We start from the raw sequence: 56,075 nt of genomic DNA on the forward strand, positions 1-56,075 counted from the left end.
CGTAGGTGCGCTGGCCGTGGCGGGTGTCGGCAATGTGCTCCAGATTGCCGTTGGCGCTGTAGGCATAATCGCGGCGATACAGCGCCTGGTGCTGATGGCCTACCGCGTGGGCGAGTAAACGGCCCTGGTCGTCGTAGGCATAATCGCTGCGCAGCAGGCCTTGCTGGCGCTGTTGTTCACGCCCCGATTGATAGACGTGACTGGTCAGCCGTGCGCCGTTGAGGTCGATGGCGGTCAGCGCCCCGCCCTTGGCGTAGTGGAAGTCGAGCTTGCTGTTGTCCGGCAGACGCTGGCGTTTGAGCTGACCGCAGGCGTCATACACATAACGCAACGTGCCCCAGCCCTGATGCTCGGTGATCAGTCGGTCCTGCAGGTCATATTCGAAGGCCAGCGGATGTTTCTGCCCGTCATCGACGCCCACCAGACGCCCGAGACGATCGTAGCGATAAGCCACCTGAACCCCGTCGGGCAGGGTTTTCAGCAGCAGGCGCCCGGCGGCATCGCGCTCGTAAGCGGTGATCAGCGTCGAGCCGTCATCGCCAAACTCGGTCTTCTCCAGCAGGTGGCCGTTACGGTCGTAGGCGTAGGCGGTGCGCCGACCGTCGAAGCCGGTTTCCTGTCGGATCAGTCCGGTGGGCGTGTAGTCCAGGCGATACTTTTCCCCGGACTCGTTCTCGATTTCTGTCAGCAGCAGTTGCGCGTGGTCGTAGCGGTACTGCACCCGCGTGCCGTCGGGGTTGATCTTGCGCGAGACCAGATGCAGGTCGTCGTCATACTCGTAACGGGTGACGCGCCCCAGTTCGTCGCGCTCGGCAGTGACCTGGCCGTAGGCGCCGTAGCTGTAGGCGCGGGTGGCGCCGCCAGGCAACGTCGTCTGGAGCAGGCGGCCCACGGCGTCCCAGTGCTGGCGGGTGATTGCGCCGTGTTCGTCCTGGGTTGTCGTCCGTCGCCCCAGCGCATCGTAGGAAAAGCGCCGCACACCGCCGTCAGGCAGGGTTTCTTCGGTCAGTTGGCCGAGGTCGTTCCACACCCACTGATGCCGACTGCTGTCCGGGTAACGGACCGACAGCAGTTGCCCGCGGGTGTTGTAGTAGTAATAGGTGACCAGGCCGTCGGGATCGACCGCTTCGGTGACATCCCCCTCAGCGTTGCGCCGAAACGTCCACACCGCCTCACCGCGAGAACGGCTGTGCAGGAAACCGTTGCGATACTCGTAGGACGTTGGCTCATCTTCCGGCGGAAGCCGCGCCACCAAGCGTCCGACTTCGTCGTAGCGGTACTCGGTGACCGCCCCCAGCGGATCCTGCTCGGCGATCAATCGTCCCGCAGCGTCGTAGGCCTTGAGGTGCTCGCCGCCATCGGCCTCGACCTTGCGCACCAGTCGCGCCCGATCGTCGTGGACGTAGGTTTCTTCCGTGCCATCGACGTAGTGCACCGCGACGCTGCCGTCGTCGGCCCAGACGTAACGCGTGTCCATCTGCGAGAACGAGGCCCAGTGGCGGACGCAACGCGCGGCTTTGCCGGAGCGCTCCCATTCCCAGAAGAAACTCGCGCCACCGGTCAGTTGCCGCTGCAGGATGACGTGCTGGTCGTCGTAGTCGTAACGCTCGCTGTCCCCGGCGGCATTGGTTGCTTCCAGCAGGCGCTGGCAGGCGTCGTAGCGGTAGCTGACGAGGGTTTGTTCGGTGTGCCAGCCCGTCCCGTAAGCAGCAAAGGACTGGTAATCGACAGCGATCAGTTGCGCCCGGTCATAGCGCAACCCCAGCGATCGACCGGCGCCATTGTCCAAACGAACAATGCGCTCCTGATGGTCGCGAACAACCCGCAGTCGATTGCCATACGCATCGCTGATTGCCGTCAGCCGCCCGGCGCGAAAGTGATAAAACCGCGCCGCGTCCCCGGCCAGCGCGAGAATCAGCTCCTCCGGTTCATCCCCGAGAAAAATCGCGGCCCGCGACAGGCTGTTGTGAATCGCCGGGCGTTCAACACTGGGCAACGGAAAGCGCGTGCGGCGGTTCTCGTGATCGACCCAGATCACCGCATCGCCTTCAAACGCCAGCCGATGCGCCAGCGAATGGCTCCAGCCAAACCCCAACCCGACATCGAGCTCAACCGCGCTGGTGCGGTACAGCCGGGTGAACGTGAACGGCAGCACCCCGTCGAGCGTGCCATCGCTGAGGGTCAGCAGTTCTTCGCCGGTGACCATCGACACCGGGCAGCCGTTGGTGCAGGTCAGCGGCGCGCAATCGGCGCTGGCGCCGTTGGGGTTTTTCGCTTGATCGGGTGAGTCGTCATGCTGCTCGTTTTTCTTCAGCGAGGCATTGCGCTTCGCGTCCCAGCGCAATTGCAGGCGACCCTTTTTCACCCCGGCAGCAACGCCCCGCGCAGCGACGGTTTTGTAGCGATCGACGTATTCGATAAACGTGCTGACGATGCCAAACATCGCCTTCACCAAGCGTTTAACGAGCGCGAGCAGTTGGGCTGCGCGGTCCGCCAGGCGCAGGGTCAGATAGGCCATCCCGGCACCGGCCCCCACGAACGTCAGGACGATGCCGATCAGCACGTCGATCAACAGTTGCACGATGATCATCGACGCTGCTTCTGCGGTTTTCCCGGCCAATTCGCTGGGTGGCAACATCTCCAGCCACAGGCTCGCGGTGCGCAGCAGCAAACACAGCGCCGCCTCATCGCTGGCCAGCAGCTGCAGCTTCTCCATCACCTGTGGAGCGGTTTGCGCCAGCGCGATCAGATCATCCGCCGCACTTCCCAAGCGTTCGGCAAATTTGCGCGGGTCCTGCAGAATCTCCGACAGCATGCCGATGCTGTCCCACACCCCCTCGATCGCCGCCCAACTCCCGGCGAGCAGGCCGTTGCCCGCCGCCATCGCCACCGACTGCGACCATTGCGGCTTGAAGCCTTGCCACTCGCTGCGCAGCCAGCCATCGAGCTCTCGCGTCAGCCCGCCGTAAGCGGTAAACAGATCATCGATCTGCGCCGGGGTGACCTCACTGCGAACCTGTACCCGATAGAACTTGCCCGCTTCGCCAGTGAATGAGCCTTTACCCTGGGCATCCAGCGTGACCGGGGTGATCTTTTCGCCATCCACCGCCACTACATCGACCACGATGTCGCCCAGTGGGATGTCGTACACCGACTCGAACTTGCTCTCGATCGCCATCACCCCGCCCTTCGGGCACTGGACGACGCTGGAGAAGAATTGGTTGTCGCTGCTGCTGAGGCTTGTCACGCGATCGCCGAAGCGGATGATCCGCTCCATGCCCATCAGCGAAGGCAGGTCTGCCGCGTGGCTGACCTGGTCAGCCGTACGGTTCAACCAGTGTTCAAGCTGCTGGCGATAGAGGCTGAGGGTGTCGGGGAAGCTGTCGAGTTCCTGCTCGATACGGCTGAGGGCGTCCATCAGCGCACGCCACCGGGCGAGGTGGAATGAATAATCGGGTCAAACATGGGCGGTCCCTCGCGCAAGAATTAGGCGCGGGGACTTTGCGGGGGATCAATCAGGAAAGAAGTCAGGCGAGTAGGCGTTTGCTGTAGGACTAATCTGCAAAAGCCTCATTACTACGAAACGTATGGATTTAAACGCAAACGTGGCGCGAGGTTTCCCTCGCGCCACGTTTATTGGCCGACACAAATGGTTTTACTGCGTTGAATCCCGAGCGCTCAACTCTTTGAGTTTAAGCTCGGCCAACGGGTGACCAGCCTTGGCGGCCAGAGTCCACCAGCGCGCCGCCTCTGCCGGATCCGGCGCCTTGCTCGCGGTGCCGGCCAGGCTGATCACACCGACCTGATAGGCCGCTTTGCCATCACCGGCGAGTGCCGCCAGACACAACAACCGCACACCCTCTTCGCGCGCACCCAGGCCAACCCCGCGAAAGGTCAGGATGTGCCCGTAAAAGCTCTGCGCGCCGACGTCGCCAAGATTGGCCATGCGCGCGAATTGCCCTTCGAGCCAGCGCCAGCCTTTGGGCTGACGGACAAACCACGACCAGTGAAACAACCGGCGGGCCAGCCAGTAACTGACCTGCGCCTTGAGTCGTAAGAACACTCAGGCCTCCGCCGATTCCGGGTACTCGTATTCGAAGACCCTGACCACTTCCGACGCGTGCCAGGAAGCTGCCGCAACACCATCGGACGGCCCGGAAAAGCGCCCCAGACGCTCAACGCATTCAAAAAAACCGGTGCGTGGCAGACGACTCGCGCCCTGGCTGATCACCAGCGAACTGCGCAACGGTTGTTCGGCCTTGGCGTCGAGTGCGGCCAAGTGCTCCAGGGCGGCGGTCAGTGTTTGCATCGCCGGTGTCGGCAGTTGCAAACGCTCGAGCAACGCCCGATAGGTCAGCAGATGGCGCTGCCGGCGCGCCTGGTCCAACTCCCCCAGCAATCCGTCCCAATGTTGACGACTGATGCGTACGCTCACGATTCATCCCTCCAACCGGGCACCGTCAGTTCCCAGGCCAGGCTGCGGCGAATCGCGGCGTCAGGCTGACGCTCGCCACTTTCGATCATGGCCAGATAAGACGGGCTGATGCCTACCGTGCGGGCCAGCGCCTCGATGGCGATGCCCTTCCCTTCGCGCAAACTGCGTAATTGATCCAGACCTGGAAGAATCGGGTCCGGTGTTGCCGCGAGCGGCGCCGGGGCCTGCTGCGACGGTGTTTCGTTGATGCCTGCTGCTTTCAGTAGAGCCTGATACTGAGCCCATGGCAGAACCGCGTATTCGGGCTCGCCATCGCGTGCAATTATCTGAATATCCATGACTACCCCGTAGGACAACAACACTTAGCGAGTCGGCACTTTTCCCTAGAAGTGTAATCCTAACAGCGGCTAAGGTCGCGGGGGGTATCTATCTGTAGGCAGGCAGGAATCAATCAGGGCTTTTTCGGGCCCTGAAGCTGAAGCTGCTCAGGGGTATCGGGCAAGCGCTCGACCACCGCCAGTTTTTCCGGCTGCTGGCGGTTGCGCCACTGCCGGAAGGCGCTGAGTTCATCGTCGAGGGTTTTCATCACCCAGGCGAGGACGGCGATGTCATCCAGCATGCCGAACACCGGAATAAAATCCGGGATCGCATCCACCGGGCTGAGGAAGTACATCAACCCCGCCACCACCGAAATCAATGCTTTCGGGCTGATGGCCCGGTACTCACCGCGCCAGTAAGCCAGGCACAACGCCTGAAGCAAACGCAGGTCATCCTTGAGTTTGCCCAGGCGATTGCCCTGCGCAGCGCCTTTACTGGCGACGGCGAACAGCAGGGTCGGCAGGCGGCCACGGGCCAGCAGGCGTCCGGCCAAGGGTAGAAATCGGGCGAAATTCCACGGTGCTTTCATCTATTTCTCCCGTTGAAATGTTATCCACACAAATTGTGGATAACCTTGTGAACAGAGCTGCATTTCAGCGCTGAGAGCCCCGTTTTATAAGGGCTGCGCTCAGATCGGGCGTTTTTTACTCACATAAAAAAACCCAATATTTCATTGACTTGGCGGCTCAAGGCGTCTAGCGCTGGCGGCCTCAATGTCTAGGACTGCGAAGAGCGGCATCCGTTCGCTCTGTTTACCTTTGCCACCTTTCAGATGCAACAACGCCCCGCATAAGCGAGGCGTTGTTGGCGAAGCCGTTGCCGATGCCGTATTACTTGGCGGCGGCAGCGTCTTCTTTGCTCGGATCCTTGATGGCCAGCAGTTCCAGGTCGAAGACCAGAACCGAGTTGGCCGGGATTGCCGGGCTTGGCGATTGCGCGCCGTAAGCCAGATCGCTAGGGATGTACAGTTTGTACTTCTCGCCAACGTGCATCAGTTGCAGACCTTCAACCCAACCCGGGATCACGCCGCTGACAGGCAGATCGATCGGGCTGCCGCGCTCGACGGAGCTGTCGAATACGGTGCCGTTGGTCAGCTTGCCGGTGTAGTGAACGGTCACGACATCGGTAGGCTTAGGCTGTGGGCCGTCGGCTTTCTTGATCACTTCGTACTGCAGACCGGATGCAGTGGTGGTCACGCCAGCCTTCTTGCCGTTTTCTTCGAGGAATTTCTTGCCAGCGGCTGCCGACTCTTCGCTCATCTTGGCCATGCGCTCTTCAGCACGCTTTTGCAGCGCGGCGAAGGCTTCGACCAGTTCTTCGTCTTTCAGCTTCTGTTCTTTCTTGCCAACGGCATCTTCGATGCCCTGGGCTACCGCTTTGGAGTCCAGATCATCCATGCCTTCCTGAGCAAGGCTCTTGCCCATGTTCAGGCCGATACCGTAGGAAGCTTTTTGCGCCGGGGTTTTCAGCTCTACGCTGGTCTGCGAATCACAACCCGCGAGGACCAGGCTAACCAGGGCTACCGCCGCCGCCAACCGATGCTGTTTCATGCTATTTCCTTGTTCATGCGCCGAAAGGGCAATCGAGTAAAGCCGCGAGCTTATCAGGCCGCCACGACCAATGGCTACCGGCATGAGAGCAGGAAACGTCCGATAAGTTCAGGGATTAAAACGCATTCGAGAAAAGCGACGATGAAGCTTCTGTCATCTTGACCTGACAAGAGCTGGCGAGACTTCCTACGACAGTTGGCGTAATGGCCACTTGCTACACCTGCAACAGCTGAGGCATAACAGCGCAATAACTCGACAAGGATGTTTATCTTGCGCCTCTTATTCCGTGTGCTGACCCTGATCATCGTGATGCTCGGCCTGGCCCTCGCTGTGGTGCTGTACTACGTCGCCAACCCGAAACTGCCGCTCTACACCCCCGCCGAGCAGGTGCATTACCTGAATCAGTGGAGTGAGCAAGCACGCCAGACTTACTATTTCACTCCTCAGGGCACGCAGGTCAAAGGCCTGCGTTATGAATGGTTCGAGGCGCTGGAGCTGCCCTTCTCGCAGCAGCGTTTCGCGTCCCCGGAATACCTCGCACGCTTCGGTTTTCTGGTCGATCCGCGACAGAAAGCCACTGCGAACAATCCCGGCAATCTGCCAGTCGGCTTCGCCCGCCATCAGAATCCCGGCGGCACCGAGCAATTTCTCGATATCACCTGCGCGGCTTGCCACACTGGCGAACTGCGCTTCAACGGCCAGGCCGTGCGGATTGACGGGGGTTCGGCGCAACATGTGCTGCCTTCCAGCGTTCCTACACTGCGCGGTGGCAGCTTCGGACAGGCATTGGTCGCCAGTCTGACCGCGACTTACTACAACCCGTGGAAATTCGAGCGCTTCGCCCGACAGGTCTTGGGCAATGACTACGAGGCGCACCACGACCAGCTGCGCAAGGATTTCAAGGCTTCACTGAACACCTTCGTGAAAGTCGCCTGGAACGACACCCACCGCGGCCTCTACCCGACCGAAGAAGGCCCGGGACGCACCGATGCGTTCGGGCGTATCGCCAACGCCACTTTCGGCGACGCGATCTCCCCCGCCAACTACCGCGTGGCCAACGCCCCGGTGGACTACCCGCAACTGTGGGACATGTGGACCTTTGACTGGGTGCAGTGGAACGGCTCGGCCCAGCAGCCGATGGCGCGCAACATTGGTGAGGCGCTGGGCGTTGGCGCAACGTTGAATTTCTTCGACAGCAACGGTCAGCCACTGCAAGGCGATGCCCGTTATCCGTCCAGTGTGCGCGTGCGCGATCTGCACACAATCGAAGAGACCCTGCAGCGCCTGCAACCGCCCGCCTGGCCGGAAGATGTGCTGGGCGCTGTCGACAAACCGCTGGCCGCCAAAGGCCGCGCACTGTTTGCCGAGCACTGCGCTGGTTGCCACGTGCCGCGCAAGACTCAGGAAGGCGAGCGCTGGGTGCAGCATTTGCACATGCTGCCGGTGGACGTGATCGGCACCGATCCGAACGCCGCGACCAACATTGCCACCCACCGTTTCGACCTGACACCGCTGCAATGGAATCTGAAAGAGCTTGAGCAAATGGACGTGAAGCTGCATCCGACGCCCACGGAGCCGCTGGATCTGAGCCAATTGTCGGTGGCAAAGGGCTTGGCTTACGTGACCGCCTTCGTTGAAAACCGCGCTTATCGCGAAGCCGGGATCACTGCGCAGGAAAAACCCCAGTTCGACGGCTTCGGCCTGCCCATCGGCGTGCGTGAAAAACTCGCCTACAAGGCCAGGCCACTGGCCGGTGTATGGGCCACGGCACCATTTCTGCACAACGGTTCGGTGCCGAGCATTTATCAGTTGCTGTCGCCGCAGGATGAGCGCGCCACGACGTTCTATAAGGGCTCGTTCGAGTACGACCCGCGCCATCTGGGTTATCGCACCGATGCCTTTACCAACGGCTTCCTGTTCGACACGCAGATTTCCGGTAACCACAACAGCGGCCACGAATTCCGCGCTGGCGAACGTGGCAACGGCGTCATCGGCCGCCTGTTGCAACCGGAAGAACGCTGGGCATTGCTCGAGTACCTGAAAGTTCTCGGCGGGCCGTTGGAGGCGCAATTGCCATGATGATCAATGCCTACAAAAGACCCTCCGCACTCGCCCGTTTCTGGCTGTGGCTGGGCCGCCTGATCGGCAAAATCCTGTTGGCAATGCTGATTATCGGCCTGCTCGGCTGGGCCATCGCCAGCGCATCCTTCGCCTGGCAACACCGCGGCCCGGTGTCGGCGCAGGAGCAGATTCCCGTCGGGGAAGCGGCCATGACCCAGGACGTGATCCAGACCGCCGTGCGCATTGTCGATCAACACCGCGAAGCCACGCGTTACCTGCGTGACGCGCACGCCAAGGCGCATGGTTGCGTGAAGGCTGAAGTGACGGTGTTGCAGGGACTGACGCCTGCGTTGCGTCAAGGCGTCTTCAGCGAGCCGGGCAAAACCTGGCAGGCGATGATTCGGCTATCCAATGGCAATGCCTATCCGCAGTTCGACAGCATCCGTGATGCCCGGGGTATGGCGATCAAACTGTTCGATGTTCCCGGCAAACCGTTACTTGGCGAGCGTCATGCGCGGCGCGAGCAAGACTTCGTGATGTTCAGTCACCCGAATTTCTTTGTCAGCGATGTCGCCGAGTATCGTCAGAATGTGGCGGCGCAGGCTGACGGCAAAAAGATCGGGGCGTTCTTCCCCGGATGGGATCCGCGCACCTGGCAGATCCGCCACCTGTTCATCGCCCTCGCCACCCTGTCACCGCCACCAGACAGTCCGACCGGCGCCACCTACTTTTCGGTATCGCCGTACAAGTTCGGCGAGGCCAATGCGAAGTTTCGAGTCGCGCCGGATCCGGACAACTGCCCGGCGTACACCCTGCCCCCACAAAATCACGACCTGCCGAACTTCCTGCGCAGCGCGTTGAACCAGCAACTGTCGACGGATCGGGTGCCTGCGTGTTTCGTGTTGCAGATCCAACGCCAGGACGCGAACACGTACATGCCGATCGAGGACACCAGCATCGAGTGGCGTGAGCAGGATTCACCGTTCGAAACCGTGGCGCGGATCACCGTGCCCGCGCAGGACTTCGACACGCCGGCGCTGAATCTGGCGTGCGATAACCTCTCGTTCAATCCGTGGTTTGGTATCGAGGCGCACCGGCCGATTGGCGGGATCAACCGCTTGCGCAAAGCGGTGTATGAGGCGGTGAGTGATTATCGGCACAGTCAGAACGCCACGTCGCAATAATCGCAAGACCCTGTGGCGAGGGAGCTTGCTCCCGCCGGGTCGCGAAGCGGCCCCCAGCTTTTTATTCCGAAAAAAAGTGGCCTGCTGCGCAGTCCAGCGGGAGCAAGCTCCCTCGCCACAAAGGCAATGCAGAAATCGCCAAATCCCGGACAGCAAAAAGCCCGCACTAGGCGGGCTTTCTGTGGTGACCTGGCGTTCAGTGGGTCCAGGTGACCGAATATGGCGCAGCGGACGGGACTCGAACCCGCGACCCCCGGCGTGACAGGCCGGTATTCTAACCGACTGAACTACCGCTGCGCGAAACGCTTGAAACGAATGGTGGGTGATGACGGGATCGAACCGCCGACATTCTGCTTGTAAGGCAGACGCTCTCCCAGCTGAGCTAATCACCCTTCGCTTCGTTACGGGGCGCATTATGCCACAAGTTTTCGTAATGTGTTGATTTAATTGAAGTTTTTTTCAAAAAAATCCGAAAACCGGTGAAACGACACAACCCCGATGGAACAAGGTACAAACTTGAGACAGAAAAAAACCCGCTTCAGCGGGTTTTTCCGTGGTGACCTGGCGTTCAGTGGTCCAGGTTACCGAATATGGCGCAGCGGACGGGACTCGAACCCGCGACCCCCGGCGTGACAGGCCGGTATTCTAACCGACTGAACTACCGCTGCGCTAAACACTTGAAACGAATGGTGGGTGATGACGGGATCGAACCGCCGACATTCTGCTTGTAAGGCAGACGCTCTCCCAGCTGAGCTAATCACCCTTCGCTTCGGTGTGGCGCGCATTCTACGGAGCGACCCAACCTCTGGCAAGCACTTTTTTAATTAATTTTCTCAGGCCTTCCAAAGGCTTAGAGAAGGGTTGGCCTATGACCCGGCGAAGACAATAATGCCCCCCTTTGTATAAAGGAGAGACTCACCCCATGTGGTTCAAAAACCTGCTGATCTATCGCCTGACCCAAGACCTGCCTGTCGATGCCGAGGCGCTGGAAACTGCACTGGCCACCAAACTGGCGCGTCCATGTGCAAGCCAGGAGTTGACCACCTACGGTTTCGTCGCGCCGTTCGGCAAAGGCGAAGATGCTCCACTGGTGCACGTCAGCGGTGACTTCCTGCTGATCGCGGCCCGTAAAGAAGAACGCATTCTGCCGGGCAGCGTCGTGCGCGACGCGGTTAAGGAAAAGGTCGAAGAGATCGAAGCCGAGCAGATGCGCAAGGTCTATAAGAAGGAACGCGATCAGATCAAGGATGAAATCATCCAGGCGTTCCTGCCGCGCGCCTTTATCCGTCGCTCGTCGACCTTCGCCGCCATCGCGCCGAAACAGGGCCTGATCCTGGTCAACTCGGCCAGCCCGAAACGCGCCGAAGACCTGCTCTCCACAATGCGTGAAGTGCTCGGCACCCTGCCCGTCCGTCCGCTGACCGTGAAAACCGCGCCGACTGCCGTGATGACCGAATGGGTCACCACCCAGCAAGCCGCCCCGGATTTCTTTGTCCTGGACGAGTGCGAGCTGCGCGACACCCACGAAGACGGCGGCATCGTGCGTTGCAAGCGTCAGGACCTGACCAGCGAAGAAATCCAGTTGCACCTGAGCACCGGCAAAGTCGTCACTCAGCTGTCGCTGGCCTGGCAGGACAAGCTGTCGTTCATGCTCGACGACAAAATGACCGTCAAGCGCCTGAAGTTCGAAGACCTGCTGCAGGATCAGGCCGAACAGGACGGCGGCGACGAGGCCCTCGGCCAACTGGACGCCAGCTTCACCCTGATGATGCTGACCTTCGGCGACTTCCTGCCGGCGCTGGTTGAGGCGTTGGGTGGGGAAGAGACGCCGCAGGGGATCTAAATACCTGTGATGTACAAAATGTAGGAGTGAGCCTGCTCGCGATGAGGAACTGACATTCAACGCAAATGTTGACTGAATAACCGCTATCGCGAGCAGGCTCACTCCTACAGTTGTTTTGTGGTGTTCATTATTAATAACAAGGAACAGGCCATGCGCGCACTGGCTGCACTCAGCCGCTTTGTCGGCAACACCTTCGCTTACTGGGTTCTGATTTTCGCCGTGGTCGCGTTCCTGCAGCCGGCCTGGTTCCTCGGTCTCAAGGGCGCCATCGTGCCGCTGCTGGGGCTGGTGATGTTCGGCATGGGCCTGACCCTCAAACTCGATGACTTCGCCGCCGTCGCCCGCCATCCGTGGCGCGTGGCGCTGGGCGTGGTTGCGCATTTCGTGATCATGCCCGGTGTGGCGTGGTTGCTCTGCCAGGTCTTTCACCTGCCGCCGGAAATCGCGGTCGGGGTGATTCTGGTCGGTTGCTGCCCGAGCGGCACGTCCTCCAACGTCATGACCTGGCTGGCCCGCGGTGATCTGGCGCTGTCGGTGGCGATTGCCGCCGTCACCACCCTGCTCGCCCCACTGCTGACCCCGGCGCTGATCTGGCTGCTGGCTTCGGCGTGGTTGCCGGTTTCGTTCATGGAGTTGTTCTGGTCGATCCTGCAAGTGGTGCTGCTGCCGATCGTGCTCGGTGTGGTTGCGCAACGCGTGCTCGGTGACAGGGTTCGCCACGCGGTGGAGGTGTTGCCGCTGGTGTCGGTGGTCAGCATCGTGATCATCGTCACGGCGGTGGTGGCTGCCAGTCAGGCGAAGATCGCCGAATCCGGCCTGTTGATCATGGCCGTGGTGATGCTGCACAACAGCTTCGGTTACTTGCTGGGCTACTTCACCGGACGCCTGTTCAAGTTGCCATTGGCGCAACGCAAATCGCTGGCGCTGGAGGTCGGCATGCAGAACTCGGGGTTGGGTGCGGCCCTGGCCAGCGCGCACTTCTCGCCGCTGGCGGCGGTGCCGAGCGCGTTGTTCAGCGTCTGGCACAACATTTCCGGGGCGCTGCTCTCGACCTATTTCCGACGCATGAGCGAAAAAGAAGACCGTGAGGCGCTGGCGCAGCAGCCGGCCGACTGAGCGCAAACTTGATCCCCGGATTAATGCTCGGCAGACTGTTGCGCTATGCGGGGACGACCCTGCGGCTCGATCGAGTTATCAATCTGGGGACGGCCCCGTCAATCGATGGAGGTCTCTCATGTCCTGGATCATTCTGTTTTTCGCCGGCCTGTTCGAAGTCGGCTGGGCCGTCGGCCTGAAATACACCGACGGCTTCACCCGCCCCCTTCCCACCGTACTGACCGTTGCGGCCATGGCCATCAGCCTTGGCCTGCTGGGGCTGGCAGTGAAGGAACTGCCGCTGGGCACGGCCTACGCAATCTGGACCGGAGTCGGTGCCGTGGGCACGGTGATTGCCGGGATCATTCTGTTTGGTGAGTCGATGGCGTTGGTCCGGCTGGCCAGTGTGGCGTTGATCATTACCGGTTTGATCGGCCTCAAGGTCAGCACTTAGCCACTGGCCCCATCGCTGGCAAGCCAGCGATGGGGCCAATTCAGGCAACAACTATCTGACTGTCCCGCGCAACGCCCCGACCAACCCCTGCAACTTCGCCGGCTCCGCCGCTTCCACCGCCACCGCCGAACCCGCCACCAACGTCACTCGCGACCACAAACGCTTGAACAACCCCTTGTTCGGATCGCGGCTGAAAAAACTCCCCCACAACCCCTGCAACGCCAGCGGAATCACCGGCACCGGGGTCTCCTCGAGAATCCGCGTCAGCCCGCCCTTGAACTCATTGATTTCGCCGTCGGTGGTCAGCTTGCCTTCCGGGAAGATGCACACCAGTTCACCGTCCTTCAGATACTGAGCAATCCGGGTGAAGGCCTTTTCGTAGATCTGGATGTCTTCGTTGCGCCCGGCAATCGGAATCGTCCCCGCCGTGCGGAAGATAAAGTTCAGCACCGGCAAGTTGTAGATCTTGTAGTACATGACAAAGCGAATCGGCCGACGCACCGCGCCGCCAATCAGCAGCGCATCGACGAACGACACGTGGTTGCACACCAGCAACGCCGCTCCCTCGTCCGGGATCGCGTCCAGGTTGCGATGCTCGACGCGGTACATGGAATGGCTGAGCAGCCAGATCATGAAACGCATGCTGAACTCGGGGACGATCTTGAAGATGTAGGCGTTGACGCCGATGTTCAGCAGCGACACCACCAGGAACAGCTGCGGAATCGACAGCTTCGCCACGCTCAGCAACACAATCGAAACAATCGCCGAGACCACCATGAACAGCGCGTTGAGGATGTTGTTGGCGGCAATCACCCGCGCCCGCTCGTTCTCTGCAGTGCGCGACTGGATCAAGGCGTACAGCGGCACAATATAGAAGCCGCCAAAAATACCGAGGCCAAGAATGTCGACCAGCACCGCCCAGGTATGCGCAAAACCCAGCACTTCGATCCAGCTGTGGCCGGTGACGCTCTGCGGAATTCCGCCGGAATGCCACCACAGCAGCAGGCCAAATACAGTCAGACCGAACGAGCCGAACGGCACCAGACCGATCTCGACCTTGCGCCCGGAGAGCTTCTCGCAAAGCATCGAACCCAACGCAATGCCGACCGAGAACACGGTGAGAATCAGCGTGACCACGGTTTCGTCGCCGTGCATCCATTCCTTGGCGTAGGCCGGGATCTGCGTCAGGTAAATCGCCCCGACGAACCAGAACCACGAGTTGCCGACAATCGAGCGCGACACCGCAGGCGTCTGACCCAAACCGAGTTTCAACGTGGCCCACGATTGGCTGAAAATGTTCCAGTTCAAGCGCATTTCTGGCGACGCGGCGGCAGCGCGCGGAATGCTGCGGCTGGCGAGGTAACCCAGTACGGCAATGCCGACAATCGCGGTCGACACCAGTGGCGCGTAATGCGTCGAGGACATGATGACCCCGGCGCCGATGGTCCCGGCCAGAATCGCCAGGAATGTGCCCATCTCCACCAGTCCGTTGCCGCCGACCAGTTCATCCTCACGCAACGCCTGCGGCAGGATTGAATACTTCACTGGCCCGAACAGCGCCGAATGCGTGCCCATGGCAAACAGCGCCACCAGCATCAGCGACAGGTGATCGAACAGGAAGCCGATCGATCCTACGGCCATGATCGCGATTTCCGCGAGCTTGATCAGACGGATCAGCGCGTCCTTGGCGAATTTCTCACCGAACTGTCCGGCCAGCGCCGAGAACAGAAAGAACGGCAGGATAAACAGCAGCGCACACAGGTTGACCCAGATCGAGCGGTCACCCTCGATGGTCAAGCGATAGAGAATGGCGAGAATCAGCGACTGCTTGAACACGTTGTCGTTGAAGGCGCCCAGCGATTGCGTGATGAAAAACGGCAGGAAGCGCCGGGTGCGAAGCAGGTTGAACTGTGAGGGGTGACTCATCTTCCGTGTTTCCCTGAGGTCGGTAGAGAATGGCCTGGATCTGCCTATTGGAATCCCGATCCGCGATCCAGGCCACACATTACCTAAACTTTTCAGGTTATTTCTTCAAACCTGCAATACACGGCGAGACAAACAGCTCACCGCGCCACGCCCCTTGCACGGTGCGTTTACCGACGATCAGCCACATCACCGCCAGCAAGGTCACCAGTACGCAGCCCACCACACTGAAGAAACCGAGGTTCAGCGTGCTGGCGAGCTTGAGGGTTGCCAGCGAATATACGCCCAGCGGAAAGGTAAAGCCCCACCAGCCGAGGTTGAACGGGATGCCGTCACGCAGATAACGAGTGGTGATCAGCAGTGCCATCAACATCCACCACAAGCCGAAACCCCACAGGGTGATGCCGGCGATCAGCCCAAGGCCCGCCGCGATTTCACCGATGCCCGGCAAACCGTTGGCGGCGAAGATTGCCGGGGCATCGCTGCCCAGCAACAACATGCCCAACGCGCCGGTGCCGATCGGGCCGAGGGCCAGCCAGCTCGAAGCAGCCATGTTTTCGTGAGGCAGTTTGTGCAGGGCCATGCGCAGCAAGAGGATGGTCAAAATGCTGAACGCCACCGGCAGGGAAAATGCCCAGAGCACGTAGCTGGTGGTCAGCACCACCAGTTGCGCATGGGCGTCGGCCAGATGCGGCGCGAGCAAGCCACCGCTGGCCGCCGCCACTTCTGCCGCGACCACCGGCAACAGCCAGACGGCGGTCATCTGATCGATGCTGTGTTCCTGGCGGGTAAACATCATGTAGGGGATCAACACGCCGCAGGCCAGCGACATCGCTACATCCAGCCACCACAGCACTTCGGCCAGATGAATCACGCCCTCGCCCCAGCGTGGCAGGCCGAACAGCAGAAAACCGTTGATGATGGTCGCCAGACCCATGGGGATGGTGCCGAAGAACATCGAAACGGTGGAATGACCGAAGATTCGCCGCGCTTCATCGAAGAACAGCACCCAGCGCGCGGCATAGGCGAAGGTAAACAGGGTGAACAACAGAATGTTGAACAGGCACAACCCTTCTGCCACCGCGTGCACCCCGGGAATCGCCACCGGCAGTTGCGCCAGCGCCAGGGCCAGCACGCCGGTGCCCATGGTCGCGGCGAACCAGTTCGGGGTGAATTGACGGATCACTTCGCGCGGATGCTGAAGCTGGCTGAACGGCTTGATGCCGGATTTGGCACGGTTGGGGCAAATCATCATGAACTCCTGTCCTCAGGTGAGGTTGAGCTCATGGTAGAACCGAATCGAATATCTATATAACGGGTAATTTCTCTATCTGTTATCTACTTTACAGATAAGCACCTAGACACTGCCTTCGCTCTCGATCACCAGAATCCGCGCCGCACCCTGCGGATGCGCCACGTGCTCGGTGCCGACCGAGGCGTAGAATATATCGCCGACCTCGAGCAGCACCTGCTTTTCTTCGCCCTGTTCGCGGTAGTGCATCTGCACCTGACCATCGAGCACCACGAACACTTCCTCGCCATCGTTGACGTGCCACTTGTACGGCTGGTCGGTCCAGTGCAGGCGCGTGGTGATGCCGTTCATGCTGGCGATGTCCAGCGCGCCCCAGGCACGCTCGGCGGTGAACGACTTGCTGCGGATAATCTTCATGTATCGATCCGTGAAAATACTGGGCCGGCCAAGGCTAACCCAAACCGCGCCCTTATGGCGCGCGGCAAACCTTGGCCGCGCCTGGACGCAGACTGAGCAACAGCGCGCCGACAGCCAGCACGATCAACGCAACACCGTAACCATCGGTGGTCGCCAGCAGGCCAAACGTGCGGGTCAAATGCCCGGCCAGCAACGCCGGCAGGCAGAACGCCAGATAACTCAGCGCGTAATACGCCGACATCAACCCGGCGCGTTCATGGGCCAAGGCCAACGGCACCAGGCTGCGCACCGCGCCGAGGAAACCCGAACCGAAGCCGCAACCGGCGACCAGCGTGCCAAGGAAAAACACCGGCAGACTGGCGCTGTGCACACCGAGCAGAATCAGCAGCAACCCGGCGGGCAGTAGACTGGCGCCGATTTGCAGGGCCTTGCCGGCGGGGCGATTGCGCAAGGTGAAGATCATCAGCGCGCCGGTCACGGTCAACGCGGAGACGGTCGCCCCGCCGATCAGATTGGAAGTCGAACCGGTGGCCGTGCGCACCAGCGACGGCGCCAGCGAGGCGTAAAAGCCGCCGAGGGCCCAGGTCGCGGTGTTCAGCGGCAGCACACGCCACAAGGTCGAACGCGCCTGAACCGGCACATGCAGGGTTGGCCGCAGCGACGCCCAGGCCCCGGCTTGCGGGGTGACGCTTTCCGGCAAACGCCAGACGTACACCGCCTGCAGCACAAACAGCGCGAGCAGCAGCCAGTAGGTCAGTTGCAACGGCGCCGGGGCAAACTCAGCCAGCAAGCCGCAACCCATGCTGCCCAGCGCCATGCCGAGCAACGGGGCGACGCTGTTGATCAACGGCCCTTGCTGGCGGTCGGTGTCGAGCAGCGTCGCACTCAAAACCGCGGTGGCCATGCCGGTGGCGAAGCCTTGCAGCACGCGGGCACTGATCAGCCAGGCGACACTGTCGGCGCTGATAAACAGCAGCATCGCCAGTGCATTGAGCAGCACCGCGGTGAAAATCACCGGTTTGCGCCCCAGATGATCGGACAGCGATCCGACCGTCAGCAGCGCTGCCAGCAGACTCAGGGCATACACGCCGAAAATCAGGGTCAGCACCGCTGCCGAAAAATGCAGTTGATCCTGATACAGGTGATACAACGGCGTCGGCGCTGTGGAAGCAGCGAGAAAACTCAGTAAGGTGATCGCCAGAAAAATCAGGCTGCCACGGTTGGAAGCAAGGCTGGTCATGGGCACACTCCGCAAAAGCTAATTTTTTGCTTTTGCGGAGTGTGCTCTCGGCTTTGGCTTAAAGCAAATTCTTTGTGTTAAGGTCTGACGCATGGCTATTAAAGAAGGTTTACGCCCCGGCGGCCGCAGTGCCCGGGTGCAAGAGTCGATTCATTCGGCAGTCCGCGCACTTCTGCAAGAACAGGAGCGCAGCACGGTGACCGTGCCGCAAATCGCGGCGCGCGCCGGAGTGACGCCGTCGACCATTTATCGACGCTGGGGCGATCTGGCGACGTTGCTCGCAGACGTCGCCCTCGCCCGCATGCGCCCCGACAGCGAACCGGCGGTGACCGGTGACCTGCGCGGTGATATCCGCGCCTGGGCCGAACAGTATCTCGACGAGATGAGCTCCGAGCCCGGGCGCCACATGATGCGCGACGTGCAGGCCAGCGCCACGCCGGGGTATTGCGTGACGATCCTCAGCGCGCAGTTGCAGACCATCATTGACCGCCACCCGCAGGAAACGGCACCAAGCGTTGATCGGTTGATCAATCTGGTGGTGGCGCCGGTGGTGTTCCGGATTCTGTTTTCGGCGGCGGCGCTGGAGGTGGATGAGTTGCATCGGTTGATCGATCTGGCGCTGAAACAAGACTGACGCTATCGCTGGCAAGCCAGCTCCCACAGGGTCTGTGATGTTCACAAAATCTGTGCCCACTGGAGATCCTTGTGGGAGCTGGCTTGCCAGCGATGGGGCCTGACCGGTCACCCGAGAAACCACCCGGTTTCAAACCTGCGACACCCCGCCACGCCACGACCTTGGTCGACACTGACTAACCGCCGCACTCATGCGAGACTGTCCGCCCGGGCAGGACTGCCGGGGAGTCTTCTGTCGGGAGTGTTGCATGTCGTTGTCCACCGGGCTGATCGCCGCCGTCGCCCTGGCCTATATGGCCATCATGTTCGCCATCGCCTTCTACGGCGACCGTCGCAGCGCGCCGTTGCCGCCGCGGATGCGTGCGTGGGTGTACAGCCTGTCGCTGGCCGTTTATTGCACCAGTTGGACATTCTTTGGCGCGGTCGGCCAAGCCGCCGAACAGCTGTGGTCATTCCTGCCGATCTACCTCGGGCCGATCCTGTTGCTGCTGGGCGCGCCGTGGGTCCTGCAGAAAATGGTGATGATCAGCAAACAGGAAAACATCACCTCGATTGCCGACTTCATCGCCGCGCGCTACGGCAAATCGCAATCGCTGGCGGTGGTGGTCGCGCTGATCTGCCTGGTCGGCGTGCTGCCTTATATCGCCCTGCAACTCAAAGGCATCGTCCTCGGCGTGAACCTGTTGATCGGCGCCGGCGCCGACGCCATGGGCACCCGCGCCCAGGACACCGCGCTGATCGTGTCGCTGGTGCTGGCGCTGTTCACCATCGTCTTCGGCACGCGCAACCTCGACGCCACCGAGCACCACCGGGGCATGGTGCTGGCGATTGCCTTCGAATCGCTGGTCAAACTGTTCGCCTTCCTCGCGGTCGGCGCCTTCGTCACCTTTGGCCTCTACGACGGTTTCGACGACCTGTTCAATCAGGCCATGCTCGCGCCACGGCTTGAGGAATACTGGAAAGAAACCATCAACTGGCCATCGATGGTGGTGCAGACCGGGGTGGCGATGATGGCGATCATCTGCCTGCCACGGCAGTTTCACGTCACGGTGGTGGAGAACATCGACCCGCAGGACCTGCGTCTGGCCAAGTGGGTGTTCCCGGCCTACCTCGCCTTGGCCGCATTGTTCGTGGTGCCGATCGCCCTGGCCGGTCAGATGATGCTGCCGAGTCATGTGCTGCCCGACTCGTTCGTGATCAGCCTGCCGCTGGCCCAGGCCCATCCGGCCTTGGCGCTGCTGGCGTTTATCGGGGGCGCGTCGGCGGCCACCGGCATGGTCATCGTCGCCAGCGTGGCGCTGTCGACCATGGTCTCCAACGACATGCTGTTGCCGTGGCTGCTGCGGCGCAACAACGCCGAGCGGCCGTTCGAAGTGTTCCGCCAGTGGATGCTCTCGGTGCGCCGCGTGAGCATTGTGCTGATTCTGCTGCTGGCCTACGTCAGCTACCGTTTGCTTGGCTCCACCGCGAGTCTGGCGACCATTGGCCAGATCGCCTTCGCGGCCGTCACCCAACTGGCCCCGGCGATGCTTGGCGCGCTGTACTGGAAACAGGCCAACCGCCGTGGGGTTTTCGCCGGTCTGGCCGCCGGCACGTTCCTCTGGTTCTACACGCTGATCCTGCCGATTGCCGCCCACAGCCTCGGCTGGTCGCTGAGCACTTTCCCCGGGCTGGCGTGGCTGCACAGCAACCCGCTGAACCTGCCGATCACCCCGCTGACCCAAGGCGTGGTGCTGTCGCTGGCGGGCAACTTCACCCTGTTCGCCTGGGTCTCGGTGCTGTCGCGCACACGGGTCTCGGAACACTGGCAGGCCGGGCGCTTCATCGGTCAGGAAATCAGCGCCCGGCCGAGTGCACGCTCGATGCTCGCGGTGCAGATCGACGATTTGCTGCAGCTGGCGGCGCGGTTCGTCGGTGAAGAACGTGCGCGGCAGAGCTTCATTCGTTTCGCCTACCGGCAAGGCAAAGGCTTCAACCCGAACCAGAACGCCGACGGCGAATGGATCGCCCACACCGAACGCTTGCTGGCCGGCGTGCTCGGCGCTTCTTCAACACGGGCGGTGGTAAAAGCGGCGATTGAAGGTCGGGAAATGCAGCTCGAGGACGTGGTGCGCATCGCCGACGAAGCCTCGGAAGTCCTGCAGTTCAACCGTGCCCTGCTGCAAGGCGCGATCGAGAACATCACCCAGGGCATCAGCGTGGTCGACCAGTCACTGAAACTGGTGGCCTGGAACCGCCGTTATCTGGAGCTGTTCAACTACCCGGACGGCTTGATCAGCGTTGGCCGGCCGATTGCCGACATCATTCGCTACAACGCCGAACGCGGCCTGTGCGGCCCCGGCGAGGCGGAGGTCCACGTCGCCCGGCGCCTGCACTGGATGCGTCAGGGCCGTGCGCACACCTCGGAACGCTTGTTCCCCAACGGCCGGGTGATCGAGTTGATCGGCAACCCAATGCCCGGCGGCGGCTTCGTCATGAGTTTCACCGACATCACTGCGTTCCGCGAAGCCGAGCAGGCACTGACCGAGGCCAACGAAGGGCTGGAGCAACGGGTCAGCGAGCGCACGCAAGAGCTGTCGCAACTCAACGTCGCGCTGACCGAGGCCAAGGGCCACGCCGAGGCCGCCAACCAGTCGAAAACCCGCTTCCTCGCGGCGGTCAGCCATGACCTGATGCAGCCGCTGAACGCCGCACGCCTGTTCTCCGCCGCCCTCTCCCATCAGGACGACGGTTTGAGCAGCGAGGCGCAGCAACTGGTGCAACACCTCGACAGTTCACTGCGTTCGGCAGAAGACCTGATCAGCGACCTGCTGGATATTTCCCGCCTGGAAAACGGCAAGATCAACCCCGATCGCAAGCCGTTCGCGCTCAATGAGCTGTTCGATACCCTCGGCGCCGAATTCAAGGCACTGGCGCAGGAGCAAGGCCTGACCTTCCGTGTGCGTGGCAGCCAATTGCGCATCGACAGCGACATCAAATTGCTGCGGCGGATTCTGCAGAACTTCCTCACCAACGCCTTCCGCTACGCCAAGGGACCGGTGCTGCTGGGCGTGCGTCGACGCGGCGGCGAACTGTGCCTGGAAGTGTGGGATCGCGGGCCGGGCATTCCAGAAGACAAGCAGCAAGTGATTTTCGAGGAATTCAAACGCCTCGACAGCCATCAGACCCGCGCCGAAAAAGGCCTCGGCCTCGGTCTGGCGATTGCCGATGGTTTGTGTCGAGTGCTGGGCCACACATTGCGCGTACGTTCGTGGCCGGGGCGCGGCAGCGTGTTCAGCGTCAGCGTACCGCTGGCCCGGGCGCAGTCGATGCCGGCGAACGCCGCAGTCGAGTTGAACGGCAAGTTGCTCAGCGGTGCGCAGGTGCTGTGCATCGATAACGAAGACAGCATTCTGATTGGCATGAACAGCCTGCTGAGCCGCTGGGGCTGTCAGGTGTGGACGGCGCGCAACCGCGAGGAGTGCGCGGCGCTGCTCAGCGACGGCGTGCGGCCGCAATTGGCACTGGTCGACTATCACCTCGACCATGGCGACACCGGAACGGAGCTGATGGCGTGGCTGCGCACCACTCTGGGAGAGCCGGTGCCGGGGGTGGTGATCAGCGCCGATGGTCGCCCGGAGACCGTGGCGCAGGTGCACGCGGCGGGGCTGGATTACCTGGCCAAACCGGTGAAACCGGCAGCGTTGCGGGCGTTGTTGAGTCGGTATGTGCCGTTGTAAAAGCAAAAGATCGCAGCCTTCGGCAGCTCCTACAGGTTGATTACGATTCCAATGTAGGAGCTGCCGCAGGCTGCGATCTTTTGATCTTCACTCTGGCAGTTCGACCAGCCCATCGACATCAGTCATCGACCGCTCCAGCAAGTCTGCCGGCAGACTCTTGCTCGCCCGCGCGCCAAGCAGCTTGAGCTGCTCGCTGCGGCTGACCAGGTTGCCACGACCTTCCGTGAGTTTGTTGCGCGCCGAGCTGTAGGCTTTGTCCAGCTGTTGCAGGCGATTGCCGACCTCGTCCAGATCCTGAATGAACAGCACGAATTTGTCGTACAGCCAGCCGGCACGCTCGGCGATTTCCCGAGCGTTCTGGCTTTGCCGCTCCTGCTTCCACAGGCTGTCGATCACCCGCAGGGTCGCCAGCAAGGTGGTCGGGCTGACGATCACGATGTTGCGGTCGAAAGCTTCCTGGAACAGCGACGGCTCGGCTTGCAGCGCGGCGGAAAAGGCCGCCTCGATCGGTACGAACAGCAAGACGAAATCAAGGCTGTGCAGGCCTTCCAGGCGCTTGTAATCCTTGCCGGCGAGGCCTTTGACGTGGCTGCGCAGCGACAGCACGTGCTGCTTGATCGCGATCTGGCCGATGCTGTCGTCTTCGGCGGCGACGTACTGCTGATAGGCCGTGAGGCTGACTTTGGAATCGACCACCACCTGCTTGTCGCCCGGCAAGTAAATGATCACGTCAGGCTGAAAGCGCTCGCCGTCCGGCCCCTTGAGGTTGACTTGAGTCTGGTACTCGCGGCCCTTCTCCAGGCCTGCGTGCTCCAGTACCCGCTCAAGAATCAGCTCACCCCAGTTGCCTTGGGTTTTCTGGCCTTTGAGGGCGCGGGTCAGGTTGGTCGCTTCGTCGCTCAGGCGCAGGTTCAGCTGCTGCAGACGCTCCAGCTCCTTAGCCAGCGAGAAACGCTCGCGGGCTTCGGCCTGATAGCTCTCTTCCACGCGTTTTTCGAAGGACTGGATGCGTTCTTTCAACGGGTCGAGCAACTGGCCGAGGCGTTGCTGGCTGGTTTCGGCGAAGCGCTGCTCGCGCTCATCGAAGATCTTGCCGGCCAGTTCGGCAAACTGCGCCCGCAACTCGTCGCGCGAGCCTTGCAGGTCGTTGAGGCGTTGTTGATGGCTTTCCTGTTGCTCGCGCAGTTCGGCATTCAGCGAGGCGGCCTGGGCGTCCAGACGACGCAGTTCGGCCTCCTTGTTGGCGCGCTCGATGTTCCAGGCGTGGGACGCATCACGGGCATCATCGCGTTCGATCTGCAGCAACTCGACTTCCCGGCGCAGCGCGGCCAGTTCCGCCTGCTTGGCAGCATTGGCCTGTGCCAGGTCGACCGCCTCATCGCGGCTGGCTTCGAGCTGCGCGTTGAGTCCGTCCTGTGCCAATTGCGCCATGGCCAGTCGCTCTTCGAGCAAGGCAACCTCGGCCTGCGCGTTGCTCGCCCGGCGCTGCAGTTGCCAGGCCAGTGCCAGCAGCGGCAATCCCGCGCCTGCCAGACCGAGCAATACGCTGGTCAAGTCCATAGCCATAGCCACTCCTGCCGATTCGATAAAGCCTGAAGGTTAACCAAGGCGTGGGACGTTGGACAGCTCAGTCTTCGAGCAGACCGAGTTCCTGTTGCGCACGTCGATCACCGGCACGCGCGGCCATACGCAACAGGTCGTGACCGATACGGCGGTCCCGGGCGTTGCCGCATTCCCGGCACATCAACTGACCGAGACGGCTTTGCGCCGCGACCACGCCTTCGCGTGCCGGCTGTTTGAGCAGGCGTCCCGCCAGGTGCTTGGCATTGCGGCTGTCGCCCAGACGCGGACTGTCGAGCAGCCATTCGGCCACGCGCACGGAAAATCGCTTGGGAGAGGTAACACGAGGGTGTTCGGAGGTAACAGGGTCTGATACTGAGCGAAACTTCATAAAACACTGTGGGACAGATCGGAAGGCGCGCCACTCTACTCTCTTTTTCGTACAGGTAAAGTCGAAAAAAACCCGGCACGCCCGTCCTAGAGCAAGCGCTAGGGACAATCCACAGAAGCTGTGGATAACTCAGTGGACAACCGCTCCCGAACCTCCGCAAAGCCTTGTGGAATGGGGCTCGCAGTCAAACTGACGATTTTTTCACCAACAAAAAAAACCGATGTTTTTCATTGACTTAAACTTTTGATACAGGCAGCCATGCGAGTCAGGATTGATATGACAGTGTGGTTACAGCTTGCGCAACTAATGTGCACAAGTACCTGTTACCCGGTTATATGGATGCGCTTTTTCGGGTCGTTTTGCTCCTCAGGCTGGGGACAAGCGGGTTGGCGATGGCCAGGGTTGCACGCTTTTGTGGCGACGGGTGGCTCCTTTGCGAGCGGGCGTGCTCCTCACAGTCAGCCGCGATCCTCGGCGGGAATGAGCCGGCTCACGATGGGGTCGGTAATGCCAGCCGATGGCTCGCGACCGACCGTAATCTTTTTTGCCGCAGGGTTTGCAATGCTCAGGACGTTCCGTTACTATCCGCGGCGTTAGTACCAAGCTGAAAGTCAATTCCGGTCGAACACATCCCCACGGTCAACCTTCTTCCCAGAAGCCCTTCACCGAAAAAAGCGGGAACGACCCCTCGATGGTTTCCAGGTAAATCTTGCGCCGACACTGCCTTTGAATGAATGCAAAGGGTGTTGCGAAGACCACTTACTCTGACCGAACCAGCCTGCAAATTGATCAGGATCTTCACCCCGGGCCCAGAACCTTTGCCCTCGATGTGCTGCCTGTCCTCCTAAGTACCTACCTGCCAGCCCAAGCGCGCCAACTAATTAGCGCTTCAAACTGGCTGCTTTGTTCCAGTCGGGTTCTTTGTTCGACCAATGGTGGTCGACATTACTGGAACGTTTTAACGTTGCACGGTTCTTATCCGTGTCATTTGTAGGAACACCTAATAACTATGTCGACTCAAATCCATACTCAGGATGCCATTCGCACCCTAACCAACGCTTTTGCCCCAATGAACTGCCTGATCATGGCCGCTCGCAAAGGCTGCTTCAGCTTCACCGTGGTCAATGAACACGGGATTGCTCGCCACAGCGAGCGTCTGTACCCCGATCAATACTCCAGCGCCGAACCGCTGCAGGCCGTGATCGATCGTACACGTCAGGCACTGGTTGCCTGAGAGCCGAAAAGGCTGCAAAAGCAAAAGCCCCGCACAACATGCGGGGCTTTTTATTGCCTGATGTTTCGCTTTTAGCCCTTCATGCCTAAGCACCATCGGATATAACGCTTTTGGCTCGCCGCCGGAAATATTTTAAAAACAGGCCTTTACGTCGCGAATATGACACTACACTTCAACTCAAGCGGTTTGATCCGCTTCCGGCGAGCCTGAGTCGATCCACCGCTGCCAAGGCCCCTTCAGGTTTCGCCGCCCATTACAAGAATCGAGGGCATTATGGGTATCGCTGCCAGCGAACTGTGTCGCTACGTGATCCGTCCCACACTGATTTATCTGGGACGTCACTGCGCAACGGCCGAATCTCTTTTGCTGGGGATCGCCGCCAGCCAGTCCGCCCTCGGTTCGGCCCTGCATGACCGCCGTGGCCACGGTCTCTACCGGATCACCGAGCATCGCCACCAAGCCCTTTGGGATCACTATCTGGCACTCGATCCGGAGCGTGCCAGTCTGGTTCGCGGCCTCGCCAGCCAGCATGCCTTTCTCAGCGGTCCGCACCTGGAACTGACCGTCAACCTGCGTTACGCCACCGCCATCGCCTGGCTGCTGGTCGAAGAACAAAACACCACCCTCCCCGACGCGACTGATCTGCTGGGTATGGCGCGAATCTGGCGTCAGACCTTCCAGCCGCAAGGACGTCTGCGCGACTTTACTTATGCGTGGCAAACCTGTGTTTCACCGGTGAATCAGGTCGCATGTTGACCGGCCAGTTTTACAAGATCGCTCAACAGGTCGCGAATCTGGTCGGATTGTCCTACAAAACCGCTCTAACTCAAGGCATAGGGACTATAGCGCTGGAACGAAAATGTTGGTAATTTTCGCCCCGGTGATCACCAGGAGTTCTAATAATGAAAAAAGTAATGCTCAAAACCACCCTTAGCCTCGCCGTTACCATGGCATCCACCCAGATCTTCGCAGCTGGCTTTGCCATCAACGAACACAGCATCAGCGGGATGGGTACTGGTTACGCTGGGCGATCTTCTTCTGCCGACGACGCAAGCACTGTTTATGGCAACCCTGCCGGCATGTCGCGCATCACGCGTGAACAAGTCACTGGCGGTGTTGCATTCCTCGATGCCAAGACCGATATCAGCGACGCCAGCTCCAGCCCTAACGGCGGCAGCAACAAAGGCGACATGGTGCCCTTCACCTCCGTACCTATGGGCTTCTACGTCAAACCGATCGACGAGCATTGGGCATTCGGCCTCGGCGTCTACGTGCCGTTCGGCCTGATTACCGATTACGAAAAAGGCTTTGCCGGCCGTTACTTCGGCAGCAAGTCCGAAGTACAAGTCATCACCTTCCAGCCAACCGTCAGCTACAAGTTCAACGACGTGGTGTCGATCGGTTTCGGTCCGACCATCAACCGTATCGACGGCACGCTGGAGTCCAACCTGTCGATCACCCAGGCTGCGCCGGACGGCAAGGTCAAGATCAAGGGTGACGACACCGCGCTGGGCTACAACATCGGCGTGCTGGTCCAGGCCACTGACACCACTCGTCTGGGTCTGACCTACCACTCGAAAGTCGACTACAAGCTCGAAGGCAACACCAAGGTCAACTACGGTGTGCTGGGCGCAGTCGGCCTGGGCGCCGAGCAGAAGTACGATGCGTCGCTGAAGATCACCACACCTGAATCCGTGGACTTCTCGGTCACCCAGGCGATCAACGACCGCTGGAACGTCTATGCCGGTTCGACCTGGACCCGCTGGAGCCAGCTGAAAAAGATTACCGTCGAAAACTCCGGCGTGCAGCCGCTGCTGGCCGGTCAGTTCGGCGAGATCACCGAAGAGCAGAACTGGCACGACTCCTGGGCTTACGCCGTGGGTACTTCGTACCAGCTGAACAAGGAATGGGTATTGCGTACCGGTCTGACCTTCGACCAGTCGCCGACCAACAACGTCGACCGTTCGCCACGCATTCCAACCGGCGACCGGACCATCTTCAGCATCGGTGCCGGCTGGAGCCCGACCGAAGACCTGACCATCGACGTGGCTTACTCGTACCTGAAAGAAGAGTCGATCAAGGTCCACAACCAGAACGATCGTGGCCAGACCTACGACGCCAAGTATGAAAACTCGGCAAACGGTTTCGGTGTTGGCGCGACTTACCGCTTCTGATGCTGCACGGCGAGGCTGATCCCTCGCCCACAAAAAAGCCCCGCTCTCTTTGCAGAAAGCGGGGCTTTTTTGTGCCTGCATGACCGCCAGTGTAGGAGCTGCGGCACGCTGCGATCTTTTGATTCTGATCTTTAAAATCAAAAGATCGCAGCGTGCCGCAGCTCCTACAGGAACAGGGCAAAGGCATGCATCTTCATGGTTGCAGTGGTTTTGAGGCGATAGCCTTCTCTACCGCCGCAATAAACTCCGGATCATCCGGCTTGGTCAGGCTGGAGAAATTCGCGATCACCTTGCCTTGCCGGTCGATCACGTATTTGTAGAAATTCCACTTCGGCGCGCTGCTCTGCTCCGCCAGCACTTTGAACAGGTGGGTCGCGTCATCGCCTCGGACTTTCTGCGGCTCGGTCATGGCAAACGTCACGCCGTAGTTGGCATAGCAGACCTTGGCGGTCTCGGCGCTGTCCTTGGACTCCTGTTTGAAATCATTGGACGGCACACCGAGCATTTCCAGGCCTTGCGCCTTGTACCGCTGATTCAGCGCCTCAAGCCCCTCGAACTGCGGAGCAAAGCCACAGAAACTGGCGGTATTGATCACCACCAGCGGTTTGGCGGCGTAGCGCTGACAGAGATCGATGGATTCCTTGGCACGCAGCTTGGGCAGCGAACCTTGCAGCGCCTCCGGACAATCAGCGGCCTGGGCCAGTCCGGTCAACGCCATCAGCAACGCGGGTACAGCACACCAGCGCATGAGCATGTCGGGCATCCTTTAGCAGTCATCAGACCTCGACGTTACTCGCCCTCCAAGCCTACAAGCAAGCGCCCATGCCCAACTGCATCAGCGCCAGGCCACCCTGATGCCAGCCCCACCACACCAGCGCCAGCAACAGGGCGCCGAGTGCCGTGAAGACGAGTCGCGGCCAGGTGCGCTTCATGCTGCGCTCACACCCGGTTGCAGGCGCGCGACCGGACGTTCGCGTACCGGCCAGTTCAGCGCCGCCGCCAACAGGCTCAAGAGAATCGCCACTTGCCAGATCAAGTCATAACTCCCGGTACGGTCATACACCACCCCGCCCAGCCAGCCGCCGAGGAACGAGCCGAGCTGGTGAAACAGGAACACGATACCGCCGAGCATGGACAGATTGCGCACACCAAACAAGGTCGCCACCGTACCGTTGGTTAACGGCACCGTCGACAGCCACAGGAAGCCCATGGCCATACCGAACAGGTACGCCGAAGTCGTCGTCACCGGCAGCCACAGGAACAGCACGATCACCACCGCGCGCAGCAGGTATAACGCCGTCAGCAGACGCGGTTTGGACATGCGCCCGCCAAGCCAGCCGGCGGTATAAGTCCCGAAGATGTTGAACAGCCCGATCAGCGCCAGCACCGTGGTGCCGACCGTGGCGGGTAGATGTTGATCGACCAGATAGGCCGGCAGATGCACACCGATGAACACCACCTGAAAGCCGCAGACGAAAAAACCGAACGCCAGCAGCCAGAAGCCGGAATGCGAACAGGCTTCGCGCAGCGCTTCAGACAGGGTTTGTTCATGGCCCAGCACCGGCAGCGGCTTGTCCTTGAGCATGCTCACCAGCGGCACAATCAGCGCCACCAGCAGGCCGAGCACCAATAGCGCAGCCGACCAGCCGAGCCAGCCGATCAGGCCCAGTGTGCCGGGCAGCATGGCGAACTGGCCGAACGAGCCGGCGGCGCTGGCAATGCCCATGCCCATGCTGCGTTTTTCCGGCGGCACCGCACGACCGACGACGCCGAGGATCACCGAGAACGAAGTACCGGACAGGCCGATACCGATCAGCAGGCCCGCGCTCAACGACAAGCTCAGCGCCGAATCCGACAAGCCCATGAACACCAAGCCCAAGGCGTAGAGCACACCGCCGACCAGCACCACTTTGGCCGCACCGAAACGGTCAGCCAAAGCCCCGGTGAACGGCTGTGCCAGGCCCCAGATCAGGTTCTGCAAGGCGATGGCGAAGGCAAACACCTCGCGCCCCCAGCCGAACTGCGCGCTCATCGGCGACAGGAACAGACCGAAGCCGTGCCGCACGCCCAATGACAACGCCAGAATCAGCGCACTTCCCAGCAACACCCAACCGCACGTACGCCACATCGATGTCATTGTTATTCTCCAGGCGCGGGTATATACCCGCTTAGATCCGCAAAAACTGGCCCTCAGGCCAGTTCGTCCAACAGTCGCAGCAAGGTTTCACGCTTCTCGGCGCCCAGGCGATCGATCAATCGCTGCTGCGCCGCTTCCCAGGCCGGCAGCGCCGCTGCCAGACGCTGCACACCGGCCTCGGTGAGCCTGACGATGCGATTACGCATGTCTTCGCCCTCGGCCAAGGCCACCAGGCCCTCACCTTCCAGCACTCGCAGATTGCGCCCCAGCGTGCTGCGATCCAGGCCCATGGCTTCGGCCAGCTCGGAAATGCTCGGTTGATCCAGACGCTGCAGGTTGCACAGCAAAGAATACTGGGCAACGTTGATCCCGAAGCCGTCGAGAGCGCCGTCGTAATGCCTGCTGACGCCACGCGCGGCGCGACGCAGGTTGGTGCACAAACACTGAGAAGGAAGCATGATGCGTGTATATACCCGTGACTGTGTTAAATCAAGTTACATGTGTTTTTTCAGTCGTATTTCCGGTGCCGGACAGACTGCTATCGCGAGCAGGCTAACGCTTACAAAGAGACCGCATTCCCCTGTAGGAGTGAGCCTGCTCGCGATGAGGCCAGGACAGGCAACATAAATATGTCAGACCAACACCACCCCAACCAGCACCGCCACTTCCAGCAACTCCAGCAACGCCCCCGCCGTATCACCCGTGGTCCCGCCCAACCGCCGCATCATCAGTTGCCGCAGCCAGACAAACACGCCGAACGCGACAACCAGCGCCACCAGCGCTTTACCCCCGGCGATCAACAAACAGCCCAGCGCACTCCCCCCCAGCACCCACCAACCCGCCTTGCGCGGCAGATGATCGGCCAACGCCTGCCCCAACCCTCCAGCCCGCACATACGGCGTGGTCAGAAACAACCCCAGCAACGCCGCGCGCCCGAGCAGCGGGACGATGATCAGCGTGAGCCCGTGCCCTTGCTCAATCAGCGCCAGCAACGCGGTGAACTTGAGCAGCAACACCAGCACCAGCGTCACCACCGCGATCGGCCCGCTGCGCGGATCTTTCATGATGGTCAGCGTGCGCTCACGATCACCGAAGCCTCCGAGCCAGGCATCGGCGCTGTCGGCCAGCCCGTCGAGGTGCAGCGCGCCGCTGAGCAGCACCCACACCGTCAGCAACAGCGCCGCATGCAGCAACAACGGCGCGCCGGCCAGTGCCAGGTTCAGCGCCCAGAGGATCAACCCGAACAGCAGCCCCACCAGCGGATAAAACAGCAACGAACGTCCGAGCTGTTCCGGCTCCGGCATCCCCGGCAGACGAATCGGCAAGCTGCTGAGAAATTGCAGGGCGATCCACAGTGGCAGCATGTCAGTGCCCTTCCTTGAGCGAGCCGTCGGCCGCAACGGTCAGGGCAAACAGCGAAGCATGCGCGACTTCGACATTGAGCAACTGCTCACGCGGCAAGCCACGCGCCTGCGCCAGCAACAGACGCATCACGCCGCCATGACTGATCAGCAACACGCGCTCGCCGGCACAGGCCTGCTGCAACCGCGCAACCGCGCCCAGCACGCGTGCGGCAAAAACGCTGACCGGCTCACCCTGCGGTGGCGTGAAGGCATACGGATCAGCCCAGAACCGCCCCAGCGCGTCGGCGTCGGTTTCCATCAGCGCTGCGGCGCTTTGCCCTTCCCAGGCGCCGAAATGCAATTCCTGCAGATCCTTGTCCAGTTGCACCGGCAGGTTCAGTTGCTCGCCCAGTTCGGCGGCAAACCGCGCGCAACGCTGCAGCGGCGAACTGACCAGTCGATCCCACGGCCCGCCCGCCACCACGGCTGCACGCATCTGCGCCCAACCTTTTTCGGTGAGCGCATCATCGAGACTGCCACGCAAACCGCCGCCCAGTTCGGTCTCTCCGTGACGCAACAGGTCCAGACGCAAGGTCATGCCGGACGGTCCGCCACCGCGGCTTCGGCGAACGTCGCCATCTGCCCGTGCAGATCGCAAGCCAGGCGCAACAGCGGCACCGCCAACGCCGCCCCGCTGCCCTCGCCCAGACGCAAGCCGAGCTCCAGCAACGGTTCCGCGCCGAGGGTTTCCAGCACGTGGCGATGGCCTGGCTCGGCACCACGATGGCCGAACAACAGCCACTCGCGGCACGCCGGATTCAGGCGCACTGCCACCAGCGCAGCGACCGTGCAGATAAAGCCGTCCACCAACACCGCAACGCCTTCCTGGGCACAGGCCAGATACGCGCCGACCAGCGCGGCAATTTCAAAACCGCCGAGGTTGAACAGGGTTTGCAGCGCATCGCCACGCTGCGCCGCGTGCAGCGCCAGCGCGCGCTGGATCACTTGCGCCTTATGGCTGACGCCTTCGGCATTCAGCCCGGTGCCGGGACCGGTCAGATGCGCCACCGGGCAATCGAGCAAGGCACAGGCCAGCGCACTGGCGGCGGTGGTATTGCCGATGCCCATCTCACCACCGATGAACAGTTGCGCGCCGGCTGCTTTCGCCCGCAGCACACTGTCGCGCCCGGCCTGCAAGGCGAGTTCGCCCTGCGCCTGAGTCATTGCCGCGCCCTTGGCGAAATTCGCCGTGCCCGGGCCGACATTCAGGTGCAACACGCCCGGCAGGTTCAACGTCGGCGTCACCGTGCCCAGGTCCACCACTTCCAGTTGTGCATCGAGCTGACGCGCCAGCACGCTGATCGCCGCGCCGCCGCTGACGAAATTGAGCAGCATCTGCCCGGTGACTTCCTGCGGGAACGCTGACACCCCTTCCGCAACCACGCCATGATCGCCGGCAAAAATCGCGATCCAGACCTGCTCCAGCGTCGGCTTGACCTGCCCCTGCAATCCGGCCAGTTGCACCGCCACGGTTTCGAGGCGACCGAGGGAGCCGGCCGGTTTGGTCAGCTGCTGTTGGCGCGCCGCCGCTTGCTCAACGATCTGGGCATTCACGGGTTTGCACGGGTTCAACCACCACGCTTGAGTCATAACGCAGGTCCTTTCAGGGTCAGGGGCAGGCCGGCGACGGTCAGGACAACACGCTGACAGCGCTCAGCCAGAGCTTGATGCAGCCAACCGGCTTCATCGACGTAGCGGCGAGTCAATTCGCCCAGCGGCACGACACCCATTCCGGTCTCGTTGCTGACAAAAATGATTTCCCCCGGCAATGACGCCAGGCAGTACAGCAGGGCTTCGCGCTCAGCGGCGAGACGCTCGGCGTCATCGAGCATCAGCAGATTGGTCAGCCACAGGGTCAGGCAGTCCACCAGCAGGCAGCGCTCGGCGCTGGCGTTGTCCCGCAGGACGCGGGCCAGTTCCAGCGGTTCTTCGATCAACGCCCATGCGGCCGGGCGACGGGCGCGGTGATGGGCGACACGCGCGTTCATTTCGCCGTCCAGCGGTTGGCTGGTGGCGATGTAGGTGACCGCCAGTTGGCTGTCGCTGGCGAGTTTTTCCGCCAGGCGACTTTTGCCTGAACGGGCGCCGCCGAGGATCAGTTGGAGCATGGTTCATTCCTTCAAATTGGCGGTGTACCGACTTCAGCCATCGCGAGCAGGCTCACTCCTACAGGAGATCGCGAACAATCCACTGTAGGAGTGAGCCTGCTCGCGATGATTCCACCTCAGATCCCACAAAGCTGACGCAATAGCGCGGTATCCAGATGTTTCTCCACCAGGTCCGCCAGGCGCTCGATATCGCGCTCGCGCAAGCCGTGGTAATCCACTTCCTGCACATCACCCAAACCGGCCCAACGCAGCAACGCGGCACTGGCCTGCGGCGCTTCGAACAAGCCGTGCAGATAGGTGCCGAACACCTGCCCGTCCAGACTCTGCGCACCGTCGCAACGACCGTCGTCCAGATGCACCGCCGCGTTCTCCAGCGCCGGCCCCACCGTCACGCCCGCATGGATTTCATAGCCACTGACCTCAGCCTGTTCCAGCGCCAGACGCCCGCGCACGTTGCGCAATTGCTTCTCGGCTTCCAGCGTCGTTTCGAATGCGAGCAAACCCAGACCGGCACTTGACCCCGGCGCGCCTTCCAGCCCCAGCGGGTCATGCACCTGCTCGCCGAGCATCTGCAGGCCACCGCAGATCCCCAGCAGCTTGCCGCCATAGCGCAGGTGCCGATCGATCGCCGTGTCCCAGCCGTTGGCGCGCAGATACGCCAGATCGCTGCGCACGCTTTTCGAGCCCGGCAGGATGATCAGATCGGCAGCAGGAATCGCCTGCCCCGGGCCGATGAATTGCAGGTCCACTTGCGGATGCAAACGCAGCGGATCGAAATCGGTGTGGTTGCTGATGCGCGGCAGCACCGGCACCACCACTTTCAGCACTTGCTCGGCCTTGTCGGTCTGGCGCTGGTCGATGCCGTCCTCGGCTTCCAGGTGCAGATCCATCACATACGGCAACACGCCGACTACCGGTTTGCCGGTGCGCTGTTCCAGCCAGTCGAGGCCCGGTTGCAGCAGGGCGATGTCACCGCGAAAACGGTTGATGATGAAGCCCTTGACCCGCGCCTGCTCACTCGGCGACAGCAGCTCGAGGGTGCCGACCAGATGCGCAAACACTCCGCCACGATTGATGTCGGCAATCAGCAGCACCGGGCAATCCACCGCTTCGGCAAAGCCCATGTTGGCGATGTCGCCGGCACGCAGATTGATCTCGGCCGGCGAGCCTGCGCCCTCGACCATCACCAGCGGATACGCCGCGCTGAGCCGCTCATGCGAAGCCAGCACCGCTTGCATGGCGATGGCTTTGTAGTCGTGGTAAGCCACGGCGTTCATCGTGGTGACCGCCCGGCCATGGATGATGACTTGGGCGCCGGTGTCGCTGTTGGGTTTGAGCAGCACCGGGTTCATGTCGGTGTGCGGCTCAAGATGTGCGGCTTGCGCCTGCACCGCTTGCGCGCGGCCGATCTCGCCGCCGTCGGCGGTCACCGCACTGTTGAGCGCCATGTTCTGCGGTTTGAACGGCACCACTGCCACACCCTGACGGGTGGCCCAGCGGCACAGCGCCGTCACCAGCGTGCTTTTACCGGCGTCGGAAGTGGTGCCCTGCACCATCAGGGTGGTCATTTCGGTTCCTTGGCAAAGGCTTGCAGCGCCTGTTCGAGGCGCGCTTCTTCAGCCGCGTTGGCCGGCAAGCCGAAACGCAGACTGCTGTTGTGGATGAAGATGCGCAGGAGGATGCCGCGTCGGGCCATGAATTCGTGCAGCGCAGGCGCGTGCTCGGTGATCAGCCACTGGAACAGCGCGCAACCGCCCTGGGGTTTGAAACCGTAGCGCTCCAGCAGCCGCGCCAGACGTTCGCTGGCCTCTTCGCTGCGAATGCGTTGCCGGGTGTGCGCTTCGGTGTCTTGCAGGCAGGCTTGCCCGAGCCCCCGCGTCGGCCCGCTTACCGCCCACGGCCCGACCTGCTCGGCGAGCAACCTGAGCAACTTGCGCTCGGCCAGCACAAAGCCCAACCGCACCCCGGCCAGACCGAAGAATTTGCCGAACGAGCGCAACACGATCAGGCCGACTTGGTGGGTATGCGACGCCAGACTCAGGTGCGGCGTGTTGTCCATGAATGCTTCATCGACCACCAGCCAGCCGCCCCGCTGGGCCAGCCGCGCGTGCCAGTCGAGCAGTCGCGCCGGGGTCAGGCTCAGGCCGGTCGGGTTGTTCGGATTGACCACCACCAGCACGTCGAGACTGTCGAGAAAGAATTCGACTTCCTGCTCCAGCACTTCGCGCACGATGTAGCCGCTGCGCCGCCACGCCTCGGCGTGCTCGGCATAACACGGCGACAACACGCCGACCTTGCCGGCGCGGCGCAGACGCGGCAGCAACTGGATCGCCATCTGCGAACCGGCCACTGGCAGCACTTGGACAGCGCCGTAGTAATCGCACGCAGCCTGTTCCAGTCCGTCGTCGGTTTCCGGCAACCGCGCCCACGCGCGCAGGGGAATTTCCGGCACGGGAAAAGGCCACGGCGCAAGGCCGCTGGACAGGTCGAGCCAGTCCGCCTCGGCGATGCCGTAATCGAGTGCGGCCTTGCGCAGCCGGCCACCGTGCTCAAGCATAGAATTCAGCCCCCACGCAGAGAATCAGCAGCCATAACCATACCCCGCGCTGGACCAATTGCCAGCCGCGATCAATCGAATCGGCATCCGCCGGCGCACCTTCGCCCAGTTGCGGACGCTCATGCAGTTCGCCGTGATAGATCGCCGGCCCACCCAACTCGACATTCAACGCCCCGGCACCTGCCGCCATCACTGGACCGGCGTTGGGGCTGTCCCATTTCGGCGCCTGCGTGCGCCAGCATTTCCAGGCGAGCCGGGTGTTACCCAGCAGCGCGTAGGTCAGCGCCACCAGCCGCGCCGGAATGTAGTTGAGCACGTCGTCGATTTTTGCCGCGCACCAGCCGAAGCGCTCGAAGCGTTCGTTGCGATAGCCCCACATTGCGTCGAGCGTGTTGCTCAAGCGGTAGAGCACCACGCCCGGCGCACCGGCCACGACAAACCAGAACAACGCCGCGAACACCGCATCACTACCGTTTTCCAGCACCGATTCGGTGGCGGCACGGGCGACGGCGGTGCTGTCGAGCTCGCTGGTCTGGCGGCTGACCAGATACCCGACGCGTTTGCGCGCCTCCTCCAGATCATCACCGCGCAGGGCTTTGGCCACGGGTTCGACGTGTTCGCCAAGACTGCGCATGCCGAGGGCACAATACAGCGCGAGAATCTCGACGATCCAGCCCACGTATGGTGCCCAGGAAAACGCGGTGGCGAGCAGCGTCAGCGGCAGCACCGCGATCACCCAGGCGGTGACCCCATGACTGCGCCAGCCGCGCCCGCCCGCATTGAAACGGCGCTCGATGCGCCCGGCAAAATTGCCGAACGCCACCAGCGGATGCCAGCGTTTCGGTTCACCCAGCAGCGCATCCAGCGCGACCGCAGCGACACTCAACAACGCCACACTCATTGACTCACTCCCCAATAATTTTCATACAGCAACTCATTGAGCGGACGCGCCTGCGCCCACCCTTCGAGCACCAGCATCGGCGCCGGATAGAATGCCTTGACCGGGCCCAGGCACAGCACCGCCAGCGGCTTGGCTCCAGCCGGCAGCTGCAGCAGATCGGCCAGTGCCTGTGGTTCGAACAGCGACACCCAGCCCATCCCCAGGCCTTCGGCACGCGACGCCAGCCACAGGTTCTGGATCGCGCAGGACAACGAGGCCATGTCCATTTCCGGCAGCGTACGACGGCCGAAAATGTGTTTTTCACGATCATCCATCAGCGCCGCGACCAACACTTCGGCGCAGTCGTTGATGCCTTCGACCTTGAGCTTCATGAACTCGTCGCTGCGCTCGCCGAGGGCAGTGGCTGTGCGGATGCGTTCTTCTTCCACCAGATTCTGGATCTGCCCGCGCAGTGCGCGATCGCTGATACGGATGAAACGCCACGGCTGCATCAGGCCGACACTGGGCGCCTGATGCGCGGCTTCGAGCAGGCGACGCAGCAGCTCCGGTTCGACCGTGCCACCGATGAAGTGGCGCATGTCGCGGCGTTCGGCGATGGCTTTATAGACCGCTGCGCGTTCGGCTTCGGAAAATGCGTTGTCTGTCATGGCCCTTTCGCGAGCAGGCTCGCTCCCACAAGGGATCGCATTTCTTCAGTCACCACCGTTTCAACTGTGGGAGCGAGCCTGCTCGCGAAGGCGGCTTCGGAGTCAGGCGCAAACAGTGCTGCGACAGCCACAGGATTCGACGGGAAATAGAAGTGCACATAAGAGGCCGTCATCCGCCCTTCGCGATAAACCGCCTCGGCGCCACGCCCGCCATTCGGGCTCAGGCCCCGGGCAATCGGCGCCAGCTCGGTGGTGGTCAGGGAATGATGATAGGTGTGGCCGCGCAACGAGCCTTCCGGCAGATCCACCGCTTGCAGCGCCAGTGCCGCCAGACGCTTTTGCATCACCGCATCACCGCGCAGCAGTCCGACCAGTTCAGCGCGGGTGCCTTCGACATCGGTCAACGAGTCGAGCAGATAGAGCATGCCGCCACACTCGGCGAGCAACGGTTTACCGGCCGCGTGGTGCACCCGGATCGCCTCGAGCATCGCGGTGTTTTGCGCCAGCGCGACATGGTGCAATTCCGGGTAACCACCGGGCAGATACAGACTGTCGGCCTCGGGCAACTGCGTATCGCGGATCGGCGAGAAGAAGCTCAACTCGGCGCCCATCGCGCGCAACAGATCGAGGCTGGCGCCGTAGGTGAAGGCAAAGGCTTCATCGCGGGCGACGGCAATGCGCACGCCGTCAAGCAACGGCTCGGCGCTGATCACTTCAGGCGCGGCAAATTCCACCGCCGGTGGCAGCGCTACCTCGCAACTGCTGGCGAGGGCTTCGGCCGCGGCGTCGAGACGCAGGTCCAGATCATTGAGCTCACTGGCCTGCACCAGGCCGAGGTGCCGGCTTGGCAACTCGATCCCGGTTTCGCGGGAGAGCGCGCCGTACCAGCGCAAGCCTTCGGTGAGGCTGCCTTCAAGCAATTGCGCGTGACGCAAGGTGCCGACGCGATTGGCCAGCACCCCGGCGAACGGCAGGTCCGGCTGATAGCGCGCCAGCCCCAGCGCCAGGGCGCCAAAGGTCTGGGCCATGGCGGTGCCGTCGATCACAGCCAGCACCGGCACACCAAAATGCCGCGCCAGATCGGCGCTCGATGGCGTGCCGTCGAACAGGCCCATCACGCCTTCGATCAGGATCAGATCCGCTTCGGCAGCGGCTTCCCACAGCAGGCGCCGACTTTCCTGTTCGCCGACCATCCACATGTCGAGTTGATACACCGGCGCACCGCTGGCGCGCTCGAGAATCATCGGGTCGAGGAAGTCCGGGCCGCACTTGAAGACGCGCACCTTGCGCCCCTGATTGCGGTGCAAGCGAGCGAGTGCCGCGGTGACGGTGGTCTTGCCCTGACCGGAAGCCGGCGCGGCGATGAGGACCGCCGGGCAGTGACGTGGTGGATTCAAAGTTCGACGCCTTTCTGCGCTTTGATGCCCGCCTGGAAGGCGTGTTTGAGCATGCCCATTTCCGTCACGGTGTCGCCCATCTCGATCATTTCCGGCTTGGCCGCGCGACCGGTAACGATCACGTGCTGCATCGGTGGACGCGCCTGCAGATCGCTGAGCACCTGATCCAGATCGAGGTAGCCGTGCTTGAGGGCAATGTTCAGCTCATCCAGCACCACCAGGCCGATCGACGGGTCGCGCAGCAGTTCGCGCGACACTGCCCACGCGGCTTCGGCGGCGGCGATGTCGCGCTGGCGGTCCTGGGTTTCCCAGGTGAAGCCCTCGCCCATCACGTGAAAGCGCACTTGCTCCGGGAAGCGGCGGAAAAACAATTCCTCGCCGGTGCTGTTGCGGCCCTTGATGAACTGCACCACGCCGCACTGCATGCCGTGGCCCATGGCGCGGGCAAGCATGCCGAACGCCGAGCTGCTTTTGCCTTTGCCGTTGCCGGTCAGCACCAGCACCAGGCCGCACTCGTCCGGCGAATTGGCGATGCGTTCGTCGATCACGGCTTTTTTGCGCTGCATACGCGCCAGATGGCGTTCGTCACGCTCAGGGGAATCGGTCATGGGGGAGCTCTCCGTTGAGGCTGGATAACGGCGGGGAGGCACAAGAATAGACGGCAAAAAGCCTGGCATCGCCCACCGTGATGCCGCTGGATGGATCAGGCCGGTCTCCGGGCTCATGAGCGGCGAATCGCCTGGCTGCGCGCCTTCCCGCTTCTGTCGAGGCAGTGGCTCAAGGCGCAGCTTTTACTCATTTACCGTTGCGGGGGCAGCGCCGGGATCGTGATCGTTCTTCGCTTGAAGACAACCCTCACCGGCTTCCCTGTTTCACTCTGTCGACACGCGTCACAGAGCACCTGAAACAAGCGGCGAAGGTTAGAGGGTTGGGGGTGGAGCGTCAATTAAAGAGGGGGCCGTCGGGCGAATAACTGCCGTCGATCAATTATCTGACGCCAATCTTGTGCCATGCTGTTACAAGTGATATCAAAGAGCCATGCTTTTGATTGAAAAAGCACCTCACAACAATAAGGATGATGACGATGCAAGGCATGATCATCAGCAACCCGCGCCTGGAATTCCTGCGCCCGGTGCTAGAACGCTGGTTTGACTGTATCGACCGTTACAACGCCGTGCGCGGTGACAATGACACGCCGTACTGGCATGACGAGAAAGCCAATCTCGGATTGCTCTCCGCCGCGGCCTGGATGGCCGAACTGGTCACCCTCTGCGACACCGCCACCCGCAAGCAGAACGAGGACGGCGAGCGCAATGCCCGCGCCGATCTGTTCCTCGCCGGCGCCGAAGACCGCGCTTACATTCAGGCCACCCAGCGCTGGCCGCGGGTCAACAATCTCAACCTGACCCAGGCCCTGCTGGAGATCACCAGCGACGCCAAACGCATCAGTTTTGCCAGCGACCTCAAGCTCGGCTGCCTGTTCGTCGCGCCACAAAAAGCCCAGCACAGCGCCAGCCCCGAAGAATTGCAGGACATGGTCGACGACCTGCAAAAGGAACACACCTGCGCCGTCGCCTGGTATTTCCCCTACGCCTATCGCAAGTTGCGCAGCGAAGCGGGCAACTATCACCCGGGCATCGCCGTGCTGTTCAAAGAGGCCCGTGGCTGAGCGGTTGAACCATCGGGTGCGCCGGCTCCTCTATGATTAAGCATGCATTCATAGGGAAGATCAGTAATGCGCAAAACCCAAATCGCTCTTGTCATCGCCCTGGCCGGAGGGCTCGCCGCATGCGGTGAATCCTCCAGCCTGCAAGTTTCCGACGGCACCGGCCCGTCGCCGAAACTGCCCGAACCGAACAAAACCCTGATTCCGACAGTGAACATCGCCCCGGCGGTCGGCTGGCCTGCGGGCGGCAAACCGACTGCGGCGGCGGGCACGCAAGTGGCCGCGTTTGCCGAAGGCCTCGACCATCCACGCTGGCTCTACGTGCTGCCCAACGGCGATGTGCTGGTGGCAGAAACCAACGCTCCGCCCAAACCTGATGACAGCAGCGGTATTCGTGGCTGGGTGATGAAGAAGGTCATGGGCAAGGCCGGTGCTGGCGTGCCGAGCCCGAATCGCATCACCCTGCTGCGCGATGCCGATCACGACGGCGTGGCCGAGACCCGCACGGTGTTTCTGCAGAACCTCAATTCGCCGTTTGGCATGACCCTGGTCGGCAATGATCTGTATGTGGCCGACACCGATCGCCTGCTGCGCTTCCACTACGAACCCGGTGCGACCGAGATCAAGTCGCAGCCGATCAAGGTCACCGACTTGCCGGGCGGTACGCTGAACCATCACTGGACCAAGAACGTCATCGCCAGCAAGGACGGCAGCAAGCTGTACGTCACCGTCGGCTCGAACAGCAACGTCGGCGAAAACGGTCTGGATAAAGAGGAAGGTCGCGCGGCGATCTGGGAAGTGGATCGCGCCACCGGCAATCACCGGATCTTCGCCTCGGGCATCCGCAACCCCAACGGCCTCGCATGGGAACCCACCACGGGCGCGCTGTGGACGGCGGTCAACGAGCGTGACGAGATCGGCAGCGACCTGGTGCCGGACTACATCACCTCGGTCAAGGACGGCGGCTTCTATGGCTGGCCCTTCAGCTACTACGGCCAGCACGTGGACGTGCGCGTGAAGCCGCAAAACCTCGATCTGGTTGCCAAGGCCATCGCACCGGATTATGCCGTCGGCCCGCATACCGCTTCGCTGGGCTTGACCTTCGCCGAAGGCAACAGCCTGCCGGCGCAGTTCAAAGAAGGCGCGTTCATCGGCCAGCACGGCTCATGGAACCGCAAACCGCACAGTGGCTATAAAGTGATTTTCGTGCCGTTCGCCGCTGGCAAGCCGAACGGGGCGCCGGTGGATGTGCTGACCGGCTTCCTCGACAAGGACGAAAACGCACTGGGCCGCCCGGTGGGCGTGGTGATCGACCAGCAAGGTGGCTTGCTGGTGGCGGATGATGTGGGGAACAAGGTGTGGCGAGTCTCTTCCGCCAAGTAACGCTGGCCTGACCCAAAACAACTGTAGGAGTGAGCCTGCTCGCGATGACGGTCGATCAATCAACGTTGATGTTGAATGTGACACTGTCATCGCGAGCAGGCTCACTCCTACATTGGATTGTGAGTCATTGAACTATGGGTTATGCGCCAGATGCTCCGGCTGCAACACCCGCTTGGCACTCAGATAAGCCTTCTGCCAATACGCCTTCGACAGGCTGTCCAGCTTCACCGTGCCGCCGGTTGCCGGCGCATGCACGAAGCGCCCTTCTCCAACGTAGATCCCGGCATGACTGACCTGCGAGCCGCCATTGGTGGCGAAGAAAATCAGGTCGCCGGTCTGCAAACCTTCCTTGCCGACATTCGGCGCCTGCATCACGATCATCTCGCGCGTCGAGCGCGGCAAGCTGATACCGGCCGCATCGCGGTAGACGAAACCGATCAGGCCACTGCAATCAAACCCGGAGTCTGGCGTGTTGCCGCCCCAGCGATAAGGCGTACCGACCAGGCCGAGCGCGCGAAACAGCACGTCTTCAGCGGCGGGCGAGAACGACTGGGAAGGTCCGAACACCACCGGAGCGCGTACGACGGGCGCAGGCGGCGGAGTGCGGCTGGCGCAGGCGCTGAGCAGCGCTGCGAAGAAGATCACTGTGAGGCGGGCCGACATCGTCATAAGCAGAACATCCTGATCTGGCTGCGGCTTTCTCTGCCGGATGGACAGAAACAAAACCGCCTGCGGAGCACGCAGGCGGTTTGCCATCAATATAGATACAGGATTCTAGCGGCTATACGACAAACTTCAAGTAAGACTTTAACTTCACCTTGTAAAGTCTAGGTCTACTCCGGTGCCGCGGGCCGTTTTTGTCGCCACGGACATGGCGACAACGGGGAATTACTTGCGAGCGGTGACCACGGTCGGTGCCATCGCGAGGGCGCGCTTGGCTTCGATGAAGGTCTTGCTCCAGTAGCTGTCACCCAGGCTGTCGATGCGAACACCGCCGCTGCGACGACTGCTGGAGTGAATGAACTGGTTGTCACCCAGGTAGATCCCGGCGTGACTCACACGACCGCGACGACCGTTGGTGGCGAAGAACAGCAGATCGCCCGGCTCAAGATTGCTGCGCGAGACCAGAGGAGCATCCACATTGATCATTTCGCGGGTGGAGCGCGGCAGGTTCATGCCAGCTTCTTCGCGGAACAGGTAGCCGATGAAACCGCTGCAGTCGAAACCGGCTTCAGAGGTACCGCCGAAACGGTAACGGGTACCGATCAGGGACATGCCGCGTTCGAGGATGCTGTCGGCCAGAACCGGAAGCTCGTAGGGCTTCTTGCCGTTGAAATCGGCGAGTTCTTTTTCGGTGGCCAGCTCTTCCTGGTAAATAACGGAAGACTGAGCCGTGGCGGAATTTTTAACCTGTTGAGGCTGCTCTTGGACTGGAGAATGAGCAGCGCAACCGAACAACAGGGTGACGAGTGCGAGAGGCACGAGGGGTGCGAAGCGATTTAGCATGGGCACGACCGTGGCTGAAGTTGTAAAGAAGCCGAGACTATGCCCGCTATCGGCCTCATTTGCAAATTCAATCGATCTTTTTGTGACTTCCCGGTTTCTCGTCTACATCTAAGCGCTTAAGCCCATTTGAATCGATACGCGGTCTGCACACAGTGCGGAAAAGCGGATTTTCTGGCGCCTGAAATATGTCGAAACCGTCCGAAAGCCCCGAATTTAAAGGGCTGCACTACCAACCAAGGGTTTCTTTCAGGAACGGAATTGTCAGCTTGCGTTGTGCCTGCAGCGAGGCCTGATCCAGCTGTTCGAGCAGGTCGAACAATGCACTCATGCTGCGGGTGCCCCGGGTCAAAATAAAATGCCCGACTTCATCGGTCAGGTGCAGACCGCGACGCGAAGCGCGCAATTGCAGCGCGCGCAATTTGTCTTCATCGGAAAGCGGCCGCATCTGGAAGATCAGCGCCAGGGTAAGGCGCGATTTGAGGTCGGCCAGTTTGACCGGCAGCTCACGAGGCGAGGTAGAAGCGGCAATCAGCAAGCGCCGACCGCTGTCACGCAGACGGTTGAACAGGTGAAACATTGCCTCTTCCCAGTCCGCCTTGCCGGCAATCACCTGCAGGTCATCGAGGCAGACCAGTTCGTACTGTTCAAGGTTGTCGAGAATTTCGATACCGCGATCCATCAACTCGGCCAGCGGCAGGTACACCGCCGGTTCACCCATCTGTTCGAACCGCAGGCACGCGGCCTGCAACAGATGCGTGCGCCCTACCCCGTGCTTGCCCCACAGGTAAATCAGACTTTCGGTCCAGCCGGCGTCGGCTTCGCATAGGCGCTCGACATAGCCGAGTGCAGCGGCATTGGCGCCTGGGTAGTAGTTGATGAAGGTGGCGTCGTCACGCAGACGCACACCTAGGGGCAGCTGAATCGGTTTCATGCTGACTGAACAGTTCTCAAGGAACCGTTAGTGGCCTCTGTGTAAAGTTTGCGAAGTTTATACCCGTGAAGCTGAGCGCACAATGCGACAGACCCCAAGCAAAATCAAAGGTTTGCGTTAACACGCTGGTTTTATGACAGTTTCTCTGACGCGGCGCTGAGCAAATCCGGCGCAATGCCGGGCCGCCCGCGAAGACGTTACAGTTCGGGCTCATCCGTCCCGCTGTAGATATCGGAGTCTTTATACAAATCATGGACGTGACGCACCAGCACCATGATCACCGCTGCCACCGGCAGCGCCAACAGCACACCGGTAAAACCGAAGAGCTCGCCACCGGCCAGAATCGCAAAGATCACCGCCACCGGGTGCAGGCCAATCCGGTCACCCACCAGCAGTGGCGTCAGCACCATGCCTTCCAGGGCCTGGCCCACCATGAATACCGCGACAATCCCGATCATCGGGTACAGATCGCCACCGAACTGGAACAACCCGGCAATCAGCGCCGCGCCAATCCCGATCACGAAGCCCATGTACGGCACGATCGCTGCCAGCCCCGCGATCAGGCCGATCAACAGCCCCAACTCCAGACCGACAATCATCAAGCCCGCCGCATAGATCACGCCCAGCGCCAGCATGACCAGCAATTGCCCGCGCACGAACGCACCCAGCACCTCATGGCACTCACCGGCCAACGAGACGATGGTTTCTTCACGATCGCGCGGCAACAGGCTGCGGATCTTGGCCATCATCACGTCCCAGTCGCGCAGCAGGTAGAAGCTCACAACCGGAATCAGCACCAGATTCGCCAGCCAGCCAATCAGCGCCAGGCTGGAAGCCGTGGCTTGACTGAGCACCACACCGACGATGTCAGTGGTCTGGCCCATGTGCTCGCTGATCGCGGCCTTGACCTTGTCGAACTTCCAGAAGCCGTCCGACAGCCCCAGCTTCGACTGTGCCCACGGCAGCGCCGTATGTTGCAGCCAGTCGAGCATCTGCGGCGCGAGTTCGTACAAGCGCAGCAATTGCTTGGCGAGCATCGGCACCAGCACCAGCATCAACGTGGTGACGATCAACGTGAACAAGGCAAACACCGCGATCACGCCCCAAGTACGGGACAGGCCGAGACGCTCCAGGCGATCCACCAGCGGATCGAACAGATACGCCAGCAGCAGCGCCACCAGAAACGGCGTGAGGATCGGATGCAGCAACCAGACGAACGCGCACAGCAGGACTACCCCGCCAAGCCAGAACCAACGCCGCGTATCAGCCATGTACCACTCCTACTGCTTCTATATAAAGAAAGACTTACCAGCGAAACCGCAACGACGGTGCCACCGGGGTCGGAACCGGCGCTGCAACAGGCACAGCCCCTGCGACGGCGGGCTGCGGCGCTGCGACGGGGGTCGGCGCTTCGGCCGGCAACTCCTGCAACTTCGCCAGCGACAATTGCGCGCGCAACTGATCGGCACTGCCGTTGACCCGATACACGATGCGATCGCCATCGACACTTTGCAGACGCACACCGAATGGTTCGAGTAACCGCAGCAGTGCGGCGTAATGCTCCAGATTCATGCCCTGCACTTCGAGGGTCTGTTGACCCGAAGCGCCAGGTTTGGCGACAAATCGCGGCGCCAGACGCTCGGCCACCGCCAGCATCACCGCATCGGCCACAGCAGCCTGATCGGCGCCCTGCACGCTGCCGGCCTCTTTCTGGTCGCCCAGCCACAGATGCCATTTGGCCTGCCACTGCCCGCCCTCTTCGTGCGCATGCACCGCGAGCAAGGCATCCGCGCCGTATCGCTCCGAGGCACCGCGCAATGGCGCTGGATCAGTGCCATCCAGCACCGGCGCGGTAGCCACCAGTTGTTCACTCAGGTCCGCCAGCGGCAAGCGCAATGGCAGGCCACGATGCTGGGCCGCCGCACGCAATGGCGCAGCGGCAGACTGACCGTCGCCGACCAGACTCGAGCCTTCAGTCGAATCGTTCAGCCACCAGCTCAGAATCGACGGCCGACTTGCGCCCCACAATGACAACCCTGCCCGACGCAGCGCCTGCTCGGTGGTGGCCGGATCGAAATCGACCTTCAGCACTTCCGGCGGCCCGGCATCGAAGCCGAATTGGCTGATGATCTGTTGCGGATCCTTGCGAATCGCCGCCAGCCCCGGATTCTGCGGGGCCTTCGGGTCACCGGTCAGACGCAGCACCAAGGTATCCAGCGCCGCCTGAGTGGCGCGATCACGCTCTTCCGGTGCCTGGCTGCTGACCGGCTGACGTACTTGATAGAGACCCTTGAGGTTTTCGGCATGACTCGCCAGGCTGACCACAGACAAACAACCCACAACCAACAATTTACAAAAACGCATGGAAAATTCCCGTCGACAGGAGCGGCTGGAACAGGCCGCGTGAACCGGTTAAGCAAGGCTGTGACAATCTGCCATCGCAAAACATTCACACGCTAGCGGTAAGTTTTTGCACAGTGATAACGATAGACGGTTAATCGGCACACCTTATACAGGCAGCCACCGGGCACAATTGCAAAAAATTTCAGTCGATTATGCCTCTGCCCGTCGGCGCGAGGATGGCCGCTGCCCCTCAAGCCTGATAAAATCGCGCGCCTTCGCAGACCGGCAACAGCCGGGCACCCCGAAATTCGCGTGAGGCCATCGCCCTCTCGATTTCGATGTTCCCGCTGAACTCGGTCGTTACCCCTGAATCCCCTCCCCTAAAGGCCTGGATCATGAGCAAGCAACCCTCCCTGAGCTACAAGGACGCCGGTGTAGACATCGACGCCGGTGAAGCATTGGTCGAACGCATCAAGAGCGTCGCCAAGCGCACTGCGCGCCCGGAAGTCATGGGCGGCCTGGGCGGTTTCGGCGCCCTCTGCGAAATCCCGGCCGGCTACAAGCAGCCTGTGCTGGTTTCCGGCACCGACGGCGTCGGCACCAAGCTGCGCCTGGCGCTGAACCTGAACAAGCACGACAGCATCGGCATCGACCTGGTTGCGATGTGCGTCAACGACCTCGTGGTTTGCGGCGCTGAGCCACTGTTCTTCCTCGACTACTACGCCACCGGCAAACTCAACGTCGACACCGCTGCCCAGGTTGTAACCGGCATCGGCGCCGGCTGCGAACTGTCGGGTTGCTCGCTGGTCGGCGGCGAAACCGCTGAAATGCCAGGCATGTACGAAGGCGAAGACTACGACCTGGCCGGTTTCTGCGTCGGCGTGGTGGAAAAGGCTGAAATCATCGACGGCTCGAAAGTCGCCACCGGCGACGCGCTGATCGCCCTGCCATCGTCCGGCCCGCACTCCAACGGCTACTCGCTGATCCGCAAGATCATCGAAGTGTCCGGCGCCGACATCGAGAACATCCAGCTCGACGGCAAACCGCTGACCGACCTGCTGATGGCCCCGACCCGTATCTACGTGAAGCCGCTGCTCAAGCTGATCAAAGACACCGGCGCCGTCAAAGCCATGGCCCACATCACCGGTGGCGGCCTGCTGGACAACATTCCGCGCGTGCTGCCGAAAGGCGCTCAGGCCGTGGTTGACGTGGCCAGCTGGACTCGCCCGGCGGTCTTCGACTGGCTGCAAGAGAAAGGCAACGTTGACGAGACCGAGATGCACCGCGTGCTGAACTGCGGCGTGGGCATGGTGATCTGCGTGGCTCAGGAGCACGTTGAAGTAGCCCTGAACACCCTGCGCGACGCCGGCGAGCAGCCTTGGGTCATCGGCCAGATCGCTGCCGCTGCCGAAGGCGCTGCTCAGGTTGATCTGCAGAACCTTAAGGCTCATTAATGTCCGCAACCTGTGATGTCGTGGTGCTGTTGTCCGGCACCGGCAGTAACTTGCAGGCTCTGATCGACAGCACGCGGACCGGCGACAGCCCGGTCCGCATCGCTGCGGTGATTTCCAACCGCGCCGACGCCTACGGCCTGCAACGCGCCAGTGATGCGGGTATCGCCACCCGCTCGCTGGATCACAAAGCCTTCGAAGGTCGCGAGGCCTTCGATGCAGCCCTGATCGAACTGATCGACGAATTCAAACCGAAACTGGTGGTACTGGCCGGCTTCATGCGCATTCTCAGCGCTGATTTCGTGCGTCACTACCAGGGTCGTCTGCTCAATATCCACCCGTCGCTGCTGCCCAAATACAAAGGGTTACACACTCATCAGCGCGCGCTGGAGGCCGGCGACGCCGAGCACGGCTGCTCCGTGCACTTCGTCACCGAGGAACTCGATGGTGGACCACTGGTCGTACAGGCAGTAATACCGGTAGAGTTGCACGACACGCCGCACAGTCTGGCGCAGCGAGTTCATGTTCAGGAACACCTGATCTACCCGATGGCTGTACGCTGGTTTGCCGAAGGCCGACTGGCACTCGGTGACCAAGGTGCTTTACTGGACGGCCAGTTACTCGCGGCCAGCGGCCATTTGATTCGACACTAGGAGATTTTATGCGTCGCGCCCTGCTCTTCGCTTGCGCCTTGCTCGCCCTGCCCTTCGCGCAGGCGGCAGACCTTCAACCGTTCTCCGCCAGCTACACCGCCGACTGGAAGCAGCTGCCCATGAGCGGCACCGCCGAACGCAGCCTGACCAAGCAAGCCAACGGCGTCTGGAAACTCAGCTTCAAGGCATCGATGATGATCGCCAGCCTGACTGAAGAAAGCACCCTGACCCTGGACAAGGATACGCTGCTGCCACAGTCCTACCATTTCGAACGCGGTGGTCTGGGCAAGGCGAAAAAGGCTGATCTGGACTTCGACTGGAACAGCAAGATGGTCACCGGCACGGATCGTGGCGATCCGGTCAAGGTTCCGCTGAACCGCGGCATGGTCGACAAGTCCACTTACCAGCTGGCCCTGCAACATGACGTGGCCGCCGGCAAAAAGACCATGAGCTACCAGGTGGTCGATGATGGTGAAGTCGACACTTATGACTTCCGCGTACTGGGCTCCGAGAAGGTCGAAACCAAGGCCGGCCAGATCGACGCGATCAAAGTCGAGCGTGTGCGCGACCCGACACAAAGCAAGCGCATCACTGTCCTGTGGTTCGCCAAGGACTGGGATTACCTGCTAGTCCGCCTGCAACAGGTTGAAACCGACGGCAAGGAGTACAACATCATGCTCCAGGACGGCACGGTCAACGGCAAAACCGTTAAAGGCAGCTGATCCGCCGCTAAAACGAAAAGCCCCGCCAATGCGGTAATGTTGTTCACTTAAGCCCAACACTGTGACTGTGGCGAGGGAGCTTGCTCCCGCTGGGCTGCGTAGCAGTCCCTCTTTTGGGGCCGCTTCGCGACCCAGCGGGAGCAAGCTCCCTCGCCACGAGTTTCAATTGAACGCAAAATTTCTTAAGTGAGCAGAATTACGCCAATGCGGGGCTTTTTTGTGCCTGCCTTTCTAGTCCTGAGCCGGGTGCAATACCTGTAGGAGTGAGCCTGCTCCCTCCCACAGGGTTCAGCGCGGTCTTCAACGGTCAGATCAGACCGAAAATTTCGCCACCATATTGTTCAAATCCACCGCCAGTCGCGACAGTTCCTGACTCGCCGCACTGGTCTGATTCGCCCCCGCCGAGGTCTGCATGGCCAGATCGCGGATGTTCATCAGGTTGCGATCCACTTCGCGCGCCACCGCCGCCTGCTCCTCCGAGGCGCTGGCGATCACCAGGTTGCGCTCGTTGATCAAGGTGAACGCCGAGGCGATTTCCTCCAGCGCCACGCCCGCCGCCTTCGCCAACTCCAGGGTCGAATGCGCACGGATGTTGCTCTGCTGCATCGAACTCACTGCCGAATCGGTGCCCTGCTGAATTCCGCCGATCATCTGTTCAATTTCCTGGGTCGACTGCTGGGTGCGATGCGCCAGCGCCCGTACTTCATCGGCCACCACCGCAAACCCTCGCCCGGCATCCCCCGCCCGCGCCGCCTCGATCGCCGCGTTCAGTGCCAGCAGATTGGTCTGCTCGGCGATCGAACGGATCACGTCCAGCACTTTGCTGATGCCGTGAACCTTCTGCGCGAGATCTTCCACCTGCGCGGCGTTCGACGTAACGTCATCGGCCAGGAACTCGATCGAAGTCACGGTCTGCTTGACCTGCTCGCGGCCGTGCTGGGCGATGCGGTCAGACTCGCGCGACGCCTCGGACGTCGCCACCGCATTGCTCGCCACCTCCTCCACGGCAGCGGTCATTTGATTCACCGCCGTGGCTGCCTGCTCGATCTCCAGGCTCTGCTGATGCAGCCCGCGCGTGGCGTCTTCCGTGACGCAACTCAGCTCCTCGGACGCCGACGCCAATTGGCTGGACGACTCGGAAATCTGCCGAATGGTGTCGCGCAGGTTGTGCTGCATGCTTTTCAGCGCCTGTAACAGCCGTGCCGGTTCGTCCTTGCCGGAGATGCTGATGTCGCCGGTCAGATCACCGCCCGCCACCACCTCCGCCACACCCAGCGATTGCGCCAGCGGCAGGACGATGCTGCGGGTCAGCAGCAGCGCCAGGCCGATGGTGATCAGCGCGGTGATACCGATCATCACCGCGACCCACACCCGCGAATTGATGAACACCAACCGCGCCGCTTCGGTGGCGAGGTTGGCGTTGTGCTTGTTCAGCTCGACCAGGTCGCGCAACGTGACGGCGATTTCATCCGCCAAAGGGCTCATCTGGCTGTTAAGAATCGCCGCAGCCTCCTCGACCCGGTTCTGCGCGGACAACGCCATGACCTGCGCCTGAAATTCCAGATACTTGTGTTCGGCGACCTTGAAGCGATCGAACAGGTTTCGCTCCTCGGGCAACACGATCAACACGTCGTAGCGTTGCTGGGCTTCACTCAACACGCCGCGCAGCTCGTTGAGCTTGGTGACATTCTGCTCCAGCGCCTGTGGATCGCGATTGAGCAGCAGGCGCATGGTCAGCGCGCGCAGGCGCAACATGTCCTGACTCATTTCGCCGACCGCCATCACGCTGGGCAGCCAGTTTTTATCGACCTCATCGGACTGCGCGCGCATGTTCGACATTTGCAGCAGGGCGAATGCCCCGAGCGCGAAAACCATCAATGCCAACAGGCCAAACCCCAGACTGGCACGCGGTGCGATATTCAGACTACGGATACTCATTGCTCTGGTTCCTTCCAAAAGCGCTGCATCAACCCTGCAGCTGGCTGCTTTAGAAGGTATCGGCCCGGCGAAAATTTGCGTAAGACCAAAACGTGATATCAAAAGGCCTTGATACTTCGAACCTTTGGCATTAACGATTCAGCGCGGTTTTCTCGGACTTTGCTGCTGTTCGCGGCAATATCGCCAGGAAGTTGTCCCGGGCGACTTTACGCGCCACCTCTTCGGGCAGTGCATCAAGGAATGGCGTGAAGCTATGCATTTCCTGACCGAGTTTGTTGAATCGGCCTACAACATCCGAACCGATCATGAAGCGCTCCGGGTATTTCTCCACCAACGCCAGCCAGTCCGCACGCGGCTTGCCCTGTTCGTCCAACAGATAGGGCGTGAGCATGCTCCACGACAGATCGATGAACAGATTCGGATAAGCCTCAAGCAACCGGCTGACGGTGGGCAGAAGAAATTTCAGCTGCGTCTGGTGCCGATGAATCTCCGCACTGGTGCCGGCATGCGCCCAGATGAAGCGGGTGTGCGGGTGATTACGCAGCGGTTCTTCGACTTCCTTCAGGTAAAGAGGATTTTTCTCACGCTTGGAAGTGATGTTGGAATGCAGCATCACCGGCAGATCGTTTTCCGCCGCCAGGTGATAGATGCGTGTCATCGCCTCGTTGTTGGCCCTTGGAGTGTCGCCGGCGGTCAGCGCCGTCAGGTCATCATGGCGGGTAAACACTTCGCCTATGCCCTGCCACAACCCCGGATACAGATCGAGCAGACGCTGGATATGCGCAGCGGAGTTCTTGTCGTTGGGGTTAAACCCGGACAGAAACGGGTGAAAGTGCTGACGCTGCTCCGCGGTCAGTTTTTGCACCGCATCGGCGACGATCATGTCGGTGGCGCTGTACCAGTAGGCATCGGCGTCATCGCCGGCGTAATAACGCGGGCGCTTGGGCTCGTCCTCGTGCCATTTCTTCGCCACGGGAATCCCGGAAATCATCACATGGTCGATGGAATTGTCTTGCATGGCCGTGAGCAATTTCGCCATGCCGGCGGTTTCCTGGAAGAAATCCACGTAGTGCAGGTGCGCATCGCTGTAGGTGTATTCCCTGGCACTGGCCGTACCGGCAAATGCCAGCAGGCAGGCAAGACTCAAACGAAACAAGGACACAAGTAATCTCCGGCAGGTAGGCATAGCCTAGACCCTGAGCCGACAACAAGGGTTCATCCTGCAGGAAAGTGGAACGCGTGCTTGTGGGAATGCTCTATAACTGCAAGGTCTTTTTTGATCGCACGACTTTTCCTACTGCCAGTGAGGTTGCCATGACTGTTACCGTCAACACCGTCTCCGCCGAAGGGTTTCGTCACACCGTAAAGATCGATGACCACGAATTGTTTGCCGACGTGCCGAAGTCTGTCGGCGGCGAAGGCACTGCGCCGGAGCCGCACGACTACTTCGACGCCGCCCTTGGTGCCTGCAAAGCCCTGACCCTGAAGATGTACGCCAAGAAAAAAGACATCCCGCTGACCGGCGTGGGTGTCGAGGTCAAACGCGACAACAGTGAAGAACAGAAAGGCAAATACGTGTTGCACGTCACCCTCACGCTCAAAGGCGTGCTGACGGACGCGCAACGCGAAGAACTGCTGCGGGTCGCCGATCGCTGCCCGATCCACAAGCTGATGACCACCACCGACGTCAGCATCGAAACCCACGCCCCACAAGGCTTCGACAGCCAGTAATCCCCCACTTGCCAGCGGCGGGTTATGCTTCTGGCATCACCCGCTCAGCCTGGAATGCACCATGGACACGCCACCCCTGATCATCCGCCCGCGCGCCGAAGACGTCGAAGGCCAGCCGATCCTGCGCCCGCTGCCGTCAGCCAAATGCCGCAGCGTCGGGCCTTTCGTGTTTTTCGACCACATGCTCGAGACGGTTTATCCGACGGGCAAAGGCATGAATATCCGACAGCATCCGCACATTGGGCTGTCGACCCTGACCTATCTCTTCGAAGGGCAGCTCCAGCACAAGGACAGCCTCGGTTCTGATCAGGTGGTCAGCGCTGGTGATGTCAGCTGGATGACGGCGGGCAGCGCCATTGCCCACGTCGAGCGCACCCCCGAGCCACTGTGGGAGCAAAGCTTCACGATGCACGGCTTGCAGATCTGGCTGGCTTCGCCCAAGGATCACGAGCAAGGCCCGGGGCATTACAGCCATCACCCGGCGGCGACGCTGCCGGTCAGCGATAACCTTGGCGTGCAGATCCGCATGATTGCCGGGTCAGGCTTTTGCCTGGAATCACCGGTGCCGGTGCTTTCTCCTACGCTGTACGCCGAAGTGAAGATGCAGACGGCGACCACATTGCTGATCCCGACCGAGCACGCGGAACGCGCGGTTTATGTGCTGAGTGGGGATGCGCAGCTGAATGGCGAGCCCCTCGAACCCCATGCGCTGGCGGTGTTGCCGGACGGAGAAGAGATGAGCCTGTTTGCCGAAAGTGATGTGCACGCGGTGGTGTTTGGCGGCGCGGCGCTGGACGGGCCACGGCGGATCAACTGGAATTTTGTCGCGAGCGATCCGGCGGCAATCGATGAGGCGCGGCGCAAATGGGCGGCCGGGGATTGGCCGACGGTGCCGGGGGAAGTTGAGCGGATTGAATTGCCTTAGTTCTGTGTCACCTGTGAGTCAGTCATCGCTGGCAAGCCTGCTCCCACAGGTTTTCGCGTCGAATAGATATTCTGCAAACGACTCGAAAACTGTGGGAGATGGCTTGCCAGCGATGGGGCCCTGTCAGGCATCACAAAAGTGAGTGCCTGCCACCAGAATCAACCCTTGAACACTTCATCCAGCAAGTCATGCATCGACTTGAACGCGCGCTTGGCGGTCTTCGCGTCGTACATCATCTTGCCCGGCACATTGGCATGCGGATCGGTGAACGAGTGCACCGCACCGCCGTAGCTGAGCAACTGCCAATCGACATTCGCCGCGTTCATCTCATCTTCAAACGCCGGCAATTGCTCTTTCGGCACCAGTGGGTCGGCAGCGCCGTGCAGCACCAGCACCGAGCCCTTGATGTTCTTCGCGTCCGCCGGGTTCGGCGAATCCAGCGTGCCGTGGAACGACACCGCCGCTTTAACCGCCGCCCCGGTACGGGCCAGATCCAGTGCACAGCAACCGCCGAAGCAGAAACCGAACACCGCCAGTTTCGACGTATCAACCGCCGCCTCGCCCTGCTGCTGCAGTTGCTCGAACGCCGCCTGCATGCGCTTGCGCAGCAAAGCACGATCATTTTTCAGCGGCATCATCGCCGCGCCAGCCTGATCAGCGTTCTGCGGACGCACTGCCTGACCGTACACGTCGGCAATCAACACCACGTAGCCCTTGGCCGCAACCGACTTGGCGATCTCCTCCGCCCCGGCGCTGACGCCCATCCAGTTCGGCGCCATCAACAGGCCCGGGCGTGCGCCCTTGTGCTCGGCGTCGAAGGCCAGACGACCTTCAAAAGGCTGACCATCGAGCTGATAGACCACAGAACGTACAGTGACTTGGCTCATTTCTGACTCCTGAATGTTAAACACCAGAATGAAAAAACCCGCCGAAGCGGGTTTTTCTACAACGTGATTAAGCTGACAGTTCAACCAGCAGCTTGTTCAGACGGGTCACGTAAGCGGCCGGGTCTTTCAAGCTTTCGCCAGCCGCCAGGGCAGCCTGATCGAAGAGGATGTGCGACAGGTCGCCAAAACGCCCTTCGTTCTGCTCGCCGTCGAGTTTCTCGATCAGCGGGTGGCTTGGGTTGAATTCGAAGATCGGCTTCGAATCCGGCACTTTCTGCCCGCTGGCTTCGAGGATCTGGCGCATTTGCAGGCCCAGGTCCTGTTCGCCGATAGCCAGAATGGCTGGCGAGTCGGTCAGACGGTGGGAGACGCGAACCTCGGCAACGGAATCGCCCAGCGCAGTTTTCAGACGCTCGACCAGACCTTCTTTGGACTTGGCGACTTCTTCTGCGGCCTTCTTGTCCTCTTCCGAGTCCAGGTTGCCCAGATCGAGGTCACCGCGCGCCACGTCGACAAAGGTCTTGCCGTCGAATTCGCTGAGGTAGCTCATCAGCCACTCGTCGATGCGGTCGGTCAGCAGCAGCACTTCGATGCCTTTCTTGCGGAAGACTTCCAGGTGCGGGCTGTTCTTGACCTGCGCGTAGGTTTCGCCGGTGAGGTAGTAGATCTTGTCCTGACCTTCCTTGGCGCGTGCCAGGTAGTCAGCCAGACCGACAATTTGCTCGCCGTCGTCACCGTTGGTCGATGCAAAGCGCAGCAGACCGGCAATTTTTTCCTTGTTGGCGAAATCTTCTGCCGGGCCTTCTTTCATGACCTGACCGAAGTTTTTCCAGAAGCCCTTGTATTGCTCAGGCTCGTTCTTCGCCAGTTTTTCCAGCATGTCCAGCACGCGCTTGGTCAGCGCGGTTTTCATCGAGTCGATGATCGGGTCTTTCTGCAGGATTTCCCGCGACACGTTCAGCGACAGGTCGTTGGAATCGACCACGCCCTTGATGAAGCGCAGGTACAGCGGCAGGAACGACTCGGCCTGATCCATTACGAATACACGCTGCACGTACAGCTTCAGGCCTTTCGGCGCTTCACGCTGGTACAGGTCGAACGGTGCGCGAGCCGGCACGTACAGCAGCGAGCTGTACTCAAGCTTGCCTTCGACCTTGTTGTGGCTCCAGGCCAGCGGGTTTTCAAAGTCGTGGGCGATGTGCTTGTAGAACTCCTGGTATTCCTCGTCCTTCACTTCAGTGCGCGG

General features: G+C 61.3%; 52 protein-coding genes, 4 tRNA genes and 1 riboswitch (1 of these 57 running past the window's edge). Of the genes, 17 read left to right on the top strand and 39 right to left on the bottom strand.

The genetic code is table 11. From position 1 onward, the window contains the following. From J5M57_RS05555 to J5M57_RS05580, 6 genes are all read right to left on the bottom strand, one after another. On the bottom strand, positions 1-3,418 hold a 3,418-nt coding region (locus J5M57_RS05555), incomplete at its 3' end, for a DUF6531 domain-containing protein (protein WP_207848170.1). A gap of 237 nt (positions 3,419-3,655) precedes the next feature. After that, positions 3,656-4,063, bottom strand: a complete 408-nt coding sequence (locus tag J5M57_RS05560; protein ID WP_207848171.1) for a sel1 repeat family protein — start codon at positions 4,061-4,063, stop codon at positions 3,656-3,658. Continuing rightward, entirely contained in the window at positions 4,064-4,435 is a 372-nt protein-coding gene (locus J5M57_RS05565) for a hypothetical protein (protein ID WP_003223109.1), read from the bottom strand. Beyond that, positions 4,432-4,773 carry a helix-turn-helix transcriptional regulator gene (locus J5M57_RS05570; protein ID WP_064586679.1) on the bottom strand — a complete coding sequence of 114 codons (342 nt, stop codon included), beginning with the start codon at positions 4,771-4,773 and terminating at the stop codon, positions 4,432-4,434. Before J5M57_RS05570 ends, J5M57_RS05565 begins: the two co-directional genes overlap by 4 nt. A gap of 113 nt (positions 4,774-4,886) precedes the next feature. After that, positions 4,887-5,342 carry a YkvA family protein gene (locus tag J5M57_RS05575; RefSeq protein ID WP_064586678.1) on the bottom strand — a complete coding sequence of 152 codons (456 nt, stop codon included), beginning with the start codon at positions 5,340-5,342 and terminating at the stop codon, positions 4,887-4,889. A 301-nt stretch (positions 5,343-5,643) separates the two neighbouring features. Next, positions 5,644-6,363 carry an FKBP-type peptidyl-prolyl cis-trans isomerase gene (locus J5M57_RS05580; protein ID WP_064586677.1) on the bottom strand — a complete coding sequence of 240 codons (720 nt, stop codon included), beginning with the start codon at positions 6,361-6,363 and terminating at the stop codon, positions 5,644-5,646. Positions 6,364-6,633: 270 nt separating this feature from the next. Here J5M57_RS05580 and J5M57_RS05585 point away from each other — a divergent pair, with 270 nt between their 5' ends. After that, positions 6,634-8,442, top strand: a complete 1,809-nt coding sequence (locus tag J5M57_RS05585) for a di-heme-cytochrome C peroxidase (RefSeq protein ID WP_207848172.1) — start codon at positions 6,634-6,636, stop codon at positions 8,440-8,442. Continuing rightward, complete coding sequence (locus tag J5M57_RS05590; RefSeq protein ID WP_207848173.1) at positions 8,439-9,608, top strand: catalase family protein; 1,170 nt, start codon at positions 8,439-8,441, stop codon at positions 9,606-9,608. Before J5M57_RS05585 ends, J5M57_RS05590 begins: the two co-directional genes overlap by 4 nt. A 220-nt stretch (positions 9,609-9,828) precedes the next feature. Here the strand turns inward: J5M57_RS05590 and J5M57_RS05595 are convergent. The 4 genes from J5M57_RS05595 to J5M57_RS05610 form a co-directional block, all read right to left on the bottom strand. Beyond that, positions 9,829-9,905: transfer RNA gene (locus J5M57_RS05595), tRNA-Asp, on the bottom strand. A 19-nt stretch (positions 9,906-9,924) separates the two neighbouring features. Continuing rightward, positions 9,925-10,000: transfer RNA gene (locus tag J5M57_RS05600), tRNA-Val, on the bottom strand. A gap of 199 nt (positions 10,001-10,199) precedes the next feature. Then, a tRNA-Asp gene (locus J5M57_RS05605) sits at positions 10,200-10,276 on the bottom strand. Positions 10,277-10,295: 19 nt separating this feature from the next. Continuing rightward, positions 10,296-10,371: transfer RNA gene (locus J5M57_RS05610), tRNA-Val, on the bottom strand. Between the two features lie 159 nt (positions 10,372-10,530). On the opposite strand from J5M57_RS05610, the gene rdgC reads away from it, so the two are divergent. The 3 genes from rdgC (at position 10,531) to sugE (ending at position 13,000) form a co-directional block, all read left to right on the top strand. Continuing rightward, positions 10,531-11,451, top strand: a complete 921-nt coding sequence (rdgC, locus tag J5M57_RS05615) for a recombination-associated protein RdgC (RefSeq protein ID WP_003223096.1) — start codon at positions 10,531-10,533, stop codon at positions 11,449-11,451. Positions 11,452-11,601: 150 nt separating this feature from the next. Then, on the top strand, positions 11,602-12,567 hold the full coding sequence (locus tag J5M57_RS05620; RefSeq protein WP_207848174.1) for a bile acid:sodium symporter family protein: 966 nt from the start codon (positions 11,602-11,604) through the stop codon (positions 12,565-12,567). A 118-nt stretch (positions 12,568-12,685) separates the two neighbouring features. Beyond that, a complete protein-coding gene (gene sugE / locus J5M57_RS05625) occupies positions 12,686-13,000 on the top strand; it encodes a quaternary ammonium compound efflux SMR transporter SugE (RefSeq protein WP_207848175.1) in 315 nt (104 codons plus the stop codon). A gap of 51 nt (positions 13,001-13,051) precedes the next feature. Here sugE and J5M57_RS05630 read toward each other — a convergent pair whose 3' ends face one another. The 4 genes from J5M57_RS05630 to J5M57_RS05645 all read right to left on the bottom strand — a co-directional run bounded on the left by J5M57_RS05630 (position 13,052) and on the right by J5M57_RS05645 (position 17,832). Next, positions 13,052-14,926, bottom strand: a complete 1,875-nt coding sequence (locus J5M57_RS05630; protein ID WP_207848176.1) for an MFS transporter — start codon at positions 14,924-14,926, stop codon at positions 13,052-13,054. Between the two features lie 97 nt (positions 14,927-15,023). Then, positions 15,024-16,175, bottom strand: a complete 1,152-nt coding sequence (locus tag J5M57_RS05635) for a TDT family transporter (protein WP_207848177.1) — start codon at positions 16,173-16,175, stop codon at positions 15,024-15,026. Positions 16,176-16,280: 105 nt separating this feature from the next. Beyond that, positions 16,281-16,592, bottom strand: a complete 312-nt coding sequence (locus tag J5M57_RS05640; protein ID WP_207848178.1) for a cupin domain-containing protein — start codon at positions 16,590-16,592, stop codon at positions 16,281-16,283. A gap of 52 nt (positions 16,593-16,644) precedes the next feature. After that, positions 16,645-17,832 carry an MFS transporter gene (locus tag J5M57_RS05645; RefSeq protein ID WP_207848179.1) on the bottom strand — a complete coding sequence of 396 codons (1,188 nt, stop codon included), beginning with the start codon at positions 17,830-17,832 and terminating at the stop codon, positions 16,645-16,647. 91 nt (positions 17,833-17,923) lie between these two features. Here J5M57_RS05645 and J5M57_RS05650 point away from each other — a divergent pair, with 91 nt between their 5' ends. Then, on the top strand, positions 17,924-18,466 hold the full coding sequence (locus tag J5M57_RS05650) for a TetR/AcrR family transcriptional regulator (RefSeq protein ID WP_207848180.1): 543 nt from the start codon (positions 17,924-17,926) through the stop codon (positions 18,464-18,466). Between the two features lie 247 nt (positions 18,467-18,713). Beyond that, positions 18,714-22,184 carry a PAS domain-containing hybrid sensor histidine kinase/response regulator gene (locus J5M57_RS05655; RefSeq protein WP_207848181.1) on the top strand — a complete coding sequence of 1,157 codons (3,471 nt, stop codon included), beginning with the start codon at positions 18,714-18,716 and terminating at the stop codon, positions 22,182-22,184. Positions 22,185-22,271: 87 nt separating this feature from the next. Here the strand turns inward: J5M57_RS05655 and rmuC are convergent, their stop codons facing one another. Both rmuC and J5M57_RS05665 read right to left on the bottom strand, forming a co-directional pair. Then, on the bottom strand, positions 22,272-23,636 hold the full coding sequence (gene rmuC / locus J5M57_RS05660; protein ID WP_207848303.1) for a DNA recombination protein RmuC: 1,365 nt from the start codon (positions 23,634-23,636) through the stop codon (positions 22,272-22,274). Positions 23,637-23,811: 175 nt separating this feature from the next. Then, on the bottom strand, positions 23,812-24,135 hold the full coding sequence (locus J5M57_RS05665; protein WP_169840916.1) for a sel1 repeat family protein: 324 nt from the start codon (positions 24,133-24,135) through the stop codon (positions 23,812-23,814). 1,009 nt (positions 24,136-25,144) lie between these two features. On the opposite strand from J5M57_RS05665, the gene J5M57_RS05670 reads away from it, so the two are divergent. The 3 genes from J5M57_RS05670 (at position 25,145) to J5M57_RS05680 (ending at position 27,543) form a co-directional block, all read left to right on the top strand. Continuing rightward, entirely contained in the window at positions 25,145-25,369 is a 225-nt protein-coding gene (locus J5M57_RS05670) for a hypothetical protein (RefSeq protein ID WP_064586664.1), read from the top strand. A gap of 273 nt (positions 25,370-25,642) precedes the next feature. Further along, positions 25,643-26,125, top strand: a complete 483-nt coding sequence (locus J5M57_RS05675; protein ID WP_169840917.1) for a hypothetical protein — start codon at positions 25,643-25,645, stop codon at positions 26,123-26,125. Between the two features lie 146 nt (positions 26,126-26,271). Next, the gene (locus tag J5M57_RS05680) at positions 26,272-27,543 is read left to right on the top strand and encodes an outer membrane protein transport protein (RefSeq protein WP_064586662.1); all 1,272 of its coding nucleotides are present in this window, start codon (positions 26,272-26,274) and stop codon (positions 27,541-27,543) included. A 193-nt stretch (positions 27,544-27,736) separates the two neighbouring features. Here the strand turns inward: J5M57_RS05680 and J5M57_RS05685 are convergent, their stop codons facing one another. The 14 genes from J5M57_RS05685 to cobO all read right to left on the bottom strand — a co-directional run bounded on the left by J5M57_RS05685 (position 27,737) and on the right by cobO (position 39,301). Further along, complete coding sequence (locus tag J5M57_RS05685; protein ID WP_207848182.1) at positions 27,737-28,297, bottom strand: glutathione peroxidase; 561 nt, start codon at positions 28,295-28,297, stop codon at positions 27,737-27,739. A 52-nt stretch (positions 28,298-28,349) separates the two neighbouring features. Next, positions 28,350-28,475 (bottom strand): hypothetical protein, encoded by a 126-nt coding sequence (locus J5M57_RS29060; protein WP_257737113.1) that lies wholly within the window; start codon positions 28,473-28,475, stop codon positions 28,350-28,352. Continuing rightward, positions 28,472-29,680, bottom strand: a complete 1,209-nt coding sequence (locus tag J5M57_RS05690) for an MFS transporter (RefSeq protein WP_064586660.1) — start codon at positions 29,678-29,680, stop codon at positions 28,472-28,474. Before J5M57_RS05690 ends, J5M57_RS29060 begins: the two co-directional genes overlap by 4 nt. 53 nt (positions 29,681-29,733) lie before the next feature. Then, positions 29,734-30,138 carry a MarR family transcriptional regulator gene (locus tag J5M57_RS05695; protein ID WP_025111987.1) on the bottom strand — a complete coding sequence of 135 codons (405 nt, stop codon included), beginning with the start codon at positions 30,136-30,138 and terminating at the stop codon, positions 29,734-29,736. A 174-nt stretch (positions 30,139-30,312) separates the two neighbouring features. After that, a complete protein-coding gene (locus J5M57_RS05700; RefSeq protein ID WP_169840920.1) occupies positions 30,313-31,044 on the bottom strand; it encodes an adenosylcobinamide-GDP ribazoletransferase in 732 nt (243 codons plus the stop codon). 1 nt (position 31,045) lies between these two features. Beyond that, positions 31,046-31,621 carry an alpha-ribazole phosphatase family protein gene (gene cobC / locus J5M57_RS05705; protein WP_169840921.1) on the bottom strand — a complete coding sequence of 192 codons (576 nt, stop codon included), beginning with the start codon at positions 31,619-31,621 and terminating at the stop codon, positions 31,046-31,048. Further along, positions 31,618-32,673 (bottom strand): nicotinate-nucleotide--dimethylbenzimidazole phosphoribosyltransferase, encoded by a 1,056-nt coding sequence (cobT, locus tag J5M57_RS05710; RefSeq protein ID WP_169840922.1) that lies wholly within the window; start codon positions 32,671-32,673, stop codon positions 31,618-31,620. Before cobT ends, cobC begins: the two co-directional genes overlap by 4 nt. After that, complete coding sequence (gene cobU, locus J5M57_RS05715; RefSeq protein WP_169840923.1) at positions 32,670-33,191, bottom strand: bifunctional adenosylcobinamide kinase/adenosylcobinamide-phosphate guanylyltransferase; 522 nt, start codon at positions 33,189-33,191, stop codon at positions 32,670-32,672. Before cobU ends, cobT begins: the two co-directional genes overlap by 4 nt. A gap of 116 nt (positions 33,192-33,307) precedes the next feature. Continuing rightward, positions 33,308-34,759 carry a cobyric acid synthase gene (locus J5M57_RS05720; RefSeq protein WP_169840924.1) on the bottom strand — a complete coding sequence of 484 codons (1,452 nt, stop codon included), beginning with the start codon at positions 34,757-34,759 and terminating at the stop codon, positions 33,308-33,310. Beyond that, the gene (gene cobD / locus J5M57_RS05725; RefSeq protein WP_207848183.1) at positions 34,756-35,748 is read right to left on the bottom strand and encodes a threonine-phosphate decarboxylase CobD; all 993 of its coding nucleotides are present in this window, start codon (positions 35,746-35,748) and stop codon (positions 34,756-34,758) included. The genes J5M57_RS05720 and cobD overlap by 4 nt, the downstream gene beginning before the upstream one ends. Continuing rightward, complete coding sequence (gene cbiB, locus J5M57_RS05730) at positions 35,741-36,649, bottom strand: adenosylcobinamide-phosphate synthase CbiB (RefSeq protein ID WP_064586653.1); 909 nt, start codon at positions 36,647-36,649, stop codon at positions 35,741-35,743. The genes cobD and cbiB overlap by 8 nt, the downstream gene beginning before the upstream one ends. Then, complete coding sequence (bluB, locus tag J5M57_RS05735) at positions 36,646-37,296, bottom strand: 5,6-dimethylbenzimidazole synthase (RefSeq protein ID WP_207848184.1); 651 nt, start codon at positions 37,294-37,296, stop codon at positions 36,646-36,648. Before bluB ends, cbiB begins: the two co-directional genes overlap by 4 nt. Next, the gene (locus tag J5M57_RS05740; RefSeq protein WP_207848185.1) at positions 37,293-38,693 is read right to left on the bottom strand and encodes a cobyrinate a,c-diamide synthase; all 1,401 of its coding nucleotides are present in this window, start codon (positions 38,691-38,693) and stop codon (positions 37,293-37,295) included. The genes bluB and J5M57_RS05740 overlap by 4 nt, the downstream gene beginning before the upstream one ends. Continuing rightward, the gene (gene cobO / locus J5M57_RS05745; RefSeq protein ID WP_003223053.1) at positions 38,690-39,301 is read right to left on the bottom strand and encodes a cob(I)yrinic acid a,c-diamide adenosyltransferase; all 612 of its coding nucleotides are present in this window, start codon (positions 39,299-39,301) and stop codon (positions 38,690-38,692) included. The genes J5M57_RS05740 and cobO overlap by 4 nt, the downstream gene beginning before the upstream one ends. 80 nt (positions 39,302-39,381) lie before the next feature. Further along, positions 39,382-39,613, bottom strand: a riboswitch (cobalamin riboswitch). A gap of 164 nt (positions 39,614-39,777) precedes the next feature. Between cobO and J5M57_RS05750 the strand changes: the two genes are divergently transcribed. Both J5M57_RS05750 and J5M57_RS05755 read left to right on the top strand, forming a co-directional pair. Beyond that, positions 39,778-40,362, top strand: coding sequence for a hypothetical protein (locus J5M57_RS05750; protein WP_064586650.1), 585 nt, complete (start codon positions 39,778-39,780; stop codon positions 40,360-40,362). Positions 40,363-40,428: 66 nt separating this feature from the next. Then, the gene (locus J5M57_RS05755; protein ID WP_169840927.1) at positions 40,429-41,742 is read left to right on the top strand and encodes a sorbosone dehydrogenase family protein; all 1,314 of its coding nucleotides are present in this window, start codon (positions 40,429-40,431) and stop codon (positions 41,740-41,742) included. 132 nt (positions 41,743-41,874) lie between these two features. Here J5M57_RS05755 and J5M57_RS05760 read toward each other — a convergent pair whose 3' ends face one another. The 5 genes from J5M57_RS05760 to J5M57_RS05780 all read right to left on the bottom strand — a co-directional run bounded on the left by J5M57_RS05760 (position 41,875) and on the right by J5M57_RS05780 (position 46,543). Beyond that, complete coding sequence (locus J5M57_RS05760) at positions 41,875-42,411, bottom strand: C40 family peptidase (protein ID WP_083366564.1); 537 nt, start codon at positions 42,409-42,411, stop codon at positions 41,875-41,877. Between the two features lie 219 nt (positions 42,412-42,630). Then, entirely contained in the window at positions 42,631-43,248 is a 618-nt protein-coding gene (locus J5M57_RS05765; RefSeq protein WP_003223044.1) for an NlpC/P60 family protein, read from the bottom strand. A 226-nt stretch (positions 43,249-43,474) separates the two neighbouring features. After that, positions 43,475-44,179, bottom strand: coding sequence for a DnaA regulatory inactivator Hda (gene hda / locus J5M57_RS05770; RefSeq protein ID WP_003223042.1), 705 nt, complete (start codon positions 44,177-44,179; stop codon positions 43,475-43,477). Positions 44,180-44,376: 197 nt separating this feature from the next. Beyond that, complete coding sequence (locus J5M57_RS05775; protein WP_064586647.1) at positions 44,377-45,450, bottom strand: AI-2E family transporter; 1,074 nt, start codon at positions 45,448-45,450, stop codon at positions 44,377-44,379. Positions 45,451-45,484: 34 nt separating this feature from the next. Beyond that, positions 45,485-46,543, bottom strand: a complete 1,059-nt coding sequence (locus J5M57_RS05780; protein WP_064586646.1) for a DUF2066 domain-containing protein — start codon at positions 46,541-46,543, stop codon at positions 45,485-45,487. Between the two features lie 374 nt (positions 46,544-46,917). Here J5M57_RS05780 and purM point away from each other — a divergent pair, with 374 nt between their 5' ends. From purM to J5M57_RS05795, 3 genes are read left to right on the top strand one after another with little or no spacing between them, the layout of a single operon-like run. Next, positions 46,918-47,976, top strand: coding sequence for a phosphoribosylformylglycinamidine cyclo-ligase (gene purM, locus J5M57_RS05785; protein ID WP_077571719.1), 1,059 nt, complete (start codon positions 46,918-46,920; stop codon positions 47,974-47,976). Further along, a complete protein-coding gene (purN, locus tag J5M57_RS05790; protein WP_064586644.1) occupies positions 47,976-48,626 on the top strand; it encodes a phosphoribosylglycinamide formyltransferase in 651 nt (216 codons plus the stop codon). Before purM ends, purN begins: the two co-directional genes overlap by 1 nt. An 8-nt stretch (positions 48,627-48,634) precedes the next feature. Next, positions 48,635-49,348 (top strand): DUF3108 domain-containing protein, encoded by a 714-nt coding sequence (locus tag J5M57_RS05795; RefSeq protein WP_064586643.1) that lies wholly within the window; start codon positions 48,635-48,637, stop codon positions 49,346-49,348. Positions 49,349-49,660: 312 nt separating this feature from the next. On the opposite strand, the gene J5M57_RS05800 is transcribed toward J5M57_RS05795, so the two are convergent. Then, complete coding sequence (locus J5M57_RS05800) at positions 49,661-51,286, bottom strand: methyl-accepting chemotaxis protein (RefSeq protein WP_207848186.1); 1,626 nt, start codon at positions 51,284-51,286, stop codon at positions 49,661-49,663. A gap of 130 nt (positions 51,287-51,416) precedes the next feature. Beyond that, the gene (locus J5M57_RS05805) at positions 51,417-52,472 is read right to left on the bottom strand and encodes an amidohydrolase family protein (protein WP_207848187.1); all 1,056 of its coding nucleotides are present in this window, start codon (positions 52,470-52,472) and stop codon (positions 51,417-51,419) included. A 128-nt stretch (positions 52,473-52,600) separates the two neighbouring features. Here J5M57_RS05805 and J5M57_RS05810 point away from each other — a divergent pair, with 128 nt between their 5' ends. Together J5M57_RS05810 and J5M57_RS05815 are read left to right on the top strand one after the other, a co-directional pair. After that, the gene (locus J5M57_RS05810; RefSeq protein ID WP_207848188.1) at positions 52,601-53,017 is read left to right on the top strand and encodes an OsmC family protein; all 417 of its coding nucleotides are present in this window, start codon (positions 52,601-52,603) and stop codon (positions 53,015-53,017) included. A 61-nt stretch (positions 53,018-53,078) separates the two neighbouring features. Further along, the gene (locus J5M57_RS05815; RefSeq protein WP_207848189.1) at positions 53,079-53,942 is read left to right on the top strand and encodes a pirin family protein; all 864 of its coding nucleotides are present in this window, start codon (positions 53,079-53,081) and stop codon (positions 53,940-53,942) included. Between the two features lie 158 nt (positions 53,943-54,100). On the opposite strand, the gene J5M57_RS05820 is transcribed toward J5M57_RS05815, so the two are convergent. Both J5M57_RS05820 and htpG read right to left on the bottom strand, forming a co-directional pair. Further along, positions 54,101-54,829, bottom strand: coding sequence for a dienelactone hydrolase family protein (locus J5M57_RS05820; protein ID WP_207848190.1), 729 nt, complete (start codon positions 54,827-54,829; stop codon positions 54,101-54,103). A 67-nt stretch (positions 54,830-54,896) separates the two neighbouring features. Continuing rightward, positions 54,897-56,075: the 3' portion of a molecular chaperone HtpG gene (htpG, locus tag J5M57_RS05825; RefSeq protein WP_083369358.1), read on the bottom strand. 726 nt of this gene lie beyond the right edge of the window; the window shows 1,179 of its 1,905 coding nt (coding positions 727-1,905); its start codon lies beyond the right edge, outside the window; the stop codon is at positions 54,897-54,899.

Origin of the sequence: Pseudomonas sp. 86_A (assembly GCF_017491705.1) — a bacterium.
Taxonomy (GTDB): domain Bacteria; phylum Pseudomonadota; class Gammaproteobacteria; order Pseudomonadales; family Pseudomonadaceae; genus Aquipseudomonas; species Aquipseudomonas koreensis.

What these genes read in the sequence shown, in the direction of transcription:
- J5M57_RS05570 (WP_064586679.1), bottom strand. Translation starts at nt 4,773, where the DNA reads ATGGATATTCAGATAATTGCACGCGATGGCGAGCCCGAATACGCGGTT.
- J5M57_RS05575 (WP_064586678.1), bottom strand. Translation starts at nt 5,342, where the DNA reads ATGAAAGCACCGTGGAATTTCGCCCGATTTCTACCCTTGGCCGGACGC.
- J5M57_RS05580 (WP_064586677.1), bottom strand. Translation starts at nt 6,363, where the DNA reads ATGAAACAGCATCGGTTGGCGGCGGCGGTAGCCCTGGTTAGCCTGGTC.
- J5M57_RS05590 (WP_207848173.1), top strand. Translation starts at nt 8,439, where the DNA reads ATGATGATCAATGCCTACAAAAGACCCTCCGCACTCGCCCGTTTCTGG.
- rdgC (WP_003223096.1), top strand. Translation starts at nt 10,531, where the DNA reads ATGTGGTTCAAAAACCTGCTGATCTATCGCCTGACCCAAGACCTGCCT.
- J5M57_RS05620 (WP_207848174.1), top strand. Translation starts at nt 11,602, where the DNA reads ATGCGCGCACTGGCTGCACTCAGCCGCTTTGTCGGCAACACCTTCGCT.
- sugE (WP_207848175.1), top strand. Translation starts at nt 12,686, where the DNA reads ATGTCCTGGATCATTCTGTTTTTCGCCGGCCTGTTCGAAGTCGGCTGG.
- J5M57_RS05630 (WP_207848176.1), bottom strand. Translation starts at nt 14,926, where the DNA reads ATGAGTCACCCCTCACAGTTCAACCTGCTTCGCACCCGGCGCTTCCTG.
- J5M57_RS05635 (WP_207848177.1), bottom strand. Translation starts at nt 16,175, where the DNA reads ATGATTTGCCCCAACCGTGCCAAATCCGGCATCAAGCCGTTCAGCCAG.
- J5M57_RS05640 (WP_207848178.1), bottom strand. Translation starts at nt 16,592, where the DNA reads ATGAAGATTATCCGCAGCAAGTCGTTCACCGCCGAGCGTGCCTGGGGC.
- J5M57_RS05645 (WP_207848179.1), bottom strand. Translation starts at nt 17,832, where the DNA reads ATGACCAGCCTTGCTTCCAACCGTGGCAGCCTGATTTTTCTGGCGATC.
- J5M57_RS05650 (WP_207848180.1), top strand. Translation starts at nt 17,924, where the DNA reads ATGGCTATTAAAGAAGGTTTACGCCCCGGCGGCCGCAGTGCCCGGGTG.
- J5M57_RS05655 (WP_207848181.1), top strand. Translation starts at nt 18,714, where the DNA reads ATGTCGTTGTCCACCGGGCTGATCGCCGCCGTCGCCCTGGCCTATATG.
- J5M57_RS05665 (WP_169840916.1), bottom strand. Translation starts at nt 24,135, where the DNA reads ATGAAGTTTCGCTCAGTATCAGACCCTGTTACCTCCGAACACCCTCGT.
- J5M57_RS05670 (WP_064586664.1), top strand. Translation starts at nt 25,145, where the DNA reads ATGTCGACTCAAATCCATACTCAGGATGCCATTCGCACCCTAACCAAC.
- J5M57_RS05675 (WP_169840917.1), top strand. Translation starts at nt 25,643, where the DNA reads ATGGGTATCGCTGCCAGCGAACTGTGTCGCTACGTGATCCGTCCCACA.
- J5M57_RS05680 (WP_064586662.1), top strand. Translation starts at nt 26,272, where the DNA reads ATGAAAAAAGTAATGCTCAAAACCACCCTTAGCCTCGCCGTTACCATG.
- J5M57_RS05685 (WP_207848182.1), bottom strand. Translation starts at nt 28,297, where the DNA reads ATGCTCATGCGCTGGTGTGCTGTACCCGCGTTGCTGATGGCGTTGACC.
- J5M57_RS29060 (WP_257737113.1), bottom strand. Translation starts at nt 28,475, where the DNA reads ATGAAGCGCACCTGGCCGCGACTCGTCTTCACGGCACTCGGCGCCCTG.
- J5M57_RS05690 (WP_064586660.1), bottom strand. Translation starts at nt 29,680, where the DNA reads ATGACATCGATGTGGCGTACGTGCGGTTGGGTGTTGCTGGGAAGTGCG.
- J5M57_RS05695 (WP_025111987.1), bottom strand. Translation starts at nt 30,138, where the DNA reads ATGCTTCCTTCTCAGTGTTTGTGCACCAACCTGCGTCGCGCCGCGCGT.
- J5M57_RS05700 (WP_169840920.1), bottom strand. Translation starts at nt 31,044, where the DNA reads ATGCTGCCACTGTGGATCGCCCTGCAATTTCTCAGCAGCTTGCCGATT.
- cobC (WP_169840921.1), bottom strand. Translation starts at nt 31,621, where the DNA reads ATGACCTTGCGTCTGGACCTGTTGCGTCACGGAGAGACCGAACTGGGC.
- cobT (WP_169840922.1), bottom strand. Translation starts at nt 32,673, where the DNA reads ATGACTCAAGCGTGGTGGTTGAACCCGTGCAAACCCGTGAATGCCCAG.
- cobU (WP_169840923.1), bottom strand. Translation starts at nt 33,191, where the DNA reads ATGCTCCAACTGATCCTCGGCGGCGCCCGTTCAGGCAAAAGTCGCCTG.
- J5M57_RS05720 (WP_169840924.1), bottom strand. Translation starts at nt 34,759, where the DNA reads ATGACCACCCTGATGGTGCAGGGCACCACTTCCGACGCCGGTAAAAGC.
- cobD (WP_207848183.1), bottom strand. Translation starts at nt 35,748, where the DNA reads ATGCTTGAGCACGGTGGCCGGCTGCGCAAGGCCGCACTCGATTACGGC.
- cbiB (WP_064586653.1), bottom strand. Translation starts at nt 36,649, where the DNA reads ATGAGTGTGGCGTTGTTGAGTGTCGCTGCGGTCGCGCTGGATGCGCTG.
- bluB (WP_207848184.1), bottom strand. Translation starts at nt 37,296, where the DNA reads ATGACAGACAACGCATTTTCCGAAGCCGAACGCGCAGCGGTCTATAAA.
- cobO (WP_003223053.1), bottom strand. Translation starts at nt 39,301, where the DNA reads ATGACCGATTCCCCTGAGCGTGACGAACGCCATCTGGCGCGTATGCAG.
- J5M57_RS05750 (WP_064586650.1), top strand. Translation starts at nt 39,778, where the DNA reads ATGCAAGGCATGATCATCAGCAACCCGCGCCTGGAATTCCTGCGCCCG.
- J5M57_RS05755 (WP_169840927.1), top strand. Translation starts at nt 40,429, where the DNA reads ATGCGCAAAACCCAAATCGCTCTTGTCATCGCCCTGGCCGGAGGGCTC.
- J5M57_RS05760 (WP_083366564.1), bottom strand. Translation starts at nt 42,411, where the DNA reads ATGACGATGTCGGCCCGCCTCACAGTGATCTTCTTCGCAGCGCTGCTC.
- J5M57_RS05765 (WP_003223044.1), bottom strand. Translation starts at nt 43,248, where the DNA reads ATGCTAAATCGCTTCGCACCCCTCGTGCCTCTCGCACTCGTCACCCTG.
- hda (WP_003223042.1), bottom strand. Translation starts at nt 44,179, where the DNA reads ATGAAACCGATTCAGCTGCCCCTAGGTGTGCGTCTGCGTGACGACGCC.
- J5M57_RS05775 (WP_064586647.1), bottom strand. Translation starts at nt 45,450, where the DNA reads ATGGCTGATACGCGGCGTTGGTTCTGGCTTGGCGGGGTAGTCCTGCTG.
- J5M57_RS05780 (WP_064586646.1), bottom strand. Translation starts at nt 46,543, where the DNA reads ATGCGTTTTTGTAAATTGTTGGTTGTGGGTTGTTTGTCTGTGGTCAGC.
- purM (WP_077571719.1), top strand. Translation starts at nt 46,918, where the DNA reads ATGAGCAAGCAACCCTCCCTGAGCTACAAGGACGCCGGTGTAGACATC.
- purN (WP_064586644.1), top strand. Translation starts at nt 47,976, where the DNA reads ATGTCCGCAACCTGTGATGTCGTGGTGCTGTTGTCCGGCACCGGCAGT.
- J5M57_RS05795 (WP_064586643.1), top strand. Translation starts at nt 48,635, where the DNA reads ATGCGTCGCGCCCTGCTCTTCGCTTGCGCCTTGCTCGCCCTGCCCTTC.
- J5M57_RS05800 (WP_207848186.1), bottom strand. Translation starts at nt 51,286, where the DNA reads ATGAGTATCCGTAGTCTGAATATCGCACCGCGTGCCAGTCTGGGGTTT.
- J5M57_RS05805 (WP_207848187.1), bottom strand. Translation starts at nt 52,472, where the DNA reads ATGCCTACCTGCCGGAGATTACTTGTGTCCTTGTTTCGTTTGAGTCTT.
- J5M57_RS05810 (WP_207848188.1), top strand. Translation starts at nt 52,601, where the DNA reads ATGACTGTTACCGTCAACACCGTCTCCGCCGAAGGGTTTCGTCACACC.
- J5M57_RS05815 (WP_207848189.1), top strand. Translation starts at nt 53,079, where the DNA reads ATGGACACGCCACCCCTGATCATCCGCCCGCGCGCCGAAGACGTCGAA.
- J5M57_RS05820 (WP_207848190.1), bottom strand. Translation starts at nt 54,829, where the DNA reads ATGAGCCAAGTCACTGTACGTTCTGTGGTCTATCAGCTCGATGGTCAG.